This is a genomic window from Kitasatospora sp. GAS204B (assembly GCF_029892155.1).
Taxonomy (GTDB): domain Bacteria; phylum Actinomycetota; class Actinomycetes; order Streptomycetales; family Streptomycetaceae; genus Kitasatospora.
The window spans coordinates 1-57,671 of record NZ_JARZAG010000028.1; the positions used below are offsets into that span (position 1 = coordinate 1).

Consider the following 57,671-nt stretch of genomic DNA (forward strand, 5'->3'; position numbering starts at 1 on the left):
CGCTCGGGGCGGGCGGCGGGGCCGCCGGGCCCCGGGGCCCTGGGGGGAGGCTAGGGTCTCCGCCCGCCGCGGTAACACCCCGCGGGGGGGGGCGGGGGGGGGGGGGGCCGCCCCCCCGGGGGGGGGGGCCCGACCCTCGTTGCCACGCCTGCTCAGCCCCGCTCGGCGCCGGTCGCCACCGGCCGCCGCGGGTCGTTCGACCACTCGCTCCACGAGCCCGGGTAGAGCGCCACCTGATGCCCCGCCACCGCGAGCGCCAGTGCCTGGTGCGCCGCCGTCACGCCCGAGCCGCAGTAGACGCCGACCCGCTGCCCCGCCACGCCCAGCGAGCGGAACCGCTCCGCCAGTTGCTGGGCCGGCTTGAAGCGGCCGTCCTCGGCGTTGTTCTCGAAGGTGGGCGCGCTGACCGCGCCGGGGATGTGACCGGCCTTCGGGTCCAGCGGCTCGACCTCGCCGCGGTAGCGCTCCACCGCCCGGGCGTCCAGCAGCAGGCCGCTGCGGGCCAGTTCGGCGGCCTGATCGCCGTCCAGCGTCGGCAGCCCGCCGGGGACCGGGGTGAAGTCGCCCTCGGCCGGCGCGGGCACCTCGGTGGTCTGCGCCGCTGCGGCCGCGCGCCAGGCGGCGATGCCGCCGTCCAGCACCCGGACATCCGGGTGGCCGGCCCAGCGCAGCACCCACCAGGCACGGGCGGCCGCGGTGGCCGGGCCGGCGTCGTAGACCACCACGGCGCGGTCGCCGCGCACTCCGGCCCGGCGCAGCGCCGCGCCGAGTGCCGCCGGGTCCGGCAGCGGGTGGCGGCCGCCGTGGGCGCCGGCCGGCGGTGCGGCCAACTCGCGGTCCAGGTCGACGAAGACCGCGCCGGGCAGGTGCCCCCGCGCGTACTCCGCGGCGCCGATCGAGCCGCCCGCGCCGCCCGATCCGCCCGAACCGCCCTGGCCTGCGGTGGATGCCGTGAGCTGCCAGCGGATGTCCAGCAGCACCGGCGGCCGCTCCCCGGCCAGCGCCTTCGCCAACTCCTCGACGGTGATCAGCGGTGAGACCGTGCCGGGGTCCAACTCGGAGGTGTTCTCCAGATCGTCCATGGACGCCATTGTGGTGCCTGAGCTGCCTCACTCACTCCGATGGCGGTCGCCAAGTGGCGCGCTGCGGTCCTTTGTGCGCTCTTTGCCATGATTTCCGCGCGGGCGCCCGGTCTGCCGCCCGCACAGGTGGCACCATCTGCCTGGGGCCCGAGCCGCCGGGCCGGGCGCCCGCGCGAGGAGGTCTGGGATGACGGCGGTGAAGGTCAAAGTGGCTCACGGCACGCCCTGCTGGGTAAGCCTGCTGGTCAATGATCTGGAGCGGGCCAAGACGTTCTACGGTGCGCTGCTGGGGTGGAGCTTCACCCCCGGCCCCACCGAACTGGGCGCCTATGTGCGGGCCAGCCTGCAGGGGGCCAAGGTGGCCGGGATCGGGCTGGCGCCCCGGCAGCCGGCCCTGCCCACCGAGTGGACCACCTACTTCGCCGTGGACAACGCCGACGAGGTCTCGGCCCGGGTGCGCGAGTGCGGCGGCACCGTGGCGGTGGGCCCGCTGCAGTCCGAGGCGGCCGGTCGGCTGGCGGTGGCGGCCGACCTGTCCGGCGCCTTCTTCGGCCTGTGGGAGGGGCAGGACCACCTCGGCTGGGAGGTGGTCGGGGAACCCGGCGCGCCGGTCTGGAGCGAACTGGTCACCAATGACGAGCCGTTGGCCGCTGCCTTCTACGGCTCGGTGCTGGGACGCTCGGTGGTCGAGGCGGACCCTTCGGCGGTGGCCCGCGGCGAGGAGGACGCCACCCTGCGGGTGGAGGGGCACCGGGTCGCCGGGCTCAAGCAGACCACCGACCTGCGGGACGGCCCGCCGCGCTGGCGGATCTACTTCGCCGTCGCCGACGTGGATCTGACGGTCCGCCAGTGCCTGGCGCTGGGCGGCGCGCTGCTGGTGCAGGCGCACGACACGCCGTACGGCCGGGTGGCCAGGCTCGCCGACCCGGAGGGCGGGCGGTTCTCGGTGGTCAAGCTGCCCTAGCGGGCCCCGACTGCCGGGCGGTCCAGGGCGTCAGGAGCGCTCGAACGGCAGCACGTCCGGCGAGAGGGTGGCCGCCCGGGCGGTCGCGGCGGTGAGCCGGCGGCGGTGGTGACGGCGGCAGAGCACCTCGTAGCCGACCTCGTCCTCGCTGACCGTGACGTCGCCGACCACCACCTGCGGCCCCTCGACCACCATCACCCCGCCGACCGTGCGCGCGTTGTGGGTGGCCCTGGCGCCGCACCAGCAGAGCGCCTGGACCTGCAGGATCTCCACCCGGTCGGCCAGCTCGATCAGCCGTTGCGAGCCGGGGAAGAGCCGGGTGCGGAAGTCGGTGGTGATGCCGAAGGTGAAGACGTCGATGCCCAGCTCGTCCACCACCCGGGCCAACTGGTCGACCTGCTCGGCGGCGTAGAAGTTGGCCTCGTCGCAGATCAGGTAGTCGACCTTGCCGCCGGCCGAGAGCAACTGCACCACGTAGAGCTGGAAGTCGAAGCCCTCGGTCACCTCGACCGCCTCGGCGCGCAGGCCCAGCCGGCTGGAGATGGTGGAGGCGCCGGCCCGGTCGTGCCGGGCGAAGATGATCCCCTGCCGGCCGCGAGCGGCGTGGTTGTGGTTCATCTGCAACGCCAGGGTGGACTTGCCGCAGTCCATCGTGCCGGAGAAGAACACCAGATCAGCCATGGGTGAAGCGTGGGCCTTTCGTGAGCCGAGTGGTCAGCCGAGCGGTCCTCGGCCCGGCGGTCGTCAGGTGCGCCGTTGTCAGGTGCGCCGTTGTCAGGTGCGCGGTCGTCAGGTGCGGACCTCGAGCAGCGGGACCAGCTGTTCGACCGGCGTCATCGAGCCGTGCAGCCCGACCATCGCGGACTCGCCCGGCTCGCTGCGCGAGGCGATCACCGCGACGTCGTCCCGGGCGGCGGCGACCACGTCGCCGATCCGGTGGTAGACCCGGTCGTCGACGGTCGGACCGAACCAGCCGGCCGCGATCGCCTGGTCCCTGGTGGCCACCCACATCCGGTCGCCGAGCACCTCGCTCCACACCGTGTGCACGTCGGCGGCCGCGCCCGGCACCGCGTAGACGTGGCGGGCCCGGGCCTCGCCGCCGAGCAGGGCCACGCCCGCGCTCAGCTCCCAGTCGTCGTCAAAGTCGATCCGGTCCTCGGGCGCGATGTCGATCATGCCGTGGTCGGCCGTGACGTACAGCGCCGAGCGGGCCGGCAACTGCTCGGCCAGCCGCTGGGCGAGGCGGTCGACGGTGTTCAGCATCATCCGCCACTCGTCCGAATCCACCCCGTAGCGGTGGCCCATCCCGTCCAGCTCGCTGACGTACGTGTAGACCAACGCGCGGTCGGTGGCGGCCAGCTGACGGGCCGCCAGGTCCATCCGCTCCTCGCCGGTGGTGCGGCCGAGGAACTCCCCGCCGGAGAGCGCGACCCGGGTCAGCGGGGTCTGCGCGAAGAGCGGCGAGGAGACCTGGCTGGCCGCGACACCCGCGGCATGCACCCGCTCGAAGACGGTGGGGTAGGGCTGCCAGCTGTGCGGGTCGACCGGCGGCTGCCAGCGCAGCTGGTTCATCAGCACGTTGCGCCCGGGGATCGCCACCGAGTAGCCGGCCAGGCCGTGCAGGCCGGGCGGCAGCCCGGTGCCCACCGAGGCCAGCGAGGTCGCGGTGGTGGCCGGGAACCCGGCCGTCAGCGGGCGCCCGGAACCGCCGAGCGAGCCGCCCAGCAGCGAGTTCAGGAACGGGGCGTACTCGGGGTGACGGCGGATCAGCTCCCAGCCCAGGCCGTCCACCAGGAAGACGCAGACCCGGTCGGCCGGGGCGATCGGCAGCGTGCTGCGGAAGCCGGGCACGCCCATCCCCGCCGCCACCGAGGGCAGCAGGTCGCTGAGCGAGCCGCTGCCGTATCCGGGAGCGGGGGCCTGGGCCGGGTCGAGCAGTTGGAAGTCGTCGTGACCGTGCGGTGCGAGGGGCGACATCATCAGGGCTCTCAGGCCCTGCTGATGGTGGCCTCGGACAGCGCCCGGGCGAAGATCAGTGCCTGGGCCACCGTCTCGGGGCCGTCGCCGGCCTCGCTGACCCGCAACGACAGGTCGTCGGCGGTGGCGGAGCCGGTGTAGCCGTGGTCCGCCTCGCAGTTCGGGTCGGAGCAGCCGGCCGGCTCCAGGTCGATCCGCTGCACCGCGCCCCAGCCGATGGTCAGCACCACCTCGCGCGGCAGCCGGCCAGGGGTGTAGGTCTCCGGATTGGCGACCATCCGGCTCAGCACCACCGAGCCGATCCGGTCCAGCCGCACGCTCTCGGTGGAGGTGGTCGCGTACGGCACCGGGCTGGTGGCGTCGGCGGTCTGCTCGTCGGTGTGGCTGACCACGAACCGGGTGGCCGTCAGCACCAGGACGGTGACATGCCGCCGGACCTCGTTGGCGTCGAAGGTGGTCTCCTGGTGGACCAGGTAGGAGGTGATCGGCTCGGGGCCCACCGCGGACTCCACGGCCTCGGACACCAGCGCGGGGTAGTAGCCGCTGCGCTCGATCGCCGAGCGCAGATCCTGCGTGGTGGTGGTACCGGTCTTCGCCATAACTCCATCCTGGCATGTCCCACCGACCCGGCGGGCTGGACTGCGCCGTCCGTCCGCGCGAACCGGAGGACCGGTCCTGGCGCGCGGGCGTAACCCAGGAAGGCTACAGGGTGCTCATGGCGCGCGGGCCCAGATCGCTGCGGACCGGCAGCGGCGCGAGCCGTACCTGGGCGGCCAGCACCGACAGCCCGTGCGGGGCGACCACCACCGGTTCGAGGTCCACCGCGGCCACCTCCGGCAGGTCGTCGACGAGTTGGGAGACCCGCAGCAGCAGTTCCTCCAACGCGCCGGTGTCCACCGGGTCGGCGCCGCGCCAGCCGAACAGCAGCGGGGCCGCCCGCACCTCGCGGACCAGCGCGGCCACCTCCAGGTCGGTGGCCGGGATCAGCCGGTGCGCCACGTCGCCGAGCAGCTCGGCCGGGGCGCCGGCCAGCCCGAAGGTGAGGATCGCGCCGGCCGCCGGGTCCACGCTCGCGCCGATCACCGTGTCCACCCCGCGCGCGGCCATCTTCTGCACCACCAACCCGGCCCGCTGCGCGCCGCCGAGCAGCGCGGCCGCCTCGCGGTGCGCCCGGCGCAGCCCCTCCTCGTCGACCAGGTCCAGCCGGACGCTGCCCAGGTCGGGCCGGTGCCGCAGGTGGGCGGCCGTGGCCTTGAGCGCGACCGGGTAGCCGAACCGGGCCGCGGCGGCCACCGCCCGCTCCTCGTCGGGCGCGGGCAGCGCGCGGTGGACCTCGATGCCGTAGTGCCCGAGCAGCTCGGCGACCTGCTCCTCGGGAAGCCCGAACCGGGCGCCGCCGGGCTGGGTACGGGCCGCCTGGGCGGTGCGGGAGTCCAGGGCCAGCTCGACCAGGCGACGGGCGGCCCCCTCGTCGATCCGGTCGAGCTCGGGCACCCGGGCCGTCTGCTCGGCGCTCTCGGCGGTGCGCCGCCACTCGCCGTAGCGCACGGCGTGCGCCAGCGCGCGCACGGCGCGTTCGGGGGCCGGGTAGGCCGGGACCGGGTACTCACCCGCGCTCAGCACGGCCGGCAGGTCGGTGAGCGCGAGGTGGGTGAGCAGCAGCGGCTTGCCCAGCTGCCGGGCCATCGCCCCCGCGGCCAGCAGACCCTCGCCGATCGCCGGGTCGGTGGCGGGCAGCGCCGGTTCCTCACCGATCGCGATGCTCTGGGTGGTCAGCGGCGGGATGGCGACCGCGATCACCGCGTCCACGGCGCTGTCGCGCAGCGCGGTCTCCAGCGCCACCCGGAAGTGCTCGCCGGTGGCGGCCGTGGTCAGGTCCACCGGGGTGCCGGGGCGCAGGCCCGCGCTCAGGCAGGCGTCGTGGGTGAGCAGGCCGAGCGAGTCGGAATTGCCCACCACCGCCACCCGGTCGCCGGCCGGCAGCGGCTGGTCGGCCAGCAGCTCGCCGGTGTCGAAGAGATCGGTGATGGTCTCCACCCGGACCACCCCGGCCTGCTGGAAGAGCGCGTCCACGGTGGCGTCGCGCAGGCCGCCCGCGGTCGGCGGCACCGCGTGCCCGGGCGGCAGGCTGCCGGTGTGCCGGGCCCCCTTGACCACCACGATCGGCTTGGCCAGCGCGAGCCGGCGCGCGATCCGGGTGAACTTGCGCGGGTTGCCGAAGGACTCCAGGTAGAGCAGCACCACGTCGGTGGCCTCGTCCTCCTCCCAGTACTGCAGCAGGTCGTTGCCGGAGACGTCGGCCCGGTTGCCCACCGAGGCGAAGGAGGAGACGCCGAGCCCGCGCCGGTGCGCCGCCTCCAGCAGCGCCACCCCGATCGCGCCGGACTGGCAGAAGATCCCGAACCGCCCGGCCGCCGGCAGCACCGGGGCGAGCGAGGCGTTGAGCGGGTGCTCGGGGTCGGTGCTCAGCAGGCCGAAGGCGTTCGGGCCGATCACCCGCATGCCGGCCGCCCGGGCCTGGCGGACCAGCGCACGCTGCCGCTCGCGGCCGGCCGCACCGGTCTCGGCGTAGCCGGCGGTCACCACCACCAGGCCGCGCACGCCCTGCGCACCGCAGTCGGCGACCACCGCGGGCACCGCCTCGACCGGGACGGCGAGCACCGCCAGATCCACCGGCCCCGGGATCTCCAGCACCGAGCGGTGCAGCGGCACGCCCTCCAGCTCGGCGCCGGGCGCGGCGGCGCTGTTCACCGCGTACAGCGGACCGGTGAAGCCGCCGCGCAACGCCCGCAGCAGCGCCCGCCCGGCCGAGTTCTCGGTCCGGGACACCCCGATCACCGCCACCGAACGGGGACTCAGCAGCCGCTGCACCGAGCGGGCTTCGGCGCGGTGCTCGCGGGCCCGCATCACCGCGAGCGAGGCGGCGGTGGGCTCCAGCTCGAACTCCAGGTGCACCACGCCGTCGGCGAAGCTGCGCTTCTGGGTGTACCCGGCGTCGGTGAAGACCTTGGTCATCTTCCGGTTCTCGGGCAGCACCTCGGCGACGAAGCGACGGATCCCGCGCTCCTGGGCGACCGCCGCGATGTGTTCGAGCAGCGCCGAGGCCACCCCGCGGCCCTGGTGGGCGTCCTGCACCAGGAACGCCACCTCGGCGTCCGTGCCCTGCTCGCTGGGGCGGCCCTGCTCGTCGATCCGGTCGTAGCGGACGGTGGCGATGAAGCGGTCACGGACGACCACGGCCAGCGCCACCCGGTCGACGAAGTCGTGGTGGGTGAAGCGCCGGACGTCCTTGTCGGAGAGCCGGGGGTAAGGGGCGAAGAAGCGGAAGTACTTCGACTGGTCGGAGACCTGGGCGTAGAACTCCACCAGGCGCTCGGCGTCGGCCGGCACGATCGGACGGATCCGGGCGGTGCCGCCGTCGCGCAGCAGGATGTCGGCCTCCCAGTGCTGGGGGTAGCCGGGGCCCTCGGCCGGCGCGGTTGCCGCAGTCGGCGCGGTCGGCCCGGCCGGCGCGGTCGGACGGGCTTGGGCCCGGGGGTCGTCCACACGGCCAGGCTATCCGTCGGCGGGCCCGATGGCGCCCGGCGTGCGCGGGCACGGCCGGACCTCACCGCACGGGGCCTCGCCAGTTGCGCGCGGAGCATGCCAGAATGGTCTAGACAACATGTCGAACAGCACCACCTGAAAGGCACGTCTCATGGCTGAGCGCCGCGTCACCATCGGTTGGCCCGAGGGCCTGCACGCCCGTCCCGCCTCCGTCTTCGTGCGGGCGACCGCCTCCCTCGGCGTGCCGGTCACCATCGCCAAGGCCGCCGGCGGCAACCCGGTCAACGCCGCCTCGATGCTCGGCCTGCTGGCCCTCGGCGCCGAGGGCGGCGAGGAGGTCGTGCTGGCCTCCGACGCCCCCGAGGCCGACGCCGCGCTGGACCGCCTGGCCACCATGGTCGAGCAGGGCCTGGACGCACTGCCCGAGGCGTGAGGCCCGCCACGGCCCTCCCACTCCGAAAGGGCGCCCCGATCGCCGCGGGGCGCCCCTTCGGCACGCCACGACCCGATGCCACAATCGCCCGGTGCGCGAACTGACCATCGAGACCGCCGCCGAGCTGGGCGACCATCCGATCATCCGCTGGGCGGCCCAGGGCTTCGCCCCCCACATACGGGCCTTCACCCTGGACGGCGCGGTGGCGGTGGCCTCCCCCGCGCTCTCCGGCCGCGACCGGCTCGCCGTGCACGGCCCCGCCGAACCCGCCGCCCGACTGGTCCGCGCCGCACTGCGCGAGGTCGGACCCGGCTACCGACCGATCGGCGAGCGCGACCTGCTCGACTCGGTACTGGCCCGGATACCCGAGCTGCGGCCGGTGCCGCCGTTCTCCTGGATGGATCTGACCGGACCCGCCGACCTGGCGGCGCCGCCACGCGCCCGCTGGCTGACCCCCGAGGAACTGCCCGAGGCCGCCGCCCTGCTCGACGAGGCGTTCCCCGACTCCTTCGCCCACCCCAACCGCCCCGGCGCCCGCGCCTGGGCCGGCGTCCGTGACGAGACCGGCCGCCTGACCGCCCTGGCCGCCGACGCCTGGAGCGCCCCCGACCTCGGCCTGCTGGCCGGCGTCGCCGCCCACCCGGTGCACGGCCGCGGCCGCGGCCACGCCGAAGCAGCCTGCCGGCTGGTCCTGGACAGCCTGCTGCGCCGCTGCGGCCGAGCCGCCCTGATGGTCGCCGACGCCAACCACGCCGCCATCCGCCTCTACGAACGCCTGGGCCTGCGCCGCCGGTTGGTCATGGCCACACAGTTGCGGGACGGCGCCAGCCTGAACTGACGGTACGTCAGTTCCGTGCCGAGCCGTGCGCGGCCGTGCAAAAGCGACCGACGGCTGACAGGCTGAGCGGATGGACCGTCAGGAACGCTCCCGCCTCGCCCACACCCACCACCCCATCACCGCCCCACTCACCGACGAGAGCCTGGCCGCGGTGCTGCGCCGGGCCGTCCGGCACGGGAACGAGCGAGTCCTGCACCTCGGCTGCGGAAGCGGCGCCTGGCTGCTGCGCGCGCTGGCCGCCCACCTCGACCTGACCGCCGACGGGGTCGACCCGGACCCGGCCGCACTGACCGAGGCCCGGATCGCCGCCGAACACCTCGGCGTGATCCGCCGCCTGGGCCTGCACCACAAGGCACCGGCCGAATTCACCCCGCCGCACCCCTACGACCTGGTGCTCTGCATCGGAGCCACCCCCGCCTTCGACACCCTGGCCGCCACCCTCAGCGCCGCCGACCACCACCTGTCCCCCGGCGGCACCCTGCTGCTCGGCACCGGCTACTGGCAGCGCCCACCCGAGCAGGCGGCCCGCGAAAGCGTCGGCCACGACCTCGTCGACCTGCCCACCCTCACCGACCACCTCACCACCGCCGGCTGGCTCCCCATCCACGGCCACACCAGCACCCGCGCCGAACTGGACGACTACGAGTGGTCCCAGACCGGCACCCTCACCGAGTGGGCCCTGGACCACCCCGCCCACCCCGCCGCCACCGAGGCCACCCAGGCCGCCGCCGAGCACCGCACCGCCTGGCTGCGGGGGTACCGGGAGGCGTTCGGGTTCGTGACGCTGCTGCTGCGACGGGCGGAGTGAGCGGGCCGCAAGGGAACGACTGTTCGGATCAGTACACACCTTCGACTGAATGATGCTCAGTTCGATTCTCGTTGTGGGCAACTGCGCCGAATGCTGCGAGACATGGCCTACATCGATCTCCAGAACCCGGACCACGCCTACGCTTTCGGCTTCCTCCAGGCCGACGGGCACCTCTCTGAGCAGAGCCGCAATAGGGGACGGCTTGCAGTGGAGCTGGCAGCACGCGACGCCCCGCTCCTGGAGGCGTTCCAGCGGCTCTTCCCGGTGAAGAGCAGCATCGGGTACCGGACCCGCACGACGAACTTCTCCGCCAGGAGCGACACCGCCACCTGGACCGTCTGGGCGCTGGAGTTCCGGCAGGAGATCCGAGCTCTCGGCCTGCCGGTCGGCCGGAAGTCCCAGAGCATTGCCCCGCCCCAGGCTCCGCACTCCGAACCTGACTACCTGCGCGGGCTCATCGACGCCGACGGCTCGATCGGGCGCACGGCCCAAGACCTTCCGTTCGTCAGTCTGACCACAGCAAGCGACGCGATCATCTGGTACTTCAGCAACTACGTCAGGCAACTGACCGGCACCGTCCACACGCCGAATCGCAATCAGCGAGACCAGATCTACAACCTCATGTACACCATCGAGGATGCGGTGGAGCTGGCACGCACGCTCTACTATCCCGGCTGTCTGGCCCTGCCGAGAAAGCTCGCGGCCAGCGAGCACGTCATGGGATGGACACGGCCGCCCGGCTCGCGAAGGGTCCGCCGACAGACTTGGACGGCCGAGCAGGACCAGATCCTGCTCGGTGCCGCGACAATAACTCAGGCCGCAGCAGCACTCGACCGGTCCGAGCAGAGCTGCGCGATGCGCCGTTGGCGTCTGCTCGGACCGGCACGCCCCAGGGTGCGGTTTCCCTCACCCCGGAGTGAAGTCAGCCCTTGACGTTGATCACCTGCTTGAGCTGGGCGACGATCTCCACCAGATCACGCTGCTGCTCCATGACCTTCTCGATCGACTTGTAGGCCCCAGGAATCTCGTCCAGCACCCCGGCGTCCTTCCGGCACTCCACCCCCCGGGTCTGCTCCTCCAGGTCCCGCACCGTGAACCGCTTCTTGGCGGCGGTCCGACTCATCTTCCGACCCGCGCCGTGCGACGCTGAGTTGAACGCCGCCTCGTTACCCAGGCCACGAACGATGAACGAGCTGGTGCCCATCGAGCCCGGGATGATTCCGAAGTCGCCGGTGCCGGCCCGGATCGCGCCCTTGCGGGTGACCAGCAGGTCAAGTCCGTCGTAGCGCTCCTCCGCGACGTAGTTGTGGTGGCAGCTGATCTCCTGGTCGAAAGTGACCTTGGTGCGCGCGAACTCACGCCTGAGCACGTCCTTGAACAGTGCCATCATGACCGCGCGGTTGTTCTTGGCGTACTCCTGTGCCCAGTACAGGTCCTGCCGGTAGGCCGCCATCTGCGGGGTGTCCGAGATGAAGACGGCCAGGTCGCGGTCGACCAGCCCTTGGTTGTGCGGAAGCGAACGGGCGACCGTCATGTGGTGCTCCGCCAGTTCCTTGCCGATGTTGCGGGAGCCGGAGTGCAGCATCAGCCAGACAGCGCCGGAGAGATCTGTACAAACTTCAATCAGATGATTCCCCGAGCCCAGCGTCCCCATCTGCTGCATCGCCCGCTCGCGCCGCCACTTCACCTCCGGCGCCACGCCCTCGAACCGCTCCCAGAAGTCCTCCCATCCCGCCGTACGGAAGCCGTGCAGCGAACCCGGGTCCACCGGCTCGCTGTGCAGCCCCCGCCCGACCGGGATCGCCTGCTCGATCTTGGACCGCAGCCGGCTCAGGTCGTCCGGCAGGTCGCGGGCGTTGAGCGAGGTCTTGACCGCGCTCATGCCGCAGCCGATGTCCACGCCGACCGCGGCCGGGCAGACCGCGCCCTTCATGGCGATCACGGAACCCACGGTGGCGCCCTTGCCCAGGTGGACGTCCGGCATCACGGCCAGGCCGTGCAGCCAGGGCAGGGTGGAGATGTTGCGCAGCTGCTGCATCGCCGCGCCTTCGACGGTGGCCGGGTCGGCCCACATCCGGATGGGGACCCGCGCGCCGGGTACTTCGGTGTACGACATGGTGAAACTGACCCCCAAAGGTCGACAGATCAAGCGTAGGACTGCCACGCGAAGCGTCCGGCGTGGCTCGGGAAGGCTGTGGAAAAGCCGGGGCCTGTGGAAACTCAGGCGGCGCGGCGGCGTCGGCGGGCCGAGGCGGTGCACGAGGACGGCCTCGGGGAGCGCAGGGCGCGGCTGCTGCGCCTGCCGGTTGGCTCGACCCGCATGATGACCGCCTCCTCTCGTTCACTCGGCTGTTCGCTCGACCGGTCCGTTCGACCGGTGCTATCAACCCACAGAGCGGCGCAGGCGTGCAACGCAAATACGCGGGAGGCCTGGCGGGCATGCCCGCCAGGCCTCCTGATCAGGGGTCAGCCTCAGTTGGCGACCACGGTGACCTCGCCGATGCCCAGCTCCTTGACCTCGTCCGCGATCACCGAGGCGTCGCCGACCAGCACCGTCACCAGGCGCTCGGGCGGGAAGGCGGCGACCACGGCTTCGGTGGCGGCGGCCGTGTCGAGGGCGGCCAACAGCCGGTAGACCTCGGCCTGGTAGTCGTCGGGCAGGTGCTGCTCGACCTGGTCGGCCAGGGTGGCGGCGACCGAGCCGGCCGTCTCGTACTTCAGCGGGGCGACGCCGACCAGGAACTGCACGGCCTCCTCGCGCTCGCTGTCGGTGAGGCCCTCGGCCGCCAGGGTGCGCAGGATGGTCCAGGTGTCGGCGAGCGCGGGGGCGGTGGAGGCGGTGTCCACCGAGCCGCTGATCGCCAGCAGGGCCCGGCCTGAGCCGTCCGCGTTGGAGCGCAGCGGCTGGGCGAAGGCCCGCACGCCGTAGGTGTAGCCCTTCTCCTCGCGCAGCACCTTGTCCAGCCGGGAGGTCAGGGTGCCGCCCAGGCAGTAGGTGCCGAGGATCTGCGCGGCCCAGTCGGGGTCGTGGCGGTCGGGGCCGATCCGGCCGATCAGCACCTGGGTCTGCACCGAGCCGGGCCGATCCACGATGATCACCCGGCCGCGGTCGTCGGCGGTGACCGCGGCGGCGGTGCTGGGCTCGGCCTTCTCGCCGGTCCAGCGGCCCAGGGTGGACTCCAGCATGGCCGGCAGGTCGACGCCGGTGAGGTCGCCGACGACCACCAGGGTGGCGGTGGTGGGACGGACGTGCGCGGCGTAGAAGGCCTGGACGGCCGCGCGGTCGATCCCCTTGACGGTCTCGGCGGTGCCGGAGCGGGGCCGGGAGAGCCGGTCGGCGGCGGCGAACAGGTCGGCGTAGAGCGCCTTTGCGGCGCGCCGGGCCGGGTTGGCCTGCTCGTGGACGATCTCGTCCAGCCGGTTGGCGACCAGTCGCTCGATCTCGTCGGCGGGCAGCGCGGGTGCCCGCAGCGCGTCGGCGAGCAGCGTCAGGCCACGCTCCAGGCGGGAGGCGGGAACCTCCAGGATGACCCGGATGCAGGGGTGGTCGGCGTGCGCGTCCAGGGTGGCGCCGGCGCGCTCCAACTCGCCGGCGAACTCCTCGGCGGTGAGCGTGTCGGTGCCCTCGCTGAGCGCCCGGGCCAGGATGGTGGCCACCCCGTCCAGGCCCTCGGGCTCGGCGGCGAGCGGTGCGTCGAGCAGCACCTCGATGGCGACCAGCTGCTGGCCGGGGCGGTCGCAGTGCAGCACCGTCAGGCCGTTGGCCAGGGCGAGGCGATCGGGTGCGGGGAACGCCCAGGGGGTGGGCGTGCCGGGCTCCGGCTGCGGGTGGAAGGTCATGGCGGGAACGTAGGCGCTCATGCGGCGTCCTCCTCGGCAGCGTCGTTGGCAGCGGCTGTGTCGGGCAGCGGCTCGTAGACCAGGACCGCTCGGTTGTCGGGGCGCAGTCGGGCGGCGGCGACCGCCTTGACCTCCTCGGCGGTGACGTCGAGCACCTTGCCGAGGGCGCTGTTGACCAGCTTGGGGTCGCCGAACAGGACGGCGTAGCGGCAGAGTTCGTCGGCCCGGCCGGCGACGGTGGTGAGCCGGTCGAGCCACTCGCGCTCGATCTGGGCCTGGGCGCGCTCGAGTTCCTCGGCGGTGGGGCCGTCGGTGGCGAACCTGGCCAGTTCCTCGTCGACGGCGAGTTCGATCTGCTGGATGGTGGCCTCGCCGGAGGTCTTGACGTCCAGCCAGCCGAGCGAGGGGGCGCCGGCCAGTCGCAGCAGGCCGAAGCCGGCCGAGACGGCGGTGCGGTCGCGGCGGACCAGGCGGTTGTAGAGGCGGCTGGACTCGCCGGAGCCGAGCACGGTGAGGGCCAGGTCGGCGGCGTCGGCCTCGCGGCTGCCGTCGTGCGGCAGGCGGTAGGCGGCCATCAGCGCGCGGGACGGGACCTCCTCCTCGATCAGCTCGCGGACCTCCTGGCCCATGGTCTCGGGCAGCGTGCCGTCGCGCGGCGGCTGCTTGCCGTCGTGGGCGGGGATGCTGCCGAAGTACTTCTCGACCCAGGCGATGGTCTGCTCCGGGTCGATGTCGCCGACCACCGAGAGCACCGCGTTGTTGGGCGCGTAGTAGGTGCGGAAGAACGTCCGGGCGTCCTCCAGGGTGGCGGCGTCCAGGTCGGCCATCGAGCCGATCGGGGTGTGGTGGTACGGGTGTTCGCCGGGGAAGGAGAGTGCGGTGAGCTTCTCGAAGGCGGTGCCGTAGGGGACGTTGTCGTAGCGCTGGCGGCGCTCGTTCTTGACCACGTCGCGCTGGTTCTCCATCGACGCGTCGTCGAGGGCGGCCAGCAGCGAGCCCATCCGGTCGGCCTCCAGCCAGAGGGCGAGCTCCAACTGGTGGGTGGGCATGGTCTCGAAGTAGTTGGTGCGCTCGAAGCTGGTGGTGCCGTTGAGCGAGCCGCCGGCCCCCTGGACCAGCTCGAAGTGCCCGTTGTTGGAGACGTTGGCGGAGCCCTGGAACATCAGGTGCTCGAAGAGGTGCGCCAGCCCGGTGCGGCCCTTCACCTCGTGGCGGGAGCCCACGTCGTACCAGAGGCAGACGGCGGCCACCGGGGTGAGGTGGTCCTCGGAGAGCACCACGCGCAGGCCGTTGGCCAGGCGGTGCTCGGTGATGGCGATGCCTCCGTTGTCGGAGGCGGGGGCCGGGTTGGCCATGCGCTCGGATCCTTCCCGTCAGGTTGGTCAGGGGTCTCTACCGCCCCCATTGTGGTGCAACGCGTACGGTGCCGGGATGAGTCCGCGCGCGCTGCCCGTTCGCCACCGGCGGAAGCCGATCGGCTTTCACCGGGACGAGCGGGAAGCGGCCCTTGACGAGGGGTGTCCGTGCGAGGGTCCACAATGGGGGGCGCCGTATCCCCCGGTGACGACATGTGAAGCAGCTGACAGACGCAAGGGAGCCCCGCCGCGATGGCCCGCCGCAGTTCGCCGACCCCGCCACCCGGAGACTTCGAGGAGCGGATCCTCGATGTCGACGTCGTGGACGAGATGCAGGCTTCCTACCTTGAGTACGCCTACTCGGTGATCTACTCGCGCGCCCTGCCGGACGCGCGGGACGGTCTCAAGCCGGTGCACCGGCGAATCCTCTACCAGGCCAACGAGATGGGCCTGCGCCCGGAGCGCTCGCATGTGAAGTGCGCCCGGGTGGTCGGCGAGGTGATGGGTCGGCTGCATCCGCACGGTGATGCCTCGATCTACGACTCGATCGTCCGGATGGCACAGCCGTTCTCGATGCGGGTGCCGCTGATCGACGGCCACGGGAACTTCGGTTCGCTCGGCAACGACGACCCGCCGGCCGCGATGCGGTACACCGAGTCGCGGCTGACCGCGGCCTCGATGGCGCTGGTGGAGTCGATTCACGAGGAGACCGTCGACTTCACTCCGAACTACGACGGCAGCGAGCAGGAGCCGGTGGTGCTGCCGGCCGCCTTCCCCAACCTGCTGGTGAACGGCGCCACCGGCATCGCGGTCGGCATGGCGACCAACATGCCGCCGCACAACCTGTCCGAGGTGGTGGCCGCCGCCCGGCATCTGATCAAGCATCCGAACGCCGACCTCGACACCCTGATGCGCTTCATCCCCGGCCCCGATCTGCCGACCGGCGGCCGGATCGTGGGCCTGTCGGGCATCCGGGACGCCTACGAGAGCGGCCGCGGCACCTTCAAGATCCGCGCCACCTCGACGATCGAGAACGTCACCGCCCGCCGCAAGGGCATCGTGGTGACCGAACTGCCCTTCTCGGTCGGCCCGGAGAAGGTGATCTCCAAGATCAAGGACCTGGTCAACGCCAAGAAGCTGCAGGGCGTCGCGGACGTCAAGGATCTGACGGACCGTGCGCACGGCCTGCGGCTGGTGATCGAGGTCAAGAACGGCTTCGTTCCCGAGGCGTTGCTGGAGCAGCTCTACAAGCTGACGCCGCTGGAGGAGAACTTCGGCATCAACAACGTGGCGCTGGTCGACGGCCAGCCGCTCACGCTGGGGCTGAAGGAGCTGCTCGAGGTCTACGTCGACCACCGCTTCGAGGTGGTCCGCCGGCGCAGCGAGTTCCGCCGGCGGAAGCGGCAGGAGCGGCTGCACCTCGTCGAGGGCCTGCTGGTGGCGCTGGTCGACATCGACGAGGTCATCGCGCTGATCCGGTCCAGTGACAACGCGACGCAGGCCAAGGAGCGCCTGATCGAGCGCTTCTCGCTCTCCGAGGTGCAGACCGCGTACATCCTGGACACCCCGCTGCGCCGGCTGACCCGGTTCGACCGGGTCGAGCTGGAGGCGGAGCAGAGCAAGCTGCTCACCGAGATCGCGGAGCTGACCGAGATCCTGGAGTCGGACACCAAGCTGCGCGGCGTGGTCTCCGGCGAGCTGGGCGCGGTGGCCAAGCAGTTCGGCACCGAGCGGCGCACCGCGCTGCTGGAGGCCGGCGCGCTGCCCTCGGCGTCGCTCGCGGTGCCGCTGGAGGTGGCGGACGACCCGTGCCGGGTGCTGCTCTCCTCCACCGGTCTGCTGGCCCGGACGGCGGACGGCGAGCCGAGCCCCGCGCCGGAGAACCGGGCGAAGCACGACGTGATCGTCTCCGCGGTGCCGGCCACGGCGCGCGGCGATGTGGGCGCGGTGACCTCGGCCGGGCGGGTGCTGCGGCTGCCGGTGATCGACCTGCCGGCCCTGCCGCCGCAGCCGACCCTGTCGCTGGCCGGCGGGGCCCAGGTGTCGGAGTTCCTGAAGCTGGACGCCGGTGAGCGGTTGATCGCGCTGACCACGCTGGACGAGTCCTCGCCGGGTCTGGCGCTGGGCACCGTGCAGGGCGTGGTCAAGCGGGTGGTTCCGGAGTGGCCGGCCAACAAGGACGAGTTCGAAGTGATCGGGCTCAAGGACGGTGACGAGCTGGTGGGCGCGGTCGAGTTGCGCACCGGCGAGGAGGAGCTGGTCTTCCTCACCAGCGACGCCCAGCTGCTGCGTTACCCGGCGAGCCAGGTCCGGCCGCAGGGCCGCCCGGCCGGCGGCATGGCCGGGATCAAGCTGGCGGACGGGGCGCGGGTGATCTCGTTCACGGCGGTGGATCCGGCGGCGGACGCGGTGGTGATCTCGGTGGCGGGCGCCTCGGGCACGCTCACCGGTGAGGCGCAGACCAGTTGGAAGCTCACGCCGTTCGAGCTGTATCCGCGCAAGGGGCGGGCCACCGGTGGGGTGCGCTGCCAGCGCTTCCTGCGTGGCGAGGATTCGCTGGCCTTCGCCTGGGCGGGCCCGGCGCCGGCCCGGGCGGCGGCGGCGAACGGCTCGCCGGTGCCGCTGCCGGAGCGCGACCCGCGCCGGGACGGCTCGGGGACTCCGGTCAGCACGCCGATCGCGGCGGTGGCCGGACCGGCCTGACCTCGCCTTCCGTCCCACCCGGGCGCCCCACCGCACGGCGGTAGGGTGCCCGGGTGAGCATCTGTACGAGTCTGTCCAACGAGCTGGCCGAGCCGCTGGCCGCCACCGCGGCCACCGCGACCACCTGGCTGCTGATCGAGCAGAGCGGCCCGTGGGGCGCCAAGGCACTGACCGAGAGTCACCTCGACGCGGAGCTGGGGCGGGCGCTGGACGCGGCCTGCGCGGGCACCGGGGTGCGGGTGGCGCTGATCCGCCACCCGGGACGGCACGCCGACGACCGACCGGCGGCCGGCCACCAGGTGATCCTCGCGCACACGGTGCCCGGGCGGGGGTGGATCCGCCGGGCCGAGCTGGCGGACGTCGCCGAGCTGCTCTCGCTGGACCTGGCCGCGGCGGGCGCGGGCGAGCACGGCGGCTTCGGCACCCCGCACACCGGCGGCCCGCTGGCCCTGGTGTGCACCAACGGCCGGCGCGACCGCTGCTGCGCGCTGCTCGGCCGGCCGCTGGCCGCCGAGCTGGCCGCCGCCGGGCACACCGAGGTCTGGGAGGTCACCCACCTGGGCGGCCACCGCTTCTCCCCCACCATGCTGGTGCTGCCGTACGGCTACGCGTACGGGCGGCTGACCGACGCCGCGGCCAAGGAGGTGCTGGCGGCCACCGCCGCCGGGCAGATGGTGCCGCGCTGGTCGCGCGGCCGCTCCTGCTGGGACCGGCCGGCCCAGGCCGCCGAGCAGGCCGTGCGCGAGCTGGTCGAGGAGAGCGCGGCGGAGGCGCTGACCGTGACTCAGCAGTCGCTCTCGGCGGGCGAGTGGCGCTGCCGGGTGCGGCACGGCGACGGCCGCGAGTGGCTGGTCGAGGTGGTGCGGGCGCTGAGCGAGCCGCCCCGCCCGGAGAGCTGCGCCAAGGCGCCGGGCACGCCGGTGCGGATGGACGTGCGGTCGGTGGTGGCCGCCTAGGTCGCACCATCGCGCTCGGTCACCGAGCGTGCACCCTCGGTCGGCGCAGTCCACGACGCGGTCCGGCTCGCGAGCTGCTTAGCGTGGCGGCCGTGGGACTCCCCCACGCGGACAGCTCTCCGCCCGCTCCGTTCCCGGGGCCGACGGAGGCCGCGGACCCCGCGGCGCCGCGCGGAGCGGGCCGTTTCGGTCCGGTCCGCCGTCCCGGCCCCGGCCGGGCGTACGGAAGGGATGCACCGGACATGAAACCGGACCTCAACCCGGACCTGATCTCTGCCGATCCGATAGCCGGCCGGCCCTCCTCCAGCGCCGAGCACGGTGCGCACCACCGGGCCGGCCGCCTGCGCCACCGGGTCGGCCTGGCCGCCGCGATCGTCGCGGGCGCCGGCTCGATCGGCCTGGGCGCCGACCTGGCGAGCGCGGCCCCGCTGCCCGAGCACCTCGCCCTCTCGTCCGGGCTGGTCAGCGCCGACCGTTCGGCGAGCGTCACCAACGGCGACATCCACCAGGGCTGGGACGGCTCGGTCTACTGGTTCCAGAACAGCGCCGGCGAATGGCGCTACACCAAGCACCACGACATCTACCTCAACCGGATCGGCTCGAACAGCGACAACACCGGCACCGGCACCGGCGACATCCAGCAGGGCTGGGACGGCTCGGTCTACTGGTTCCAGAACAGCAGCGGCGAATGGCGCTACACCAGCCACCGCGACACCTACCTGAACCGGATCGGCTCGAACAGCGACAGCAGCGGTAGTGGCAGCGGCACCGGCACCGGCACCGGCGACCAGTCCGCCGCCACGTCGAACGCCTCCAGCGGCGATGTCGAGGCCGCCATCGCGTTCGCCCAGGCCCAGCTCGGCAAGCCCTTCATCTGGGGCGGCAACGGCCCGGACGGCTACGACTGCTCCGGCCTCACCCAGCAGTCCTTCCGACGCACCGACGTCTCGCTGCCCCGGATCGCCGACGAGCAGTACTCCGCCACCACGCCGGTGAGCGCGAGCCGGATGCAGCGCGGGGACCTGCTCTTCTGGTCCTACGACGGCAGCGTCAGCGGGATCCATCACGTCGCCATCTACCTCGGCGACAACCGCTACATCGAGGCCGCGCACCCCGGCACCACCGTCCGGATCTCGCATCTGAACAGCGGCTACTTCCCGAGCTTCGTCTCTCGCCCGTGACCTTCACGGCCACTGCGCCGGGCCCCGGTCGCCGCTCGCGACCGGGGCCCGCGAGTGTCCGCCCGGCGCGGTCAGACCGCGCCGGCACCGGTGAGCGAACGCACCTCCAGCTCGGCGAACTTGTCCGGGTCCGCCCGCTCCTCGCCGCTGACCGTGCCCACCCAGCCGAGCAGGAAGCCGAGCGGGATGGAGATCAGCCCCGGGTTCTCCAGCGGGAACCAGTGGAAGTCCACACCGGGGAACATCGCGGTCCTGCTGCCGGAGACGACCGGTGAGAAGACCACCAGGACCAGCGCCGGCACCAGGCCGCCGTAGGTCGACCAGCAGGCGCCACGGGTGGTGAAGCGGCGCCAGAAGAGGCTGTAGAGCAGCGTGGGCAGGTTGGCCGAGGCCGCCACCGCGAAGGCGAGACTGACCAGGAAGGCGACGTTCAGCCGCTGGGCGAAGAGGCTCAGCACGACCGCCAGGCCGCCGATCACCACCGCCGCCAGCCTTGCCACCACCACCTCCTGACGATCCGTCACGGCTGGCCGGTCCGCCCGGCGGAAGGCCTGGGCGTACAGGTCATGGGCGAAGGAGACCGAGGAGGCCAGGGTGAGGCCGGCCACCACCGCGAGGATCGTGGCGAAGGCGATGGCGGAGGTGACGGCGAACAACAGGGTGCCGCCGGTGCTCCCCTCGCCGCCGCCCAGGTTGAGCGCGAGCAGCGGGACGGCGGTGTTCCCGGCCGAGTTGGCGGCCTTCACCGCCTTGGAGCCGACCAGCGCGGTGGCGCCGAGGCCGAGCACGATGGTCATCAGGTAGAAGGCGCCGACCAGGCCGATCGCCCAGACCGTCGAGCGGCGGGCGGCGCGGGCGGTGGGCACGGTGTAGAAGCGGGACAGGATGTGCGGCAGGCCCGCCGTCCCCAGCACCAGGGCCAGGCCCAGGCTGACGAAGTCGAGCCGGTCGGTGACCGAGCCCCCGTACTTGAGGCCCGGCTCCAGGTAGCGGTCGCCCGCGCCGCTGCTGCGGGCCGCGGCGTGCATCAGCTCACCGAGGTCGCCCTGGAAGTGGACCAGCACCCAGACGGTGAGCAGCACGGCGCCGATCATCAGCATCATGGCCTTGACGATCTGGATCCAGGTGGTGGCCCGCATGCCGCCGACCGTCACATAGATGATCATCAGGGCGCCGACGGCGACGATGGTCCAGGTCTTCGCGGCGGCTCCGGTGGTGCCCAGCAGCAGGGCGACCAGGCTGCCCGCGCCGACCATCTGGGCGATCAGGTAGAGCAGGGTGACCACCACGCTGGCGCTGCCGGCCGCCGCGCGGACCGGACGCTCGCGCATCCGGGTGGCCAGCACGTCGGCCAGCGTGTACCGGCCGGTGTTGCGCACCAGTTCGGCCACCCACATCAGCACGACCAGCCAGGCGACCAGGAAGCCGATGCTGTAGAGCATGCCGTCGTAGCCGTACAGGGCGATCAGGCCGGTCACGCCGAGGAAGGAGGCGGCCGAGAGGTAGTCGCCGGAGAGCGCGATGCCGTTCTGCAGCGGGCCGAAGTCCCGTCCGCCGGCGTAGAAGTCCTCGGCGGCCTGGCCCCGGCGCCCGACCCAGAGGGTGATGGCCAGGGTGATCACCACCACCAGGGCGAAGAGCACCACGGCCAGTTCGTGATGCCGGCCCCCGGTGACGACGACGGGCCTGGTGGTGATCGCGGCGGCGATGAACGCGGTAGGTGTCATCGCAGCTGGTCCTGGGTCTCCCAGCGCAGGCCGAGCGCGGCTCGGTCCCGCTTGCTACGGGCGTTGCGGGCGTAGAGCCAGGTGATCAGGAAGGTCGAGACGAACTGCAGCAGCCCCAGCACCCAGGCCACGCTGAACGGACCGACGAGCTGAGTGCGCATCAGGTCCGGTGCGACCGCCTGGGCGGTCACATAGCCGAGGTACCAGCCGAGGAAGACGGCGGTGGCCGGGAAGACGAACCTCCGGTAGTCCCGTCGGATCTCCCGGAAGGCGTCGCTCTGCTGGACCTCCCGGTAGACCTCCGCGAACGCCGGGTCCGGCATGCGCGGGGGCGACTGGAGCGACCGCTGGGCCGGGACGGCGGACCGCGCCGCGCCGACCCGCGGGCGGGCCGACCGCTTGGCCGCGTCGGGCTTGCCCGGGGTGGACCACCAGTCGAACCGATGGCCCTGTCGGGGCGTGGGACCGGGTGATCCGGTGACTTCGTGCTGTGCCAAAGCTGCTCCCTGGACGGGATGCACCACCGAGCGGTGGGCGTCGGAGATCGGCACCGGGCACTCCGGACGACCCGCCCCGAAGATCCATTCGGCGTACCGACGGAGCCCTGACGGGTCCAATCATGGCGGGTCGAAATCCGAAATATGGCATTCAGCCAGGCATTTCACCCAATGAGGTGAGATCAGTCAGTCTGCGAACCACGGGAAAGACCATGCCTGAACGCATAACTGACCGCTTGTGCCCGATCTCGAACGGCGGTCTTCGCGAACAGGTTGTTGATGTGCGTCTTCACCGTGGCCGGACTGACGAAGAGCGCCTCGGCGATCTCGGCGTTGGAGAGACCGTCGGCGATCAGCGCGAGCACCTCGGCCTCACGGGCCGTCAGACCGTCGGGCAGCGGCTGCGGTTGGCGGGCGGACCTGGGCTGCTGCGGCTTGTCCACCGATTCGTCCACATCGCCGGCCGAGGCGGTCGAGGGCGCGCTCGGCCCGGCGAGCCGCTCCAGCAGCCGCCGCTGCACCTGCGGCGAGAGACCCGCCGCACCCGCCCGGACATCGGCGATGGCCCGGGCGATCTCCTCCGCGCCGGCGTCCTTGGTGAGGTAGCCGCGGGCATCGGCCTGGAGCGCGGCGAAGAGCGAGTCGTCATCGGCGTAGGTGGTGAGCACCACGACCTCGGTACCGGGGTGCTGGGCCCGGATCAGCCGGGTGGCCTCGACGCCGTCGCAGCGCGGCATCCGAAGGTCCATCAGGACCACGTCCGGCGCGTGCTCCGCCACCAACCGGACCGCCTCCTCACCGTCCGTGGCCGCCCCCACCACCTCGATGCCGGGCAGCAGGCCCAGCAGCATGACGATGCCTTCGCGCACCACCGTCTGGTCGTCCGCCACCAACACCCGGGTCGCCGTCCCCGCGCCACCGGCACCGCTCTGCCCGTTCACCCGCCACCCCACTCACTGTTCGATCTCACTGGACCCGCTGCCCGCCCGTTCTACCGCGCCGATCCCGCCCCGGTCACCTCGACGGCGTCAGGTCGGCAGCCGCAGCAGCACCAGCCAGCCGCCGTCGTCCGGCCCGGCCGTCAGGCTGCCACCGAGCAGCTCGGCCCGTTCCCGCATCCCCAACAAGCCGTAGCCGCTGCCGCTCGCGGCCAGTTCGGCCGCGCCGGGGTCGGTGGGTGCGCCGGTGTTCCTGACCTCCAGTTCGACCGCCTGGTCGAGGTAGCGCAGCGTCACGGTGCGCCGGGCGCGCGGGGCGTGCTTGCGGACGTTGGTGAGCGCCTCCTGCGCGGTGCGCCGCACCGCCAGCCCGGCCTCGGCGCCGAGCGGCCGGGGCGTGCCCGTCACGGTCAGCGTGGCCTGCTCCTGTCCGGCCAGCTCCAGCAGGAACTCGCCGACCGGGGTGAACTCGCCGCGCAGCGCGGAGAGCGCCTGCTTGGTCTCGACCAGCCCCTCCTGCGCCATCCGCCGGGCCGCCACCACCCGGTCCCTGATCTGCTCCCGCTCGGCCCCGCTGTCCAGCATCAGCCGGGCCGCCTCCAGGTGGACCAGCTGGGCGGAGAGGCTGTGCGCCAGCACGTCGTGGATCTCCCGGGCGATCCGGGCCCGCTCGGCCAGTGCCGCGCTCTCCGCCTCGGCCGCCCGCGCGGCCCGCTCCTGTTGCAGCAGCCGCTGGGCGGTGGCCCGGGCCTCGGCGTCCAGCCGGAGCAGATAACCCAGCAGCACCAGGCCGGCCACCGTGGCGACCAGCGCCAGGAGACTGTCGTGGGTGGCCAGCGCATAGGACGCGAGCGCTCCCCCGCAGGTCGGCAGCGCCGCCGCCAGCGGCAGCCGGAGCAACCCGACGACGGCGAGCCCGCACCAGATCACGTTGGCCAGCAGCGCCGCGCCCACCTGGTCCGCCACCGCGCCGACGATCAGCAGCAGGGCGACGGCCGGCAGCGCCCAGCGGATCAGGTGCCGTCGGCTGCTGTGGATGAACAGCTGGAAGAGCCCGACCGCCGCCAGCAGCGCCAGCACCGCGACGACGGCGTCCGCCCCGGTGAACCGGCTGGCCCTGACGGTCCCGAGCAGGACCGTCAGGGCCAGCGCCACCCGCCCTGCGACGCTGAGCAGCCGGCCCGGCTGGGAGCGCTCCTCGCGGGCCAGGGCCTCCCGCGAGGGCCAGCGCGTCCAGGTATCCAACTGCACGGATGCTCCTCCGGTGGCGGTGCTGATGGGTCAGCCCACCGCGCTCAGCGTGTGCGGGGCGGCGTCCAGGCCCCGGGCCCTCCAGTTCACCACGGCGCCACGGACCAGCAGCAGCGCCCCGATGGTGAGGTACAGCGCTTGGGCGCTCTGGTGGACGTGCAGTGCCGAGCCGAGGCCGTAGAGCCCGATCCGTACCACGATCATGCCTGCCCAGGCCGCCACGGTGGCGACGGTGCCCTTGGTCCAGACGCTGCCGTCGCTCGCCCGCCAGATCCGCACCGTCCAGCCCCAGACCGAGCCCATGGCCAGCACCACCACGAGCGAGCCGGTCAGCAGACCGATCGCCGCGGCCTGGTGGGCCGGGTCGATCAGATGCTTGTCGCTCAGCCCGAGTGCGCAGAGGATCAGCGGCAGCAGCCAGAAGCGCCGCTCGGTGTCGATCTTGCGGGCCCGGAGCTGACGGCTCGCGACGAACCCGACCACAACGAGGATCACGAGGATGTTGGCGATGCCGGTCATCGGACTTCGCTCCGTCTCGACTGGGAGAATCTGACGGCTACGACGCTACGGATCCCGCCCGCCGAGCTGATCGGCTCCAGGGTTGATCCCACGGTCGAGGGGCCCTCCACCCGTGGGTGGAGGGCCCCTCGACCGGGTCGGCCGGCCGGCTCAGGGGCCGGCTCGCGTGGCCGGCTCAGGCGTCGATCCGGGAGCGGTCCAAGGTGGCGGCGGAGTCCACGATGAACTCCTTGCGCGGCGCCACGTCGTTGCCCATCAGCAGATCGAAGACCTGCTCGGCGGCCTCCAGGTCACCCAGGTTGATCCGCCGCAGGATCCGGTGGCGCGGGTCCATGGTGGTCTCGGCCAGCTGGTCGGCGTCCATCTCGCCCAGACCCTTGTAGCGCTGCACCGGCTCCTTCCAGCGCAGGCCCTTGCCCTGGAACTCCAGCATGGTGCGGCGCAGCTCGGCGTCGGAGTACGTGTAGTGGTACTTCTCCATGCCGCGCTTGGGGTTGGTGAGCTCGATCCGGTGCAGCGGCGGGACGGCCGCGAAGACCCGGCCCTGCTCGACCATCGGCCGCATGTAGCGCTGGAAGAGGGTCAGCAGCAGGCAACGGATGTGCGATCCGTCGACATCGGCGTCGGCCATGAAGATCACCCGGCCGTAGCGGGCCTGGTCGATGTCGAAGGTCCGCCCCGAGCCGGCCCCTATCACCTGGATGATCGCCGCGCACTCGGCGTTCTTCAGCATGTCGGAGATCGAGGCCTTCTGGACGTTCAGGATCTTGCCGCGGATCGGCAGCAGCGCCTGGAACTCGGAGTTGCGGGCCAGCTTGGCGGTGCCGAGCGCGGAGTCGCCCTCGACGATGAAGAGCTCGCTGCGCTCCACGTCGTCGCTGCGGCAGTCGGCCAGCTTCGCGGGCAGCGAGGAGGTCTCCAGCGCCGTCTTGCGACGCTGCGCCTCCTTGTGCTGGCGGGCGGCCACCCGGGTGCGGGCGGCGGCGGCCACCTTCTCCAGCACCGAGCGGGCCTGGGCCTTCTCGTCCTTCTTGGAGGAGGTCAGGAAGGCCTTGAGCTCGCGGGCCACCACGGCGGCCACGATCCGGTTGGCGGCCGAGGTGCCGAGCACCTCCTTGGTCTGCCCCTCGAACTGCGGCTCCGCCAGCCGGACGGTGACCACCGCGGTCAGACCCTCGGTGGCGTCGTCCTTGGTGATGTCGTCCTCGGCCACGCGCAGCAGCTTGGCCGCGCGCAGCGCCTCGTTGACCGTCTTGGCCAGCGAGCGCTCGAACCCGCTGACGTGGGTGCCGCCCTTGGGCGTGGCGATGATGTTGACGAAGGAGCGCAGCGTGGTGTCGTAGCCGGCGCCCCAGCGCAGCGCGATGTCCACGCCGAGCTCGCGGGTGACCTCGGTGGGGGTCATGTGGCCGAGCTCGTCCAGGACCGGGACGGTCTCCTTGAAGGTGCCCTCGCCGCGCAGCCGCAGCACGTCGCAGACCGGCTTGTCCGGCGCCAGGAACTCGCAGAACTCGCCGATCCCGCCGTCGAAGCGGAAGGTCGTCTCCTCGACCTTCTCACTCTCCGTCAGCCGCTCATCACGCACGATGATGGTCAGGCCCGGCACCAGGAACGCGGTCTGCCGGGCCCGGCTGTGCAGGTTCTCCAGGGAGAGCTTGGCCTCCTTGAGGAAGATCTGCCGGTCGGCCCAGTAGCGGATCCGGGTGCCGGTGCGGGTCTTGGGCACCTTGCGGGTCCGGGTCAGGCCGCTGGCGGGATCGAACGGGGCGTCCGGGCTCAGCTCGGTGAACAGCCCGGGGGTGCCGCGGCGGAAGCTGATCGCGTGGGTGTGCCCGCTGCGGTCCACCTCGACGTCCAGCCGGGCGGAGAGCGCGTTGACCACCGAGGCGCCGACGCCGTGCAGGCCGCCGGAGGCCGCGTAGGAGCCGCCACCGAACTTGCCGCCGGCGTGCAGCTTGGTCAGCACCACCTCGACGCCGGACAATCCGGTCTTCGGCTCCACGTCCACCGGAATCCCGCGGCCGTTGTCGCGGACCTCGACCGAACCGTCGTCGTGCAGCACGACCTCGATCCGGTCGCAGAATCCGCCCAGCGCCTCGTCCACCGAGTTGTCGATGATCTCCCAGAGGCAGTGCATCAGACCGCGGCTGTCGGTGGAGCCGATGTACATGCCGGGCCGCTTGCGGACCGCTTCGAGCCCCTCGAGGACGAGCAGGTGCCGAGCGGTGTAGTTGGATCCGTCCTCCGCTGCGCGCAAGGCGGACGGCACGGTCGTTTCGGCACTCACGCGGTGCACTCCTCCAAAGAGACATCTGACTCGGTCCGGCGGCGGTTCCCCGGACCTCCCCCGGCGGCGTCCCCGCTCCCGCGCCCGGGCCGCTGCACGGATCGCCCCGGCTCCGCAGCTTGTACGCGCTGCGCGAACACGGGCCGAACCCGGTTCGCCGCGCGAGAGGGTCATCTCGCCCGCGCCCGACGGATCCTGGCGGACCGTCGAGCCGACCGCGAGCGCTGGAACTGCCGAGATGCAGGCTACCGGTGCTCGGGGCGGGGCTTATGCTCCAACCCAGTAGGGGATTATGCTACGCCCACCCTCGGACAACAGTTCGAAGATTCGTTCGAGCGATGGACAGGTCGCGGATTCCGGCAGGCATGAACCACCGGCGCCCGGGGCACGTCCTCATCAACACAGCAGAATCCTCAGAGAAGAAAAGCCACGAGCGGGAACGTTTTCGGCCTGGTTGGATGTTGACCCTGGTACGACAGCTCGTCGAGCTAGAGAAGAGGCGACGTGACTACTGTTCTGACACCTGCGAGCCCGCTCACCGCGGCTGACCGCTGCGACCGATGCGGCGCCCAGGCATACCTGCGCGTCGTACTCGCAAGCGGTGGGGAGCTGCTCTTCTGCGCCCACCACGGGCGGAAGTTCGAGCCGGAGCTCAAGAAGATCGCCGTGGAGATACAGGACGAGAGCGGTCGTCTCGCCACCACGGCGGCCTCGGCCACCAGCGACGAGCGCTGAGCGCTCGGCACCTCACTGACGTGCTGAGGTCGGCCCTTGCGGGCCGGCCACTGGGCGGCAGGCTTAGTAAGCCTGCCGCCCAGCGTCGTATTCACGGGGACACGGTACGTTACCGCGCGATCACCGAACCGGCGTCCGACAGCTGGGCGTTGACCGCGTCGGCGACCGCCGACAGGCGGGTGTAGACGCCCGGGTGCTTGGCCTCGGCGCAGCCGGCGCCCCAGGAGACCAGGCCGACCAGCCGCCCGTTCACCACCAGCGGGCCGCCGCTGTCGCCCTGGCAGGCATCCTTGCCGCCGCGCGATTCGCCGGCGCAAACCATGCCGTGAGCATCGAAGGTTCCGTCCGAACCCCCCGGGTAGTCGCGCGCACACACCGAGTCGGCCACCACCGGCACGTCGACTCCGTGCAGCGTGTCCGCGTAGGTGGCGTGCCCGGTGGTGTCGCCCCACCCGTAGACCTGTGCGCGGGTGCCCGGCGCATACGGCGCGCTCTCGCCCTGGCCGACCATCGGCAGCACCGCGCGGCCGGCCTGGGGGGTGGCCAGCGTGAGCACCGCCACATCCTGCATGTTCTGGTCGAACGAGTACTGCGGGTGGATCCAGACGTTGGTGACCGGGACCTCGGCGCCGTCCTGGGTGGTCAGATCGCTCCGGCCGACGATCACCGCCAGCCCCGGCCGATCCGTCGGCCGACCGTACCGCTCGTCGTAGAAGCAGTGCGCGGCGGTGACCACCTTGGTCGGCGTGACCAGCGTGCCGCCGCAGAACTGGCCGGAGCGGGTGTCCCCGAACTGGGTGCGACTGGCCACCGCGACCACCCAGGGCCGCTGGACCGTGCTGTCCGCCCAGCCGCCCACGATCCGGCGGTCGGCGTGGGCGGGAGAGGCCCCCAGCGAAACCAACGCGGTCGGCAGCACGGCCAGCAGCGCCAGGGCGGCGGCCTGCCGGCGGGCGCCGCGCGATGGGCGCGGAAGGCGACGGACATCGGGGCCAGGCGGCTGGGAGGAGAGGGACATCACAGTGCACTCCGGCGGGTCGACAGCAGGCAACCGCCACAGCGTAGTCAGGCTCTCACCCTGAGTGCCCGTCAATGGCCGCTCAAGCACTCGGACGAGGGACCCGGCGGACCGCCGGATGACAGTCCGGGCCCAGGGGCACCGAACGCCGGCGGGCCCGGGGCAGTCGATCTGCCCCGGGCCCGCCGGTCGTGACGCTCTGCTGAACCCGACCGCTCCAGCGTGTCGGGCCCGCTGTCAGTCCAGGTAGTCGCGCAGCACCTGGGAGCGCGAGGGGTGGCGCAGCTTGGACATGGTCTTCGACTCGATCTGGCGGATGCGCTCACGGGTGACCCCGTAGACCTTGCCGATCTCGTCCAGCGTCTTCGGCTGACCGTCCGTCAGACCGAAGCGCATCGAGACCACGCCGGCCTCGCGCTCGCTCAGCGTGTCGAGCACCGAGTGCAGCTGCTCCTGGAGCAGGGTGAAGGAGACCGCGTCGGCCGGGACGACCGCCTCGGAGTCCTCGATCAGGTCACCGAACTCGCTGTCGCCGTCCTCGCCCAGCGGGGTGTGCAGCGAAATCGGCTCACGGCCGTACTTCTGGACCTCGATGACCTTTTCAGGGGTCATGTCGAGCTCCTTGGCCAGCTCCTCCGGGGTGGGCTCGCGGCCCAGGTCCTGGAGCATCTGGCGCTGGACGCGGGCCAGCTTGTTGATGACCTCGACCATGTGCACCGGGATACGGATGGTGCGGGCCTGGTCGGCCATCGCGCGGGTGATCGCCTGGCGGATCCACCAGGTCGCGTAGGTCGAGAACTTGTAGCCCTTGGTGTAGTCGAACTTCTCGACCGCGCGGATCAGACCGAGGTTGCCCTCCTGGATCAGGTCCAGGAAGAGCATGCCGCGACCGGTGTAACGCTTCGCCAGCGAGACCACCAGTCGGAGGTTGGCCTCCAGCAGGTGGTTCTTGGCCCGGCGGCCGTCCTCGGCGATGATCTCCAGCTCGCGCTTGAGCTTGGGGGCCAGCTTGTCGGCCTGGCTCAGCTTGTCCTCGGCGAACAGGCCGGCCTCGATCCGCTTGGCGAGCTCGACCTCCTGCTCCGCGTTGAGCAGCGGGACCTTGCCGATCTGCTTGAGGTAGTCCTTGACCGGGTCGGCGGTGGCACCGGCGACGGCGACCTGCTGGGCCGGGGCGTCGTCCTCGTCGTCGTCGGAGAGGACGAAGCCCTCCGACTCCTCCTCCGGCTCGCCCTCGGTGTCGGCCTTGGCGCCGGGCAGCGCGACGTCCTCGGTCGACTCCTCGTCGCCGAGCAGCTCCTCGTCGCCCTTCTCGGCCTTGCCGGCGGTCTTCTTCGCGACCGCCTTCTTGGCGGGGGCGGTGGCCTTCTTGGCCACGGCCTTCTTGGCGGCGGGTGCGGCGGCCTTCTTGGCAGCCGCGGCCGGCGACTCGACGCCGATCGCGTCGTCCACCGAGGCACCGACCGTGGTGGTGATCGAAGTGACCGAGACCACGGAGGCCACGGCGGCCGGCGCCACGGTCGCGGCCGGCGCGATCCGCACCGGCGGCTTGGTCGGGGCGGACGGGGTACGCGTGGTGACCGCCTTGGTCGCGGTGCGCTTGGTGGTGCTCTTGGCCGCGACGCTCTTGCGCTTGGCGGCGGACGGCTCGGCCGCGCTCACCATCAGGTCCACCCCTTCCTCAATCAGTACCTGGTTGAGGCTGCGCATGACGTTCTTCCACTTGGTGACCGGGATCTGGTCCGCCTCGAAGGCCTGGCGCACGTCGTCACCGGCGATCTGCCCCTGGGCCTTGCCCCGCTCGATGAGCGCCAGCAGGGCCGCGGACTCGGCGATCTCGGGGGGGAGCGAACGGGATGTGCTGGCCGACACGAACAACCTCTCGGACGAAGAGTGGACTCGAACCCGTACCGGACCGCCCGAGAGGGCGAGGAAGGAGCACGTGCCACAGGGCACGACAGGTTCCGACCGGCTCGGACTTGAGGACTGGGTTTGCAGGACGCTGGGTTTGTGGGACGGCAGCAGCGCCGCAGACCAACACAGCATTCTGACATGGCGCGGGTATTCCGGAGCTGCTTCCGCTCCGTACACATCGCTGCCGCCCCTCAAGTGTTACGCATGCCGCTCGTGGCACAGGTCACACGCCTCCTCGACCGAGCCCCCGGGTCCCGTCGTCCGGGCGGCGGCGGGCCCTCCGGGTGGGCCACCGCGGCTGCGCGCGGGCATCCGGAGGGCGCTGCCCAGGTCCGATGGTTCGGTGGCCGGTCCGCTCAGTGCTCGCGGGGTGCGGGCACCGCGTGCTCGACGTCCGGGTGCACGGTGAGCAGGGCGCGCACGGCCGCCTCGGCGGCGGTGCCGTCACCGGTGCCGATCGCGTCGACCAGGCGGGCGTGCACGCTGACCGAGGCGTCCGTGGGCCGCTCGCAGGCCGTCGCCGGACCGCCGCTGACCTGCAGCGCCGAGGCGACGATGCCGGAGAGGTGCTCCAGCATCCGGTTGCCCGCCATCTGCAGGATCAGGCCGTGCAGCTCGGCGTCGGCGCGGGAGAAGGTGATCAGATCGCCCTGGGCCACGGCGTGGCTCATGATCTCGGTCATCTCGGTCAGCCGCTGCTGGATCTCCTCGCGACCGTGTCCCGCAGCGAGGCGGGCGGCCAGCGGCTCGATCGCCCAGCGCATCTCGCACAGCTCGCGGCGCTGCTCGTCGCGCTGCGGACCGAAGGCACGCCACTCGATGATGTCGGGGTCGAGCAGGTTCCAGTCGCCGACCGGGCGGACCCGGGTGCCGACGTTCGGACGGGCACTGACCAGGCCCTTCGCCTCCAGCACACGCAGCGACTCGCGCACCACGGTGCGGGAGACCTCGAAGCGCTGGCCGATCTCCTCGGGGACCAGCGGGCGGTCCGCCCCGAGGTCACCGGAGACGATCATCTGGCCGAGCTGCTGGACCAGCTGCCCGTGCAGCCCGCGGCCACGGCTGCTGGTGGTCTTGCGGCCGACCCGGGCGAGATCACTCTCCACGCCATCCCAACGGGGGACGGGCGGAGTCGGCCGATCGGCGTAGGAGAAACGGTCGAGCTCAGCAGCGCCGGGTGCGGGCGGCTCGGCGGTGCGGGCGGCTGTCATGGCGGGGTGCGCAAGGGTACTCACACGTCCTTTGTCGGCGATCGGAGAGCCCGACTTGAGGATTCTCGTGAAAAGCACACGAAAGGGTGATCGCCCGTGGATGGATAATTGACTTCTTATCAGGAAGAAATGGCCATACCGGTCAGGCGAGTGAGGTGAGTTTCGGGGGGCGGCGGGGTGAGTCGAGTTGACGGATAATCAGGACGGCTCAGGATCAGGTCGATTGGCGGACCTGGGGGCGGCGGGTGGGGCAGGGCTGGCGAGTGGACAGGGCTTGCGAGTGGGCAGGGCTGGCGAGTGGGCGGGGCGGTCAGAACGAGCGGCGGCGGGTCTGGGCCAGCAGGCAGCCGGCCAGCAGCGCCGCGACCGGCACTAGCACCACCGCGACCGCTCGGGCCAGGTGGGTCGGCGCCCAGGAGACGCCCTCGTGGTGCAGCAGATCCAGCGCGGTCGGCAGCGCCAGCTGCCCGATCAGCGTCGGCAGCGCGCAGAGCAGCAGGACCCCGGCGATGGCGCTGCGGGTCAGCGCCGCCGCCAGCACACCGCTGCAGCCGGCCGCGACGACCAGCGCGACGAAGGTCGCGAGCAGCGGCACCAGTCGGTGGTCGGTGTGCAGGGATTCGAGGGTGAGCAGGCGGACCGGCGGACCGGTGCGCGACAGGACCAGCCGGACCGTCAGCGAGTCCAGCAGCAGCGCCACCAGAGCGAGCAGCGCCGAGACAGCCCCGATGACGGCGAGCTTGGCGAGCAGCAGGCGCAGCCGGGCGGTGTAACGGACCTGGGAGGCCGGCAGTCCGGGGCAGCGGACCTCGTGGGCCACCGCCAGCGCGCCGAGCAGCCCGGCGGCCAGGGCCGCGAGCGGGATCGGGAGCACCGGGACCGCTGCCGTGGCCAGTCGGGCCGCCTCGGGCGCCGTGAGCGAGTCTGGGGCGGCTCGGCGGGCGAGCACGGCTGCCAGAACGGAACCCGCCAGCAGGGTGACGGCGAGGATCAGCCAGCTCGACCGAAGGCCCAGCAGGCGGCGCCCTTCGTAGGCCAATGCGCGCACGTGATCATCCGTTCCAGTGGTCGGGCCCGGTCAGGGGCTGAGGGGTGGGGGCGGGAGTGGGGGCGGGGATGGGGTCGCCGTGGGACGCCGAGGGCCCGGTGGGTGCGGGGGGCTCGGGGCGGGTGACGGGCTCGGGCGGGGTGGCGGGTTGCGGCAGGCCGGTGAGGTCGCCCGGGGCGCCGGGCTCGGGCAGCGGGTGGGGTGACGCGGAGCCGCTGGACGCCCCTAGGGCGGTGGACCCGGTGGGTTCGCCGAGCGCAGTGGGGGCGTTGAGGGCGGTGGGGGCGTTGAGGGCGGTGGGGGCGTTGAAGGCGGTGGGGGCGTTGAGGGCGGTGGGGGCGTTGAAGGCGGTGGGGGCGTTGAAGGCGGTGGAGGCGTTGAGGGCGGTCGACCTGCTCCGAGCACCTGCGGCGAGCGGGGTCAGCCGGCGCACCTGGACGGCTGGGGCAGCGCCAGGCCGAGCCGCGGCCGGCAGCGTCGCGCGCGGTGCCGGCTGCTCGACCACCCGGTCGGCCAGCTCGTGCAGCAGGATGCTGTTGCGGTAGGCGAGTTCGCCGATCTCGGTGCGGCCGAAACCGCTCACCGCGAGCCGGGCACTGCCGTCCTGGCGGACCTGGGCGCCCTGCGTCAGCAGCAGGTCGGCCAGCCGGGCCATCTGCGGGCCGCGGACGACGACCTCCGGCCGCAGCCTGGTGCGGCGGAACTCCGCCACCGGCTGGTCCGCGACCAGCCGTCCCTCGTCGAGGGTCACCACCCGGTCGGCCAGCAGCGCCGCTTCCTGCGGGCTGCGGGTGCTGACCACCACGGATCCGCCACCGGCCGGGAAGGCCCGGATGAATGCGTGCAGCCAGTCGGCGTTGCGCGGTGACAGCCCCTCGGTCGGGGCGTCCAGCAGCAGCGCGTCCGGGTTGCCGAGCAGGGCGACCGCGAGGGCCAGGCGGCGGTTCATGCCCGGGGAGAACGCGCGCAGACGATGTTCGGCGACGCTCGCCAGCCGGGTCTGCTCCAGCAACTCGTCCGCGCGCCGCGCCGGGACGCCGAGTTGGGCGGCCAACATCCACAGGTGCCCCCGGGCGGTCCGACCGAGGCTGCCGGTCCGCCGATGCGCCGTCGGCAGGAGTACACCGACCTCACGCTCGGGGTGGCGCAGGAGACGGTACGGGCGCCCGTTGAAGAGGGTCACGCCCTTTCCGCGCTCCAGTTCCACCATGAGGCGCAGCACCGTGGTCTTGCCCGCCTCCTGCGGCCCCAGCAAGGCCGTGACCGTGCCGGGGCCGACATCGAAGCCGAGGTCCAGCAGCGCCGGGCGACGGCCCCGACGGTAGACCTTGGTGAGTCCATTGACCTGGATCATCGCTGGCTGCTCCCACCTGCTCCGGCTGCCCTGGCGGCGTTGCCGCCCGGGTTCAGCGCCCGCTCCGGATTCAGCACCCTAGGGCGAACATCGGGAGATTTCGGGCATTGCGGAGCTGGTGCGGGCCACTCGATCGACCACCTCACTCGATCAGGGGACACCGGCCGCACCAGCGTTCGCCCTGCAGTGCGAGGTTGCGATCAAGGCCGAGGCCGGGCCAGTCCGACCCAGGAGGCTCCGGCCTCAGGAGTCCGGGCGCAGCATCGGGGGGTTGAGCACGGTGGCACCACCGGCCGTGAACAGCTGTGCCGGGCGCCCGCCCTGACGGGTCGTCGTACCGCCCGAAGGCACCAGGAAACCCGGTGTGCCGGTGACCTTGCGATGAAAGTTACGCGGATCCAGCGCCACGCCCCAGACCGCCTCGTAGACCCTGCGCAGCTCGCCCACGGTGAACTCCTCCGCGCAGAAGGCCGTGGCCAGCGCGGAGTACTCGATCTTCGAACGGGCGCGCTCCACGCCCTCGGCCAGGATCAGCGCGTGGTCGAAGGCCAGCGGGTCGCGGTCCGCGGGGCCGGGGCCGAGCAGTTCGCTGACCGGCGCCCAGCGGGCACCCCGCGCGTCACCGCCCGGCTTGGGGGTGGGCAGATCGGGCGCCAGCGCCAGGTGGGCCACGCTGACCACGCGCATCCGCGGGTCGCGCTGCGGATGGCCGTAGGTGGCCAGTTGCTCCAGGTGCGCACCGGCCGTCGCCTGCCCGCCGCCGGAGTGGGCGCGCAGGCCGGTCTCCTCGGCCAACTCCCGGGAGGCGGCCTCGCCGAGGCCCTCGTCCGGGCGCACGAAGCCGCCCGGCAGCGCCCAGTAGCCCTGGAACGGCGGCTCGCCCCGGCGCACCAGCAGCGCGCAGAGCTCGTGCTCCCGGACCGTCAGCACCACCAGGTCGACCGTGACTGCGAACGGGGGGAAGGCCGACGGGTCATAGCGCGACATGGCGTCGATCATAGTCGTCTTTCTGACGATAAACACGAGATCGGCAGCAACTACGGCTCGCCCTCAGCCGCCTGGACGGGCGAGGTCGTGAGGGACGAGGACCGGGCGGGACGCGCGGCGAGCGGGCGTGGCTGGGCGGCAGGCAGGCGTGACGCCGTCCGCGGTCCGGGCACCTCGCGCGCCGGATCCGGGCCGCTCCACCGCCGCTGCCCGGGCGCCCGCTTCCGGCTGACGGGCAGCCCCCGCCGCCCGTCAGCCGGCTCCCAGCTGCAGCTCGGAGGATGCCTCCTCCACCACCGCCACCCCGATCCGGCTGACCCGGACAGCGAACGGCTCCCCCGCCACCCGCAGGCCGGAGAGCTCGAGCTCGCCGAGGGGGGCGGTGCTGGCCGGGCGGACGACCACGCGCTTGGCCGGAGCATCCGGGCGGACGCCGGCCAGCGCGAGCACCGCGTGCGCGGCGCCCGCCGCGGACCCGGCCGCCGGACGGCAGGCGGCCGGGTGCGGAGCGGCCGGACAGTCCGGCAACCGCTGCTCCCCCGCGTACATTTCCGGCAGCCGCCCGCCGAAGTGGGCGGAGGCGGCCAGCAGCCCCTCCAGCAGGGCACCGGCCTCGCGTTCGAAACCCGCCTCGGACAGGCCGACAACGGCCATCGCCGTCTCCTGGACCCGGACGGCACCGCTGCGATGGCCCAGCGGATTGAAGCGGGCCGACCTGCCGCTCAGCGTGCGCAGGCCCCAGCCGCAGTCGAGTTCGGGTGCGACCAGCCGGTGGGCCAGCAGCCTGGTCTGTTCCCGGTCCAGCAGGCCGGGCAGCGAGGCGCCGTCCGCCGCGAGGCCCAGGTCGAGGAGATGGACGAAGGAGGCGGCCACCGCGGGCAGCGGACGCCCGTCGGCCGTCAGCGCGGCGGCGGGGCGGCCGCCGGACAGGTCGTCCACCCAGAACCGCTCTCGGAAGCGCCCGCGCAGCCCCGCAGCCCACTCGCGCCAGCCGGCCGCTCCCGGACGGCCGAAGGCCTCCAGCAGTTCAGCGCCGTGCAGGGCGGCTCGATGTGCCTGTGCCTGGACTTCGCAACGGGCCGTGGCGGGCTGCGCCGAGCGGTCGTCGGGCAGACGACCGAGATCGGTGACGAAGCCGTCGAGCGGGCCGTTCTCGGTGGTCGCCCGCAACACGGCCAGGGCACGCTCGGCGGCCGGCAGGAGATCCGCGACCTCCTGCCGGGGCAGACCCCAGCGCCAGGCCTCGGCCAGCACGGTGACGAAGAGCAACGTGGCTTCCGTGGCCGTGCAGGACGGTGGCAGCTCCGGGCCGGCGTGGCGCAGCGGTCCGGGGATGATCCCCTCGCCCTTGCCGGCGCCGGCCGCGCCCCCGGCCGGCGCGGTCTGCTGACGGCGTGCCAGGGCCCTCAGCGTGCCCGCGGCCAGCCGGGTGCCCAGTGGCAGGGTGAGCCGGGCGGCCCAGAGCGCGTCGGCCGGGGCCAGCCCGAACCGCCACGGCGCGCCTGACGCCGTGTAGAGGTCGGTCGGCCGGTCCGGGTCGGCGAGCAACAGGGCGCTGAGCGCGTCCAGCGAACGCCGCACGAGCAGCTCGGCACGGGCGTCGTCGCAGCGGATCGCCACCTCGGTCCACGGCGCCGGAACACCGGCCCCGCGGCCGATCGGCGGTCGGGCCGTGGTCGCGGCGGCCGCCTCCACGTCCAGCCGCAGCTCGACCGACCAGCGGGCGCCGGGCTGCACCTCGAGATCCCAGCGGAGCACACCCGCACCGGCCAGGACCGCGTGGGGCGAAGGCTTGGCGCTGACGGTCGCACTGTGACCACGGGCGATCCAGCGCAGACCGGCGGACTGGACCTGCCCGGGAACGTCCGGCGGCCGGGCACCGGCCGCGATCTCCGCGAGGCTGCCGAGGTCCGTACCGAGTGCGATCTCCAGCGGCAGGCGGGCGGGGCGGACACCGGCGTTGCGCACGGTGATCGTCTCCGCTCCGTCGGCATGGCGCAGCCGCTCCACGGTGAGCGCCGGATCGGGATCCAGCTCGCCGGGGACCCGGACCGCGCCGAGGAAGCGGGCCTGGGACGCCGAGGAGAGGTCGCCCTGGAGTGCCAGCGGCTCCACCCCGCCGAGCCGCAGTTCCATCCTGCTCAACCCGCGGACACCGGAGCGGAAGAAGCCGTGCAGTCCGGACCCGCGCAGCTGCCCGTCGGCCCCCGAGGCAGCCATGGCGGGGGCGCTGACGCAGAGCACGTCCGCGTGGGTGGACGTCGGCAGCCGGCGGGCTTGGGACGCCGGGCGTCCCGATCCGCTCGCGGACGGCTCGGGCCGTCCCGGGGCAGTTCGGGACCCGCCGACCGTCTCGGCCGGCATCGCGGTCTGTGCTGGCCTGGGGGCCGTCACCGGGCACTCCTCCTGTCGACCGGCAGGGCGGGCCCGCAGGCCACGACCGCCGTGGGTGGTCTCTCTCACGCGTGCGCTCGGCCGGGCACCGCCCGGCGGCACGCCGGGATCGCCGTAGGCCTGGTCCGGCTCCACCGGCCTTGCCTTCCCCCACGGACGGCACCACCATCCACGGCGGGCTCGGTGGCGGCCCTCTGAGTGAACGCGGCGCACGGGGCACAGGTCACGCCCCACCACGCGGTGGGCCGAGCCGGTCGCGAGGTTCGGAGCGTCGGCCGGGTCGCGCGGCACCTGCGGCGGCTCGGCTGACGGGCGATCCACCCCGGGCGGACGGCACCGGTGCCGCTCACTCGGCGCCAGGATACGGTGCCGAGGTGGCACCGCCCGTACCGGGAAGTCCACCGGTCGGCGCCGACCGGCACGCGCACCCCGTGCGGGTGGTGTCGGCGGCGTCGACACCCGCGCGGCCCACCGCGCATTCGCCGCACCGAGCACAGACCGAGGAGTCTCATGTCCGTCGTGATCCGACAGCCTGGCGTCGTACTGACCGACCATCTGTTCCAGGTGCCGCTGGACCACGCGGCGCCGCAGGGCGAGCAGATCGAGGTCTACGCCCGTGAGGTGGTCGCGGCCGGCAAGGAGCGCTCCGACCTGCCCTGGCTGCTCTACCTCCAGGGCGGCCCCGGCGGTCGGGCGGCCCGCCCGCTGGGCCGGGACAGCTGGCTGGACCGGGCCCTGGACGACTACCGGGTGCTGCTGCTGGACCAGCGCGGCACCGGGCGCTCGACCCCGGCGACCCGGCAGACCCTGCCGCTGCGTGGCAGTGCGGCCGAACAGGCCGAGTACCTCTCGTACTTCCGCGCCGACTCGATCGTCCGTGACGCCGAGCTGATCCGTCGTCAGCTGCTGGGCGAGCAGGGGCAGTGGACTCTGCTCGGGCAGAGCTTCGGCGGCTTCTGCACCCTCAGCTACCTGTCGCTGGCCCCCGAGGGGCTGCGCGAGGCACTGGTCACCGGTGGCCTGGCGGGGCTGCGCAGCAGCGCGGTGGACGTGTACCGGGCGGCGTACCCGCGGGTGGGCCGCAAGAACGCCGCGCACTACGCGCGGTACCCGCAGGACGTCGAGGCCGTGCGACGGATCGCCGAGCACCTGTCCGCCGCCCCGGCCGAGCTGCCCGGTGGTGGCCGGCTGACCGTGCGGGCGTTCCAGGCGCTCGGCCTGCTGCTCGGCTCGGGCAGCGGCTCCGACACCCTGCACTACCTGCTGGAGGACGCCTGGGTCCGAGGCAGCGCGGGACTCGAGCTGTCCGACACCTTCCTGACCGGCGCTCAGTCGAAGCTCTCGTTCGCCGACGCCCCGCTCTACGCCGTGCTGCACGAGTCCATCTACGGACAGCGGTCGGTGGACCCGGGACCGACCGGCTGGGCGGCGGAGCAGGTCCGCTCGGAGTTCCCCGAGTTCGACGCGGCCCGGGCCCTGGAGGACGGCGCCCCGGTGCGGTTCACCGGGGAGATGATCTACCCCTGGATGTTCGAGACCGATCCGGCGCTGCGCCCGCTGCAGGAGACGGCGGACCTGCTGGCCAAGCGCACGGACTGGCCCGACCTCTACGCCCCTGACGCCCTGGCGGCCAACCAGGTCCCGGTGGCCGCCGCCGTCTACCACGACGACATGTACGTCGACACCGCGGACTCCCTGGCGACCGCCGACGCGGTCCGCGGCCTGCGGACCTGGGTGACCAACGAATGGGAGCACGACGGCCTGCGGGCCAGCGGTGGGCAGGTCCTGGATCGGCTGATCCGCATGGTCCGCGGCCAGCTGTAGCGGTCGGCGGCGCCGGCTGCTGGAACCGTGCGGGCCGCACGCCGGCGGACGCGGCGCCGACCGGCCGGACGACGGCGAGGGCGGCGCTGGCAGTGGCTGCTGGGCGAGCCGGCAGGAGCTCGGCGGGGCCGTACGGGCATCGCCGGCGGGGGCGGTTCTGGGCGTACGCCGGGGACTTGCGGCCAGCCGGGGCTGCCTGGGCCCGGGCCGGCGGATCGGCGTCGCCTCGGGCTCCTCGCCGCGCCGGGCGACCGGCGCGACCGCCAGGCGTGGGGCGGGCGACGGTGTGGCCGGCGGCGCGAGCGCGGCGGGCACGCCGGCCTCCTCGGCGCCCTGGGCAGTTCGGGGCACAGGCTCGGATCGGGGGGTGGGCGGGCGGCTGGTCATCTCAGGCTCCGATCGTGCTGGTGCTGCTGGTGGTCTTGCGGGTGCCGCGGCGGCCGTCACGGTGCAGGAGTCCGGCGAAGCGGCTCCGGGTCGTCTCGGGCGGCGGCTCGGCTCCGCCGTCCGGCCGGTCGGGAGCAGGCGGCTGCGCGGTGGCGGCGGGCGGCCGCGGCTCGCCCGGGCCGCGGCCGCCGCGCTGGAGCGGGATCACGCCTCGACCGGTCACCGCCGGCGGACTCGGCGCAGCGGCGGCCGACCCGGCCGTGAGGTCCTCGACGGGAGCCTCCGGGCGGCGGCGCCCCGACCGGCCGGCCGCCGCGCGACGCGGCGCCGGGTGCGAGCCGGACGGTCCGGACGATCCGGCGGGCGTCGGGGGGACCGGCGGTCGGTGCGGTACCCCGGGCGGCTCGGCCTCCCCCGAGGAATCGCCACCAGCCGTGGGAGAGTTCGATTTTGATGCTCCGTCAGAGCACGAGGCCGTACGACGGGCCCGCTCCGCACGGACCACTCGCAGCAGGCTGTCCGGCTCCAATCCGCCGTTGAGCGAGTGGTAGAGCAGGTCGGCCAGCGTGTAGGAGGGGTCCAGGTCGAGCGCTCTGGCCAGGGTGACCCGACTGGTCGCGCTGTCTCCGGCCAGCCATGACGTCCAGGCCAGCAGGGTCAGCGGCGCCTTCGCGAACTCGTCGTAGGGCGGCACGCAGCGCCGGATGAGGAAGCGCCACAGACGTTGGGCGGCGACCAGTTCGTCGGGCTCGGCGTACTCGGCGCCGCGGTCCCGGTTGTTCCGGTTCTGCAGACCGACGATCAACCGGGCGCTCTGATCGTCGTCCAGCTTCGGCGGCCCGGACCGGGACTCGGCCATGGCCTGGGCGATCAGCCGGTCGATGGCCGCCATCTCCCGCTGCTCGCCGTCCGGCTCGGTGAGGCTCTCGATCAGCCTGCCCATTTCCCGCTCCAGGGCATGGCGCTGTGCCTCGGCGAGCGCTGCGTCGATCGGGGCGAGCGCGGCCGCGATGGCCTTACGGCTGCCGCGCGGTGCCAGGCCGGCATAGGTGGCGGCGGCGACCACCGCACGCGGATCCCGACCCGAGAACACCGCGGTGCCGCTGAGGTCACAGCAGACCGGGTCGGTGCAGAGGTAGGACCACCAACGGCCGCCGGAGACGCAGAGCGCCTCCCTGACCTGGAGGCCGAACGCGCCGGCGGCCTCCAGCAGGTGGTCGGCCAGCGGGCGCAGCTGGGGCATCACCCGCTCGGCTCCGGGCTCCGGGTCCCGGACCAGGTAGAGCAGGAGCGCGTCCGGGCGCTGGTCGCGCTGCTCGGAGAGGGTGACCAGGAGCTCCACGGCCTCGGCGGCGATCCGCGGCCACTCGGTGGGGTGCTCGGGGATGTCGAAGCGGATCGCTCCGCCCTGCCGGGCGGCCGGGCCGTGCAGGCCGACCGCGACGATGCTGTCGTCCGGGTAGAAGCCGAGCAGATACGGCAGCATCGCGGCCAGGTCCGCGGGGCCGCGCATCCGCACCGACTGCTGTCCGGGGAGTCGGAGGTGGGACATGGCGGTCGAGTCGTCGTGTGTCATGACAGAAGAGTGCGTCCGGTCACGACCGTCCAGCGGAGATTTCTCCCGGACTGTGGACAACCCGGCCCCTGTGGACAAACCGATTGCCCCGGCCGGGTGAACCAAGCCTGTCGACTGCCGAGTTGTCCACAGATGTGGCCACCGGTTCGCCCCACGTCAGTCCGGCAGGGTTTCATGGACGCCATGGACCAGCCGATGCCCACTCCGGACCACCCCGGCGCCGACCGAGCCGCCACCGCCCAGCCCGCCAGCGGCCGCGGCAGCGCCGACCGCGGTGACGCCGACCGCGGTGCCGTCGACCGCAGTGACGCCGACCGCGGTGACGTCCGCGAGCGCGCCGAGGCGGTGCTGCGCGAGCTGGCGGGGCCGCAGGCCAGACTGCGGGACGACCAGTGGCTCGCCATCGAGGCCCTGGTGGTGGACCACCGGCGGGCGCTGGTCGTCCAGCGCACCGGCTGGGGCAAGTCGGCCGTCTACTTCATCGCCACCGCGCTGCTGAGGGCCGGCGGCGCCGGTCCCACGGTGATCGTGTCGCCGCTGCTCGCGCTGATGCGCAACCAGGTGGATTCGGCCGCGCGAGCCGGGATCCAGGCCCGCACGATCAACTCCGCCAACCCGCAGGAGTGGGAGGAGATCCAGGCCGAGGTCGCGGCCGGGACGGTGGACATCCTGCTGGTGAGCCCGGAGCGGCTGAACAACCCCGACTTCCGTGACCAGGTGCTGCCCAAGCTCGCGGCCTCCACCGGCCTGCTGGTGGTCGACGAGGCGCACTGCATCTCCGACTGGGGCCACGACTTCCGGCCCGACTACCGCCGGCTGCGCACCATGCTGGCCGACCTCTCCCCCGGCGTCCCGGTGCTGGCGACCACCGCCACGGCCAACGCCCGGGTCACCGAGGACGTCGCCGAGCAGTTGGGCACCGGCGGTTCCGACGGTCGCGCCCTGGTGCTGCGCGGCCCGCTCGACCGCGAGAGCCTGAGCCTCGCGGTGCTGTCGCTGCCCGATCCGGCCCATCGCCTGGGCTGGCTCGCCGACCACCTGGACGAGTTGCCGGGCTCGGGCATCATCTACACGCTCACGGTGGCCGCCGCCGAGGAGGTGACCGACTTCCTGCGCGGTCGGGGCTTCGCGGTCGCCTCCTATTCGGGCCGCACCGAGGACGCCGAGCGCCGCGGGGCCGAGGCCGATCTGCTGGCCAACCGTGTGAAGGCGCTGGTCGCCACCTCGGCGCTGGGCATGGGCTTCGACAAGCCCGATCTCGGCTTCGTGGTCCACCTGGGGTCCCCGGGCTCGCCGATCGCCTACTACCAGCAGGTCGGCCGAGCCGGGCGCGGGGTGGACCGCGCCGAGGTCCTGCTGCTTCCCGGGCGCGAGGACGAGGCGATCTGGCGGTACTTCGCCTCCCTCGGCTTCCCTCCCGAGGAGCAGGTCAGGCGGACCCTCGGCGCTCTGGCCGAGGCCGGCCGGCCACTCTCCACGGCCGCGCTGGAGGCCCGCGTCGATCTGCGCCGGGCCCGGCTGGAGACCATGCTCAAGGTCCTCGACGTGGACGGCGCGGTGCACCGGGTGCGCGGCGGCTGGCTGGCCACCGGGGAGCCGTGGTCCTACGACGGCGAGCGCTACGCCAAGGTCGCCCGGGCCCGGGCGGACGAGCAGCAGGCGATGCGCGAGTACGCCGCCGGCGGCCACTGCCGGATGGAGTTCCTGCGCCGTCAGCTGGATGACGAGCAGGCGGCGCCCTGCGGACGCTGCGATGTCTGCGCCGGCCCCCGGCACAGCGAGGCGGTGTCGGCGCAGGCGCTCGACGCCGCTCGAGCCGCGCTGGGCCGGCCCGGTGTCAGCTTCGAGCCGCGCCGCCTGTGGCCCACCGGGATGGACGCGCTGGGCGTGCCGCTCAAGGGCCGGATCCCGGGCGACGAGCAGGCACAGGGCGGGCGGGCCCTGGGCCGGCTCTCCGACATCGGCTGGGGCGGGCGCCTGCGGACCCTGCTGGCCGAGGGCGCGCCGGACGGCCCGGTGCCGGCCGACCTGCTGGACGCGCTGGTCACCGTGCTGGCCGACTGGGCCCGCGGCCCGGGCGGTTGGGCCGGGAGCGAGCCGGAGACCGGCCGCCCGGTCGGGGTGGTCACCATGGCGTCCACCTCCCGTCCTCAGTTGGTGGGCACGCTGGGCGCGCGGATCGCGGAGATCGGCCGGCTGCCGCTGCTCGGTCGGATCGAGTACGTGGACGGCCGGCCGCCGCACGGCGCGCGCAGCAACAGCGCCCAGCGACTGCACTCTCTCGCGGGGGGCCTGGTGCTCTCCGACGAGCTGGCCCGGTCACTGGCGGCCGCGCCGGGCCCGGTGTTGCTGGTGGACGACCTGGTCGACAGCGGCTGGACGATGACGGTGGCGGCCCGGCTGCTCCGCCGAGCGGGTGCGCAGGCGGTGTTGCCACTGGTCCTGGCTGTTCAGGGGTGATCGGGCGGTGCGCCCCGGGAGCGGGTGACTCGGCTGGTCCTACGGGGACGAGCCGAGCTTGAGCCATCCAGGGAATATATCCGGCATATCCCCTGCTTTAGGGCGCTATTCATCAGCCCATCGTTGCCGCCCCGGCCATCTGACGTGAGAATTGCCCTGTACCCAGTCACTGGTCCCAAGGACCGGAATTCGGCGTACACACGTGCCCGCGTGTGCAAGGGCCGGGAAGGAGAACGATGGTCCACGGTGTCGGCCGCGGCCAGCTCTCCTCCGTCACGGGTCGGTGCATCGACCTGGAGAGCTGGTCGAGCGCGGGTGTACCGCTGCTGCGCGACCCGCGCGACCTGGTCATCGATCTGCATCAGCGTCATCTGCCGCAGCCGGGCACCAGCGTGCTCGCGGTGGTGGACGTGGACAACCGCGTGGTCGCCTCCGCCTCCGTCGCCTTGCGGCCCCCGGTCACGGACGGCTGGCCACTGCGCAACGCCCTGCTCGGCCAGCTGCGCCGGGTGACCGCGCACGACCTGCGGCTGGCCACGCCGCGGCGGACGGCCGTGCTGCTCTGCTGCCGTGACGGTGTGTCCGGCTGGACCGAGCAGGACGGTGCCTGGATGTGGGCGCTGCGCGACACCGCCTCGCTGCACGGGCTGCGCTGCGGCGCCTACCTCACGCTGACCTCGACCGGCTGGCAGGTGCTCGGTGAGCGGCGCTCGGGTCGGACGCCGCACGCGGGTTCCTGGTCCGAGCGCCCGGTGCACACGGTCTCCGAACTGCCGCGGCGCAGCGCCCCGCGGGTCCGTCCGGTCGCGGAGTACACCCGGCCCGCCGTTCCCTGGTCGGCCGGCGCCGCACCGAGCACCGCACCGAGCCCAGCGCCGATCCGGCACCTCGCCCGCTGAGCAGCCGCCGGCGGACCCCAGGTCGGCGCAGGAGTACGACACCCGGACCCAGAGGAAGCACGGACCCCGGCGTGCCGCGGCGACAGCCCGGGCGGGCTGTCGCACCGCGGCCACCGTGATCAGGCCGGAACCGGCTGCCCCTCGACGACGGCCGCGCCGGCCAGCTGGGCGGTCGCACCGCAGACCACCAGCAGCGCCACCGCGTGGCTGCGCGCCTGCTCCACCGCGAGCACCGCGGGACCGGGCTCGGTGGCCTCCAGCACCAGGACGACGACCTCGCGCCGGGCCGGGCGGGTCAGCGCAAGGGCTGCGTAGAACACGTCGGAGGCCTCGGCCAGTTGGGCCCAGTACCGGCCCTCGCCGAAGGACAACTCGTGCTGCTGCCAAGGGTGCGGGCGGCCGGACGTGAGGACGAGGATGTCGCCGGGCTCGCGCCCCGACTCCAGCAGCTGGTCGACCGTCTGGTCGGCCTGCTCCAAGGCGTTCTCCGGGGCGGCGGGCACCAGTTGGACGGCCGGGCCGGCCGGAGCCTGTCGCGGGCCGGGCTCGGGAATCCGCGGCCGCGGCCCGGGCTTGGGCGGACCGGGCCGCGGCGTGGCCGGGCGCGGCGGGCCAGGGCGCGGGCCGGGTACCGCGGCGGGCGCCGCCGTGGGGGCGGCGGTCCCGCGGACGGTAGGGCTGACGGGGGACGCGCTGCCGGCGGCAGGCGTACTGGGGGCTTGTGCGTCCGACTCGCGGGGGAAGGGAACGCCGGGGCCCGGGATGCTCTCGTGAATCTCCGGCTCCTCGGGGAAGACAGGCATACCCGGATATCTATCAAATGCCGGTCGGATGCGCACGGGCGCCCCACCTGTTGGGCGGCGACCAGTCGACCCGATCAGCGGAACGTGCCGCCACGGAGTATTCCTGATGAACAGTCAGAAGCCGAGAGTGAGCTGTTCGTCGCCGTCCGCCATGCTCCGCGAGCGCTTGAGGTGACTCCAGCGCGGCAGCGCGTCCATGAAGGCCCAGGAGAGGCGGTGGTGTTCGGTGGGTCCGAACTCCGCCAGCGCCGCCCGGTGCACCGGCGAGGGATAGCCGGCGTTGTCCTCGAAGCCGAAGGCCGGGAACTCCGGTGCCAGCTCGGCCATCTGTCCGTCCCGGTGCACCTTGGCGAGCACCGAGGCGGCGGCGACGCAGACGCAGCTCTGGTCGCCCTTGATCACCGTCCGCACCCGCCAGGGGCCGCCGAGGTAGTCGTGCTTGCCGTCCAGGATCACCGCGTCGGGGCGGACCGGGAGCGCCTCCAGCGCCCGCAGGGCGGCCAGCCGCAGCGCCGCGGTCATGCCGAGTTCGTCACACTCCAGCGCGGAGGCCTGGCCCAGCGCGTACGCCGTGACCCAGTCCGCCAGCACCGGAGCCATCTGCTCCCGGCGCCGCGGGGTCAGCAGCTTGGAGTCGGTCAGCCCCTCGGGCGCGCGCCGCAGACCGGTCACGGCGGCGCCGACCGTCACCGGACCGGCCCAGGCACCGCGCCCCACCTCGTCCAGCCCGGCGACGAGGGTCGCGCCCGTGCGGCGCAGCGAGCGCTCGACGCTGTGGGTCGGTGGCTGGTAGGGCATCGGAGGGTCCGTTTCGACTCGAGCGGCCAGGGCGACAGGAGGAGCAGCCGTCCGGCCGCGCGACTTCCACCCTACGGCGGGCGCTCCTCAGCCCTTGACCGATCCCGCCAGCAGCCCGCGGACGAAGTACCGCTGCAGCCCGAAGAAGACCAGCAGCGGAATGACGATCGACAGGAACGCCCCCGCCGTCAGCACCTCCCAGTGACCGCCGAAGGAGCCGGAGAGCTGGGCCAGCCGGACCGTCATCGGCGCCACCTCGGGGGTGCCGCCGGCGAAGGTCAGGGCCACCAGCAGGTCGTTCCAGACCCAGAGGAACTGGAAGATCGCGAAGGACGCCAGGGCCGGCGCGCAGAGCGGCAGCACGATGGACCGGAAGATCTTGAAGTGCGAGGCGCCGTCGACCACCGCCGCCTCCATCAGGTCGCGCGGCAGTTGGGAGATGAAGTTGTGCAGCAAGAAGGTGGCCAGCGGCAGCGCGAACATGGTGTGCGCCAGCCAGACCGGCACGTAGGTCCCGCTCAGGTCGAACTTCGGGATGACGGTCAGCCCGCCCAGGTGGGCACCGCCCGAGAAGAGCTGGAGCAGCGGGATCAGGGCCATCTGCAGCGGCACCACCTGCAGCGCGAAGATCAGGAAGAAGAGCGTGTCACTCCCCCGGAACCGGACCCAGGCCAGCGCGTAGGCGGCCATCGAGGCCAGCACCAGCGGGAAGACGGTGGCCGGGACGGTGATGGCCAGCGAGTTGACCAGATAGGGCATCAGCCCGCCCTGGACGCCGAATCCGCCGTCGAAGAGGACGGAGTGGTAGTTGGAGAGGATCAGGTCCGGGTGGCTGAAGACGTTCCACCAGCCGCTGACCGCCACCTGTTGCTGCGGCCGCAGCGAGGTGGCGAGCAGCCCGAAGGTCGGGATGGTCCACAGGATCGTGACCACGATGACGAAGAGCGAACCGAGCGGACTGCTGAACGACTTGCGGACGGCCTTGACCGCGGGCAGCGGCCGCGCGGTGGACAGGGCCGGCTGGTCGGACGTCTGACTGCTCATCGGGTGGCCCGCTCCTTGCGCAGTTGGACGATGTTGTAGCCGACCAGCGGGAGGACCGCGATGAAGAGGATCACCGCGAGCGCGCTGCCCCGGCCGACGTTGAACTGCACGAAGGACTGCGAGTACATCTCGTTGGCCAGGACCTGGGTGCCGAAGTTGCCGCCGGTCATGGTGCGGACGATGTCGAAGGCCTTCAGCGTGACGATCATGACGGTGGTCAGCACGACGACCAGGGTGGTGCGGATCATCGGCACCGTGACGTACCAGAAGAGCCGCAGCCCGCTAGCGCCGTCGAGCCGGGCGGCCTCGGTCACCTCGTCGGGGATCGCCTTGATCGCCGCCGAGAGGACCACCATGGCGAAACCGGTCTGCACCCAGACCATGACCACCATCAGCAGGAAGTTGTTCAGCGGGTGGGACAGGATCCAGTTCGGGGGGTTGTGCCAGCCGAGCCAGATCGCCGCCTGGCTGAGCAGCCCTATCTGCGCCTGGGAGGAGTCCCGGGTGTCATAGACGAACTTCCAGATGATGCTGGCGCCGACCAGCGAGATCGCCATCGGCATGAAGATCAGCGACTTGTAGAGCGACTGCCAGCGCATCCGGTCCACCAGCAGCGCCAGCACCAGCCCCAGGCCGGTGGCCGCCACGGGGGCGACCACCAGCCAGAGCAGGGTGTTGAGCAGTACCTGGTGGATCGTGTCGGTCGTGAAGGCCCAGCCGTAGTTCTTGAGCCCGAGGAACCTGCTGCTGTCGTCGCTGCGGAAGCTGAGGTAGATCGTCCGGATCAGCGGTGCCACCAGGCCCACCAGGAGCAGCAGCAGCGCCGGGCCGAGGAAGACCGCGATGGCGAGCGGACGGCCGAGCCGACCGGTCGCCCGACCCGCCGCGAAGAAGACCACCAGCAGGATGCCCAGGAAGCCGGCGATCGCCCCGAAGCTGTTGCCCAGTTTGATCGCGGCGTCGTTCCAGGCCGAGTCGGCGAGTAGGGGACTGGTCACGGGCATGCGAGCGAGGTCCTTCCGACGAAGGGGTGCTACCTGACCGGGTGGGGCACCGGCGCCTACTGGGGCCAGGCGCTGTCGACGTCCGCGGCCACCTTCGGGATCGACTCGCCCTCCGCGAACCAGGCGGTGAACGCCTTCCACTCCTCGCCGGAGCCGACCGCCGCGGGCATCATGTCCGAGGCGTCGAACCGGAAGGCGACGGACGTGTCCGTCAGCGCCTTGGCGGAGAGCTGGTCGATGGGGTCGGTGTAGAGGCTCTGGTCCACGCCGTGGTTGGCCGACACCCAGCCGGGTGCGACCTTGACCCGGCTGGTGGCCCAGTCCGCCGTGGAGAGGTAGTTCTGCACCGCCTGCACCTCGGGTCGGCTGGAGAAGGCGGCCAGGAACTCGCCGCCGCCCTCGACCGGAACCGGGAGCGCCGGGTTGACCGGCGGCAGCTGGAAGGCGAAGACGTCGCCGTCCGGGCCGACCTTGGCGGTCTTGGGCCACTGCGCCTCGTAGAACGAGGCCTGCTGGAGCATCCAGCACTTGCCGGTGAGGACCGGCGCGCCCGCGTCCTGGAACGTCGTGGTGGCGATCGACTTCACGTCCCCGATCCCGCCGTTGACCCAGGCCGGGTTCTGCATCCAGCCCGCCACCGTCTGCATCGACTGGATGATCGGCGGGTCACTGAACTTGACCTTGTGGCTCACCCAGTCGTCGTAGACCTGGCTGCCCTGGCCGCCGAGCACGACCTCCTCCAACCAGTCGGTGGCCGGCCAGCCGGTCGCCGTGCCGGAGCCGATGCCACCGCACCAGGGCCTGCTGCCGTTGGTGCCGGCCGCGGCGATCTTGTCGCTGAGCGCCTTCAGGTCGGCCCAGGTCTTCGGCACGGTGTAGCCCGCCGCCTGGAACGCCTTGGGCGAGTACCAGACCAGGGACTTCATGTTGGCGCTCATCGGTGCCGCGTAGAAGGTCCCGTTGACCGAGCCGTAGGTCTTCCAGATCGGGCTCCACTGGTCCTCGTTCGTCACCGTCTGGGCCGGCGGCTTGACGACCTTGCCGGTCTTCACCATCTGGCCCAGCAGGCCGGGCTGCGGGATGATCGCCAGGTCCGGGGTGTTGCCACCGGCGACCCGGACCGGGAGTTGGGACTCGAAGTCGTTCGAGCCCTCGTAGGAGATCTTGATTCCGGTACAAGTACTGAACTCGGCCCAGGACTTCTCCAGGGAGTCCGACTCCGGGCTGAGGATCGAGGCGAACATCGTCACCGTCGTCCCGGAATGCCCCGCGTACGGCTGGTACTTGGCGCAGCTCGCCGGCAGGGGCGCCGCCGAGCCGGCACTGCCGGAACTGCTGCCGGAGCTGTTGGAGCAGGCGGCGGCGAGCGAGAGGCCCAGCAGCGCCGGAGCCACCAACAGTCGATTTCTGAACCGGGCACTCGTCCTGATGTTCAAAGCGTTCTCCTGCGGCCTGGGACGAACCACATGACACTGCGCTGAACCGGAAAGTCGCATGAGGCCGTGGCAGGGGCGGCCACGGCCAGGTCGACGGCGACTGGCTTGAAGACGCTAACGCACCGTTCATCAGACGCCAAGGACACGTTCAACTTTCACCGTGAAGACTTCCCGTCACAATCCGCGTTCGTGACCGTGCCCGCCGATACCTACCCCTGGCCCCGCTCCGAAACGCAGACGGTGCGAGAAGTCGAACCGACCGACTTCCCGCACCGCTTTGCCCCACAGGTGAATTGACTGTCCGTCAGTACAGTCGCACCGGCAGCCCCTGCAGGCTGTTGAGCACGATCGAGGCGGCCGGGCGCAGTTGGTCGTCCGGCACCGCCAGGGACAGTTCCGGGAAGCGCTCGAAGAGCGCGGGCAGTGCCACCTGCGCCTCCAGCCGGGCCAGCGGCGAGCCGGGGCAGACGTGCGGCCCGTGGCCGAAGGACAGGTGCCGGATCGGGTCCCGGGTGATGTCGAACAGCTCGGCGGTCACGCCGTGCTGCAACGGATCGCGGCCGATCGCGTTGTACGAGATCAGCACCGGATCGCCGACCGGCACCAGCGCCTCGCCCACCCTGATCTCCTCGGTCGCGTACCGGAAGAGGAAGTTGCTGGTCGGCGGCGTCCAGCGGAGCGACTCCTCGACGACGGCGGACCAGCCCACCTCGCCCGAACGCGCCAGGGCCAGCTGGTCGGGGTGCCGCAGCAGGGCCCGCACCGCGTTGGTGATCAGGTTGACGGTGGTCTCGTGGCCGGCGGCGATCATCACCCGCAGGGTCGCGGCCGCCTCGGCGTCCGACAGCTCGCTGCCGTCGAGGTCGGCGGCCAGCAGCGCGCTGGTCAGATCATCGCCCGGCGCGGCACGGCGCTGCCGCACCAGGTCGTCGACGAAGGCGTTCAGCGCCGCGATGATCGAGTGGATCCCCGCCGGGTCCGGCACGCTGCGGAAGAACCGCTCATAGAGCTCGCGCAGATAGCCGTGGTCCGCCGGGTCGACCCCCAGCAGGGTGCCGATCACCGTCATCGGCAGCGGAAACGCGAAGGCCGACTTCAGGTCGACCAGCGGCTCGCCGGCGGCCAGCTCGTCCAGCAGCCGAGCGGTCAGCTGCTCCACCTGAGGCCGCATCAACTCGACCCGGCGGGGCGTGAACGCCTGCGCGATCAGCGCGCGCAGGCGCCGGTGCTCCTCCCCGTCCGCGGTCACCATGCTCGGGCCCGGCACCGCCACACCGATCAGCGGCCAGTCGCGGGGGATCTCGCCGCGCTGGTAGGCCGCCCACTGCCGGACGTCCTTGACCAGGCGCTGATCCGTCAGCAGGGCGCGCGCGGCGGCATGCCGGGTGACCGCCCAGGCCCGCACCCCGCCCGGCAGCTCCACCGGCACCACCGGCCCGGCCGCGCGCAGCACCGCACCCTCGGCCGCGCTGTCGCGCGCGAAGGGGTCGAGTGCCACCACGCCGCTCAAAGGCACACTGGTCATCCGAAGGCTCCTCCGGTCGTCGTCGACGGGGTGAATCCGACCGGCAGCGCCACCAGCGCACGCACCCAGGCCGACGGCCGCCAGACCAGCGCGTGCTCGGCCACCGCCAGCCGCAGGTCCGGCAGCCGGTCCAGCAGCACCTCGACGGCCGTGCCGGCGATCACCTCGGCCGCCTCCTGGGCCGGGAACGGACAGCGGTGCTCGCCATGCGAGAAGCTCAGGTGCGCCCGGTTGCCCTCCGCCGCCTGACCACCCGCCTGCCGCACCGCCGGATCGGCGTTCGCCCCCGCGAGCCCGAGCAGCACCATGTCACCGGCCGCGATCCGCTGCCCGCCGAGCTGGGTGTCCCGCACCGCCCAGCGGCCCGCGAAGATCTGGGTGGGCGTGTCCTCCCAGAGCGCCTCGCCGAGCGCCTGCCCCACGCTGCGGCGGCCGCCCGAGAACGAGGCGGCGAAGCGGTCGTCGGTGAGCATCAGCCGCAGCGCGTTGGCGATCCAGTAGGCGGTCGGCTGGTGGCCCGCGGCCAGCAGCACCCGCAGGTCGCGCACCACCTCGTCGTCGCTCAGACCGGCCGGGTGGACCAGCAGCCGCGAGGTGATGTCCGCGCCGGGCTCTGAGCGCTTGGCCTCGACCAGCTCGAGCATGGTCGTCACGATCCGCTGCGAGGCCTGCTGCGCGTCCGGGCCGCCGTCCATCATGGCCACCAGGTTCGCGATCAGCGCCGGCACCTGGGCCTCGTCCAGCCCCAGCAGCCAGCAGAGCACCAGCAGCGGCATCCGGTGCGCGTAGTCGGCGACCAGGTCCGCCTCGCCGCGGCCCGCGAAGGCGTCGATCAGCCGGTCGGCGATCCGCTCGCAGTACTTCTTCAGCTCGTAGGGGTCCACCGCGCCGAGCGCGTCGGTGACCGCGGCGGAGCGGCGCTGGTGCTCGGCGCCCTCGGTGTACAGGATCGAGGCCACCGGGGTCATCAGCGGCCGCAGCGGCCAGTCCTCGGGGATGGTCGGCCAGGCGTTCCAGCGGCTGGAGTCGCGCCCGAAGAGCTTGGGCTGGCTCGTCACCGTCTGCAGCTCACGGTAGCCGATCACCAGCCAGGCGGGCACGCCGCCGGCCAACTCGACCGGGGCGACCGGGCCGTGCGCGGCCCGCAGCTCGCGGTAGACCTGCGCCGGATCGGTCTGGAACCGCGGACCGTACAGCTGCGCGGCCGCGCGGTGCGCGGGGCAGCCGGGCGGCGGGGTGGGCACCGGCTCGGTCACGAGTGGCTCTCCTCTTCCTGGCGTGCTTCCTGGCGTGCTACCTGCCGCTCTTCCTGACGCTGACTCAGTTCGGCTTCGGTGCGTGCGCAGAGGTGGCGGACGAGCTCGATCAGCACCTGCTTGCTCGACTCGCGATCGCGCGCGTCGCAGTCCAGCAGCGGCACCTGCGGCGAGAGGTCGAGCGCCTCGCGGATCCGCTGCGGCGAATGCTTCGGCGGCTCGAAGGTGTTGCGGGCCACCACGAACGGCATCCCGTGCTGCTCCAGCCGGTCGATCGCGTACCAGGAGTCCGCCAACCGCCGGTCGTCCACCAGCACCACCGCGCCCAGCGCACCGCTGAACAGGCGGTCCCAGAGGAACCAGAAGCGCTCCTGCCCGGGTGCGCCGAAGAGGTACAGCACGCTCTCGGCGGACAGCGTGATCCGGCCGAAGTCGAAGGCCACCGTGGTGGCGCGCTTGTCGCGCACCGCTGACGGATCGTCGATGCCTTCGCCCGCGCGGGTCATCACCTCTTCGGTGGCCAGCGGCCGGATCTCGCTGACCGAGCCGACCAGCGTGGTCTTGCCCACGCCGAAGCCACCGACCACCACGATCTTCCACGCGTTGTCGGCGGTGCTCCGCAACGGGATCCGGCGTGCGGCCGGCCCGGCCTCAGAGCCGTTGGAGTCCATGCAGCACCTGCTTCAGCGTGTCGAGATCGGGCAGCCGGGCCTGGGCGGGAGCGAAGCGCGGGTGCCGGGCGGTGATCCGGCCGGCCTCCAGCAGATCGCCCAGCAGGATCTTCACCACGCTGATCGGCAGCCCCAGTTCGGCCGCCACCTCCACCACGGCGGTCGGCTGCCGGCACAGCCGCAGGATCCGCGCGTGCTCGGACTGCATGCCGGGCACCGGCTGTTGCTCGGTGACGATCAGCGTCACCACGTCGAAGGCGTGCGTACCGGCCGTGCTCCGCCCGCCGGTCACCGTGTACAGCCGGTCCGGACCGTCCGACAGGTCCGACCGCGGGGGCCGCGTCACGCGTCCGCGGTGGTGTCGTTCCCGCGCGGCGGCGCGCTCAGGAAGTCGCCGATCTGCTCGACCAGGCCGTGCATGTTGTGGCCGACCAGGCCCACGTCCGCGCTCTCGTCGGTGACCACCGCGAGGTGCGTTCCGTGGCCCGCCTCCACGATGCACAGGATGCCGCCGTGGAACTCGGTCATCGACTGCCGGACCCCGCCGCTGCCGTCGCCGAACTCGATCGAGGCGCCGTGCGCGAGGCTCTGGATGCCGGAGGCTATGGCGGCCAGCTGGTCGGCCTGATCGGCGCTCAGACCGGAGCTGTGGCACAGCTTCAGGCCGTCCGCCGACAGCACCAGGGCGTGCCGGGAGTCCGGCGTGTTGGCCAGCAGGTTCTCCAACAGCCAGTCGAGATCGCGGTCGGTGGTGCTGCTCATCAGGCATCGTCCTTCGGGATGTCCGGGATGTCGGTGGGCTGAGCGAGAGCGGGCTGGGCCGGGACGCCGTGGGCACCCTGGCCGAGCTGGACGCCCTGGCGGAAGTCGCCGAACCGGGCGGCGGCGGTCGGGACGGACCGGGTCCTCACGGTCCTGCTCGGGCCGGCGGCCGCCGCCGCCAGCGTCTGGCCACGCCGCCGTCTGGGCAGTCCGTCCCCCGGCTCGGCCTCGACCTCGAGCGCGGGCGCGGGCGCCGGTGCGGGCGCCGGTGCGGGCCGGTCCGGTGCCGGCGCGACGGTCTCGCGGGTGGCGCTGTCCGCGCCGGGATCTTGCGCCAACTGCTCCTGGTGGACGATCAACTGCTCGGGAATCAGCATCACGACCCCCGTCCCACCACGCGAGGACGGCCGGAACGAGATCGCCAGCCCGTGCTTGCGGCCCAGCGCGCCGATCACCGCGAAGCCCAGCCGGGTGCCGGCCGAGAGCGTGGTCAGGTCCAACGGCTCACCGGAGACGGCCTGCTCGGCCCGGCGCAGCCAGACCTCGGAGAGCCCGAGCCCGCCGTCCTCCACGGTGATCGCCAGCCCGGTGTGCAACTCCTCGACGTAGACGTGCACCTCGGCCGGCGGCGCCGAGAAGTTGGCGGCGTTGTCCATCAGCTCGGCCAGCGCGTGCATCACGCCCTCGGCCGCGTAGCCCGCGACCGCGGCGCCGCTCGCCGAGTGCAGCCGCACCCGCTGGTAGGCGCTGATCCGGCCGAGCGCCCCGCGCAGCACGCTCTCCATCGGGATCGGCCGGCTCCACCGCCGACCGCTGCGGGCGCCGGTCAGCACGGCGATGCTGTCGGCCAGCCGGCCCGCCTGGGCGGTGCTGTGGTCGAGTCGGAGCAGGTCACCCAGCACCTGCTCGCCGTGCTGGTGCTGCATCTCGCGCAGTTCGGCGTGCATCGCGGTGGCCAGCGCCTGCATCCGCCCGGCCGCCGTCGCGCAGACCGCGAGGGCCGCCGCCCGCTGCCGCTCGCCGTACGCGACCTCCTTGGCGAGCAGCGCGACCAGGCTCTCGTGCGCGGTCTGCCGGTGTGCTACCAGGACGGTCTCCACCGAGGCGCCGGCCCGCAGCAGGCGGACCACCTCCGGGATCGTCCGTTCGGCCAGCAGCGCGAGTTCCGCCCGCTCGTCGTCGGCCGCGGCCCGGGCGGTCGCCGCCTCGGCCCGCGCCTCGACGGCCTCCGAGCGGGCGGCGAGCATCTCGACCCGGGCCGCCTCGGCCTCGGCGAGGGCCGCGTCGGCCCGGGCCCGCGATGCCTGCGCCTCGGCGAGCGCGGTGCCGGTCGCCGCCTCCGCGCGCAGCACCGCGGCCACCGCGGCCTCCCCCTTGGTCCGGCTGGTGGCCAGCTCGGCGGCCAGCCGGCGGGCCCGCCGCCACTGCGCCAGCCCGGCCAGCGCCACCGCGCACCAGGCGGCCGCTGCCAGCGTCCCCCAGGCCGCGACCACCGACCGCTCCCCCTCGGGCGCGGCAACCACGGCCACGGCCACGGCGGCCCCCGCCACCCCCACCGCCACCAGGGCGGCGAGCAGCGCGGCCGGTCTGCCGGACAGGCGGGTGCGAGCGGTCATGGCGCGGTTCCTCGGCGGGCGTCGGAGCTAGGGCGGGTGCCAGCGCACCCGCCTCCCGCGGCGGGGAGATCCAAGATCAGTTGACGCGGTCAGCAGATCATATCGACTCAGCTGACCGGCTCGACCGGCGAGTTGACGCGATGTCTCCCAAGCGGCCGCCAGGCACACGCGAGCGGGGCGGGAACCTGTGGGTTCCCGCCCCGCTCGCACCGTTCCTCACCGCTCGACGGGAGGAACCTCGGCCGAGATCAGCTGCAGCCGCTGGTCGATCCGCAGCCCTCGCACAGGTAGCAGCTGCCCGCGCGGCGCATCTTGGTGCCGCAGGAGAAGCAGAGCGGGGCGTCCGCGTTCAGGCCGAGCTGGATCTCCAGCAGCTCGGTCGAGTTGTGCGGGGCCTTGGCGGTCGGCTGGACGACCGGCGCGGGCTTGCCGGCGGCGCGCTCGACGGTGCGCGGGGCGGACTGGGCCAGGCTCGTGACGTCCACGTCCTCCTCCTCGAGCGGCTCGTAGGAGCCGGTCTCCAGGTGGCGCTGGCGCTCCTCGACGGAGTGGATGCCGAGCGCGGAGCGGGTCTCGAAGGGCAGGAAGTCCAGCGCCAGGCGGCGGAAGATGTAGTCGACGATCGACTGGGCCATCCGCACATCCGGGTCGTCGGTCAGACCGGCGGGCTCGAAGCGCATGTTGGTGAACTTCGAGACGTAGGTCTCCAGTGGGACGCCGTACTGCATGCCGACCGAGACGGCGATCGAGAAGGCGTCCATCATGCCCGCGAGGGTCGAGCCCTGCTTGGACATCTTCAGGAAGACCTCGCCAAGGCCGTCGTCCGGGTAGGAGTTGGCGGTCATGTAGCCCTCGGCGCCGCCCACGGTGAAGGAGGTGGTGATCCCCGGGCGGCCCTTGGGCAGGCGCTTGCGGACCGGGCGGTACTCGACGACCTTCTCGACGGCGGCCACGGGCTCCGCCGCGGCAGCCTCCTTGGTCTTCTTCGCCGACAGCGGCTGGCCGACCTTCGAGTTTTCGCGGTAGATGGCCAGCGCCTTGACGCCGAGCTTCCAGGCCTCGAAGTAGACCTCCTCGACGTCCTCGACGGTCGAGGAGACCGGCATGTTGACCGTCTTGGAGATCGCGCCGGAGATCCACGGCTGGATCGCCGACATCATCCGCACGTGGCCCATCGGCGAGATCGAGCGCTCGCCCATCGCGCAGTCGAAGACCTCGTAGTGCTCGGGCTTGAGGCCGGGTGCGTTGACCACGTTGCCGTGCTCGGCGATGTGGGCGACGATCGCCTCGACCTGCTCGGGCTGGTAGCCGAAGCGGCGCAGGGCACGCGGCACGGTGCCGTTGACGATCTGCATCGAGCCGCCGCCGACCAGCTTCTTGAACTTGACCAGGGCGAGGTCGGGTTCAACGCCGGTGGTGTCGCAGTCCATCATCAGGCCGATGGTGCCGGTGGGGGCGAGCACCGAGGCCTGGGCGTTGCGGAAACCGTTCTGCGCGCCGATCCGGAGCACGTCCTGCCAGGTCTCGGTGGCGGCGGCCCAGACCGGGGCGTCCAGCTCGTCCACCGCGACGGCGGCCGTGCTGGCGTCCGCGTGCTGCCGCATGACCCGCTGGTGCGGGGCGGCGTTGCGGGCGTAGCCGTCGTAGGGGCCGACCACGCCGGCCAGTTCGGCGCCGCGGCGGTAGGCGGTGCCGGTCATCAGCGAGGTGATCGCGCCGGCCAGGGCGCGGCCGCCGTCGGAGTCGTAGGCGTGGCCGGTGGCCATCAGCAGGGCGCCGAGGTTGGCGTAGCCGATGCCGAGCTGGCGGTAGGCGCGGGTGGTCTCGCCGATCTTCTCGGTCGGGAAGTCGGCGAAGCAGATCGAGATGTCCATCGCGGTGATGACCAGCTCGACGACCTTGGCGAAGTTCTCCGCGTCGAACGTGTCGTCGTCGCGCAGGAACTTCATCAGGTTCAGCGAGGCGAGGTTGCAGCTGGAGTTGTCCAGGTGCATGTACTCCGAGCACGGGTTGGAGGCGTTGATCCGGCCCGACTCGGGGCAGGTGT

46 protein-coding genes (1 of these 46 running past the window's edge) are annotated in these 57,671 nt (G+C 72.8%); 12 read left to right on the plus strand and 34 right to left on the minus strand.

Annotation, left to right across the window (positions count from 1 at the left end):
- Nucleotides 1-152: 152 nt before the first annotated feature.
- The gene (locus P3T41_RS29950) at nucleotides 153-1,082 is read right to left on the minus strand and encodes a sulfurtransferase (RefSeq protein ID WP_280693694.1); all 930 of its coding nucleotides are present in this window, start codon (nucleotides 1,080-1,082) and stop codon (nucleotides 153-155) included.
- Between the two features lie 187 nt (nucleotides 1,083-1,269).
- On the opposite strand from P3T41_RS29950, the gene P3T41_RS29955 reads away from it, so the two are divergent.
- Nucleotides 1,270-2,046: a VOC family protein gene (locus P3T41_RS29955; RefSeq protein WP_280693695.1), complete on the plus strand. Its 777-nt coding sequence runs from the start codon at nucleotides 1,270-1,272 to the stop codon at nucleotides 2,044-2,046.
- Between the two features lie 30 nt (nucleotides 2,047-2,076).
- Here the strand turns inward: P3T41_RS29955 and P3T41_RS29960 are convergent, their stop codons facing one another.
- The 4 genes from P3T41_RS29960 to P3T41_RS29975 all read right to left on the minus strand — a co-directional run bounded on the left by P3T41_RS29960 (nucleotide 2,077) and on the right by P3T41_RS29975 (nucleotide 7,455).
- A complete protein-coding gene (locus P3T41_RS29960) occupies nucleotides 2,077-2,727 on the minus strand; it encodes a thymidine kinase (protein ID WP_280693696.1) in 651 nt (216 codons plus the stop codon).
- Between the two features lie 108 nt (nucleotides 2,728-2,835).
- On the minus strand, nucleotides 2,836-4,026 hold the full coding sequence (locus tag P3T41_RS29965) for an alkaline phosphatase family protein (protein ID WP_280693697.1): 1,191 nt from the start codon (nucleotides 4,024-4,026) through the stop codon (nucleotides 2,836-2,838).
- A gap of 8 nt (nucleotides 4,027-4,034) precedes the next feature.
- Nucleotides 4,035-4,622 (minus strand): DUF5998 family protein, encoded by a 588-nt coding sequence (locus tag P3T41_RS29970; protein WP_280693698.1) that lies wholly within the window; start codon nucleotides 4,620-4,622, stop codon nucleotides 4,035-4,037.
- Between the two features lie 103 nt (nucleotides 4,623-4,725).
- On the minus strand, nucleotides 4,726-7,455 hold the full coding sequence (locus P3T41_RS29975) for a GNAT family N-acetyltransferase (RefSeq protein WP_280693767.1): 2,730 nt from the start codon (nucleotides 7,453-7,455) through the stop codon (nucleotides 4,726-4,728).
- A gap of 265 nt (nucleotides 7,456-7,720) precedes the next feature.
- Between P3T41_RS29975 and P3T41_RS29980 the strand changes: the two genes are divergently transcribed.
- The 4 genes from P3T41_RS29980 to P3T41_RS29995 all read left to right on the plus strand — a co-directional run bounded on the left by P3T41_RS29980 (nucleotide 7,721) and on the right by P3T41_RS29995 (nucleotide 10,581).
- Nucleotides 7,721-8,002, plus strand: coding sequence for an HPr family phosphocarrier protein (locus tag P3T41_RS29980; protein ID WP_280693699.1), 282 nt, complete (start codon nucleotides 7,721-7,723; stop codon nucleotides 8,000-8,002).
- A gap of 91 nt (nucleotides 8,003-8,093) precedes the next feature.
- Nucleotides 8,094-8,840, plus strand: coding sequence for a GNAT family N-acetyltransferase (locus P3T41_RS29985; protein ID WP_280693700.1), 747 nt, complete (start codon nucleotides 8,094-8,096; stop codon nucleotides 8,838-8,840).
- A 70-nt stretch (nucleotides 8,841-8,910) separates the two neighbouring features.
- Nucleotides 8,911-9,648, plus strand: coding sequence for a class I SAM-dependent methyltransferase (locus P3T41_RS29990; RefSeq protein WP_280693701.1), 738 nt, complete (start codon nucleotides 8,911-8,913; stop codon nucleotides 9,646-9,648).
- A 102-nt stretch (nucleotides 9,649-9,750) separates the two neighbouring features.
- Nucleotides 9,751-10,581 carry an LAGLIDADG family homing endonuclease gene (locus P3T41_RS29995; protein WP_280693702.1) on the plus strand — a complete coding sequence of 277 codons (831 nt, stop codon included), beginning with the start codon at nucleotides 9,751-9,753 and terminating at the stop codon, nucleotides 10,579-10,581.
- Here the strand turns inward: P3T41_RS29995 and P3T41_RS30000 are convergent.
- The 3 genes from P3T41_RS30000 to P3T41_RS30010 form a co-directional block, all read right to left on the minus strand.
- The gene (locus tag P3T41_RS30000; protein WP_280693703.1) at nucleotides 10,571-11,764 is read right to left on the minus strand and encodes an RtcB family protein; all 1,194 of its coding nucleotides are present in this window, start codon (nucleotides 11,762-11,764) and stop codon (nucleotides 10,571-10,573) included. The two genes, P3T41_RS29995 and P3T41_RS30000, sit on opposite strands and share 11 nt — an antisense overlap.
- A gap of 356 nt (nucleotides 11,765-12,120) precedes the next feature.
- The gene (locus P3T41_RS30005; protein ID WP_280693704.1) at nucleotides 12,121-13,509 is read right to left on the minus strand and encodes a pitrilysin family protein; all 1,389 of its coding nucleotides are present in this window, start codon (nucleotides 13,507-13,509) and stop codon (nucleotides 12,121-12,123) included.
- A complete protein-coding gene (locus P3T41_RS30010; RefSeq protein WP_280693705.1) occupies nucleotides 13,506-14,843 on the minus strand; it encodes a pitrilysin family protein in 1,338 nt (445 codons plus the stop codon). The genes P3T41_RS30005 and P3T41_RS30010 overlap by 4 nt, the downstream gene beginning before the upstream one ends.
- A gap of 252 nt (nucleotides 14,844-15,095) precedes the next feature.
- Here P3T41_RS30010 and P3T41_RS30015 point away from each other — a divergent pair, with 252 nt between their 5' ends.
- The 3 genes from P3T41_RS30015 to P3T41_RS30025 all read left to right on the plus strand — a co-directional run bounded on the left by P3T41_RS30015 (nucleotide 15,096) and on the right by P3T41_RS30025 (nucleotide 19,683).
- On the plus strand, nucleotides 15,096-17,546 hold the full coding sequence (locus tag P3T41_RS30015) for a DNA topoisomerase IV subunit A (protein ID WP_280693706.1): 2,451 nt from the start codon (nucleotides 15,096-15,098) through the stop codon (nucleotides 17,544-17,546).
- Between the two features lie 53 nt (nucleotides 17,547-17,599).
- On the plus strand, nucleotides 17,600-18,502 hold the full coding sequence (locus tag P3T41_RS30020; RefSeq protein WP_280693707.1) for a sucrase ferredoxin: 903 nt from the start codon (nucleotides 17,600-17,602) through the stop codon (nucleotides 18,500-18,502).
- 242 nt (nucleotides 18,503-18,744) lie between these two features.
- Complete coding sequence (locus P3T41_RS30025; RefSeq protein ID WP_280693708.1) at nucleotides 18,745-19,683, plus strand: C40 family peptidase; 939 nt, start codon at nucleotides 18,745-18,747, stop codon at nucleotides 19,681-19,683.
- 71 nt (nucleotides 19,684-19,754) lie between these two features.
- Here P3T41_RS30025 and P3T41_RS30030 read toward each other — a convergent pair whose 3' ends face one another.
- The 6 genes from P3T41_RS30030 to P3T41_RS30055 form a co-directional block, all read right to left on the minus strand.
- Nucleotides 19,755-21,410: a cation acetate symporter gene (locus P3T41_RS30030; RefSeq protein ID WP_280693709.1), complete on the minus strand. Its 1,656-nt coding sequence runs from the start codon at nucleotides 21,408-21,410 to the stop codon at nucleotides 19,755-19,757.
- On the minus strand, nucleotides 21,407-21,907 hold the full coding sequence (locus P3T41_RS30035; protein ID WP_280693710.1) for a DUF485 domain-containing protein: 501 nt from the start codon (nucleotides 21,905-21,907) through the stop codon (nucleotides 21,407-21,409). Before P3T41_RS30035 ends, P3T41_RS30030 begins: the two co-directional genes overlap by 4 nt.
- 182 nt (nucleotides 21,908-22,089) lie before the next feature.
- Nucleotides 22,090-22,758, minus strand: coding sequence for a response regulator transcription factor (locus P3T41_RS30040; RefSeq protein ID WP_280693768.1), 669 nt, complete (start codon nucleotides 22,756-22,758; stop codon nucleotides 22,090-22,092).
- A 177-nt stretch (nucleotides 22,759-22,935) separates the two neighbouring features.
- Entirely contained in the window at nucleotides 22,936-24,096 is a 1,161-nt protein-coding gene (locus tag P3T41_RS30045) for a histidine kinase (protein WP_280693711.1), read from the minus strand.
- 30 nt (nucleotides 24,097-24,126) lie between these two features.
- The gene (locus tag P3T41_RS30050; protein ID WP_280693712.1) at nucleotides 24,127-24,615 is read right to left on the minus strand and encodes a CcdC protein domain-containing protein; all 489 of its coding nucleotides are present in this window, start codon (nucleotides 24,613-24,615) and stop codon (nucleotides 24,127-24,129) included.
- Between the two features lie 175 nt (nucleotides 24,616-24,790).
- Entirely contained in the window at nucleotides 24,791-26,902 is a 2,112-nt protein-coding gene (locus P3T41_RS30055; protein WP_280693713.1) for a DNA topoisomerase IV subunit B, read from the minus strand.
- 504 nt (nucleotides 26,903-27,406) lie between these two features.
- Between P3T41_RS30055 and P3T41_RS30060 the strand changes: the two genes are divergently transcribed.
- Nucleotides 27,407-27,637 (plus strand): hypothetical protein, encoded by a 231-nt coding sequence (locus P3T41_RS30060; protein ID WP_280693714.1) that lies wholly within the window; start codon nucleotides 27,407-27,409, stop codon nucleotides 27,635-27,637.
- A 109-nt stretch (nucleotides 27,638-27,746) separates the two neighbouring features.
- On the opposite strand, the gene P3T41_RS30065 is transcribed toward P3T41_RS30060, so the two are convergent.
- From P3T41_RS30065 to P3T41_RS30095, 7 genes are all read right to left on the minus strand, one after another.
- Nucleotides 27,747-28,655 carry a serine protease gene (locus P3T41_RS30065; RefSeq protein WP_280693715.1) on the minus strand — a complete coding sequence of 303 codons (909 nt, stop codon included), beginning with the start codon at nucleotides 28,653-28,655 and terminating at the stop codon, nucleotides 27,747-27,749.
- Nucleotides 28,656-28,892: 237 nt separating this feature from the next.
- Nucleotides 28,893-30,533, minus strand: a complete 1,641-nt coding sequence (locus tag P3T41_RS30070; RefSeq protein ID WP_280693716.1) for an RNA polymerase sigma factor — start codon at nucleotides 30,531-30,533, stop codon at nucleotides 28,893-28,895.
- Between the two features lie 392 nt (nucleotides 30,534-30,925).
- A complete protein-coding gene (locus tag P3T41_RS30075) occupies nucleotides 30,926-31,858 on the minus strand; it encodes a FadR/GntR family transcriptional regulator (RefSeq protein WP_280693717.1) in 933 nt (310 codons plus the stop codon).
- 232 nt (nucleotides 31,859-32,090) lie between these two features.
- Nucleotides 32,091-32,828 (minus strand): hypothetical protein, encoded by a 738-nt coding sequence (locus P3T41_RS30080; RefSeq protein ID WP_280693718.1) that lies wholly within the window; start codon nucleotides 32,826-32,828, stop codon nucleotides 32,091-32,093.
- A 4-nt stretch (nucleotides 32,829-32,832) separates the two neighbouring features.
- Nucleotides 32,833-34,182, minus strand: a complete 1,350-nt coding sequence (locus P3T41_RS30085) for an ATP-binding cassette domain-containing protein (RefSeq protein ID WP_280693719.1) — start codon at nucleotides 34,180-34,182, stop codon at nucleotides 32,833-32,835.
- A gap of 243 nt (nucleotides 34,183-34,425) precedes the next feature.
- Nucleotides 34,426-35,169, minus strand: a complete 744-nt coding sequence (locus P3T41_RS30090; RefSeq protein WP_280693720.1) for an NUDIX domain-containing protein — start codon at nucleotides 35,167-35,169, stop codon at nucleotides 34,426-34,428.
- A 252-nt stretch (nucleotides 35,170-35,421) separates the two neighbouring features.
- On the minus strand, nucleotides 35,422-37,389 hold the full coding sequence (locus P3T41_RS30095) for a glycogen debranching N-terminal domain-containing protein (RefSeq protein WP_280693721.1): 1,968 nt from the start codon (nucleotides 37,387-37,389) through the stop codon (nucleotides 35,422-35,424).
- A 684-nt stretch (nucleotides 37,390-38,073) separates the two neighbouring features.
- Between P3T41_RS30095 and P3T41_RS30100 the strand changes: the two genes are divergently transcribed.
- A complete protein-coding gene (locus tag P3T41_RS30100) occupies nucleotides 38,074-39,387 on the plus strand; it encodes an alpha/beta fold hydrolase (protein WP_280693722.1) in 1,314 nt (437 codons plus the stop codon).
- Nucleotides 39,388-39,775: 388 nt separating this feature from the next.
- Here P3T41_RS30100 and P3T41_RS30105 read toward each other — a convergent pair whose 3' ends face one another.
- Nucleotides 39,776-41,350 (minus strand): DUF4192 domain-containing protein, encoded by a 1,575-nt coding sequence (locus tag P3T41_RS30105; protein ID WP_280693723.1) that lies wholly within the window; start codon nucleotides 41,348-41,350, stop codon nucleotides 39,776-39,778.
- A gap of 183 nt (nucleotides 41,351-41,533) precedes the next feature.
- Between P3T41_RS30105 and P3T41_RS30110 the strand changes: the two genes are divergently transcribed.
- Nucleotides 41,534-43,810: a DEAD/DEAH box helicase gene (locus P3T41_RS30110; RefSeq protein ID WP_280693724.1), complete on the plus strand. Its 2,277-nt coding sequence runs from the start codon at nucleotides 41,534-41,536 to the stop codon at nucleotides 43,808-43,810.
- 236 nt (nucleotides 43,811-44,046) lie between these two features.
- Complete coding sequence (locus P3T41_RS30115; protein WP_280693725.1) at nucleotides 44,047-44,709, plus strand: hypothetical protein; 663 nt, start codon at nucleotides 44,047-44,049, stop codon at nucleotides 44,707-44,709.
- Between the two features lie 119 nt (nucleotides 44,710-44,828).
- Here P3T41_RS30115 and P3T41_RS30120 read toward each other — a convergent pair whose 3' ends face one another.
- From P3T41_RS30120 to P3T41_RS30175, 12 genes are all read right to left on the minus strand, one after another.
- Entirely contained in the window at nucleotides 44,829-45,212 is a 384-nt protein-coding gene (locus tag P3T41_RS30120; RefSeq protein ID WP_280693726.1) for a hypothetical protein, read from the minus strand.
- Nucleotides 45,213-45,626: 414 nt separating this feature from the next.
- On the minus strand, nucleotides 45,627-46,310 hold the full coding sequence (locus P3T41_RS30125) for a ribonuclease HII (RefSeq protein WP_280693727.1): 684 nt from the start codon (nucleotides 46,308-46,310) through the stop codon (nucleotides 45,627-45,629).
- Between the two features lie 87 nt (nucleotides 46,311-46,397).
- Nucleotides 46,398-47,354 carry a carbohydrate ABC transporter permease gene (locus tag P3T41_RS30130; protein WP_280693728.1) on the minus strand — a complete coding sequence of 319 codons (957 nt, stop codon included), beginning with the start codon at nucleotides 47,352-47,354 and terminating at the stop codon, nucleotides 46,398-46,400.
- Complete coding sequence (locus tag P3T41_RS30135) at nucleotides 47,351-48,358, minus strand: sugar ABC transporter permease (protein ID WP_280693729.1); 1,008 nt, start codon at nucleotides 48,356-48,358, stop codon at nucleotides 47,351-47,353. Before P3T41_RS30135 ends, P3T41_RS30130 begins: the two co-directional genes overlap by 4 nt.
- Nucleotides 48,359-48,414: 56 nt before the next feature.
- On the minus strand, nucleotides 48,415-49,752 hold the full coding sequence (locus P3T41_RS30140) for an ABC transporter substrate-binding protein (protein WP_280693730.1): 1,338 nt from the start codon (nucleotides 49,750-49,752) through the stop codon (nucleotides 48,415-48,417).
- A gap of 346 nt (nucleotides 49,753-50,098) precedes the next feature.
- Nucleotides 50,099-51,319, minus strand: a complete 1,221-nt coding sequence (locus tag P3T41_RS30145) for a cytochrome P450 (protein WP_280693731.1) — start codon at nucleotides 51,317-51,319, stop codon at nucleotides 50,099-50,101.
- Entirely contained in the window at nucleotides 51,316-52,575 is a 1,260-nt protein-coding gene (locus P3T41_RS30150; RefSeq protein ID WP_280693732.1) for a cytochrome P450, read from the minus strand. Before P3T41_RS30150 ends, P3T41_RS30145 begins: the two co-directional genes overlap by 4 nt.
- On the minus strand, nucleotides 52,572-53,246 hold the full coding sequence (locus P3T41_RS30155) for an ATP/GTP-binding protein (protein WP_280693733.1): 675 nt from the start codon (nucleotides 53,244-53,246) through the stop codon (nucleotides 52,572-52,574). Before P3T41_RS30155 ends, P3T41_RS30150 begins: the two co-directional genes overlap by 4 nt.
- Nucleotides 53,227-53,592: a DUF742 domain-containing protein gene (locus P3T41_RS30160; RefSeq protein WP_280693734.1), complete on the minus strand. Its 366-nt coding sequence runs from the start codon at nucleotides 53,590-53,592 to the stop codon at nucleotides 53,227-53,229. The genes P3T41_RS30155 and P3T41_RS30160 overlap by 20 nt, the downstream gene beginning before the upstream one ends.
- Nucleotides 53,589-54,008: a roadblock/LC7 domain-containing protein gene (locus P3T41_RS30165; RefSeq protein ID WP_280693735.1), complete on the minus strand. Its 420-nt coding sequence runs from the start codon at nucleotides 54,006-54,008 to the stop codon at nucleotides 53,589-53,591. Before P3T41_RS30165 ends, P3T41_RS30160 begins: the two co-directional genes overlap by 4 nt.
- Entirely contained in the window at nucleotides 54,008-55,624 is a 1,617-nt protein-coding gene (locus P3T41_RS30170) for an ATP-binding protein (RefSeq protein ID WP_280693736.1), read from the minus strand. The genes P3T41_RS30165 and P3T41_RS30170 overlap by 1 nt, the downstream gene beginning before the upstream one ends.
- Before the next feature lie 248 nt (nucleotides 55,625-55,872).
- Nucleotides 55,873-57,671 carry the 3' portion of a vitamin B12-dependent ribonucleotide reductase gene (locus P3T41_RS30175; RefSeq protein ID WP_280693737.1) on the minus strand. It continues 1,072 nt past the right edge of the window, so 1,799 of the gene's 2,871 nt are visible here — the last part of the coding sequence; the start codon falls outside the window, past its right edge; its stop codon occupies nucleotides 55,873-55,875.

Excerpts from the sequence above, each read along its gene's own strand:
- P3T41_RS30000 (WP_280693703.1), bottom strand. The coding sequence starts at position 11,764 with ATGTCGTACACCGAAGTACCCGGCGCGCGGGTCCCCATCCGGATGTGG.
- P3T41_RS30095 (WP_280693721.1), bottom strand. The coding sequence starts at position 37,389 with ATGGCTGCCTCGGGGGCCGACGGGCAGCTGCGCGGGTCCGGACTGCAC.
- P3T41_RS30125 (WP_280693727.1), bottom strand. The coding sequence starts at position 46,310 with ATGCCCTACCAGCCACCGACCCACAGCGTCGAGCGCTCGCTGCGCCGC.
- P3T41_RS29955 (WP_280693695.1), top strand. The coding sequence starts at position 1,270 with ATGACGGCGGTGAAGGTCAAAGTGGCTCACGGCACGCCCTGCTGGGTA.
- P3T41_RS30015 (WP_280693706.1), top strand. The coding sequence starts at position 15,096 with ATGGCCCGCCGCAGTTCGCCGACCCCGCCACCCGGAGACTTCGAGGAG.
- P3T41_RS30005 (WP_280693704.1), bottom strand. The coding sequence starts at position 13,509 with ATGAGCGCCTACGTTCCCGCCATGACCTTCCACCCGCAGCCGGAGCCC.
- P3T41_RS30025 (WP_280693708.1), top strand. The coding sequence starts at position 18,745 with ATGAAACCGGACCTCAACCCGGACCTGATCTCTGCCGATCCGATAGCC.
- P3T41_RS30170 (WP_280693736.1), bottom strand. The coding sequence starts at position 55,624 with ATGACCGCTCGCACCCGCCTGTCCGGCAGACCGGCCGCGCTGCTCGCC.
- P3T41_RS30040 (WP_280693768.1), bottom strand. The coding sequence starts at position 22,758 with ATGCTGCTGGGCCTGCTGCCCGGCATCGAGGTGGTGGGGGCGGCCACG.
- P3T41_RS30165 (WP_280693735.1), bottom strand. The coding sequence starts at position 54,008 with ATGAGCAGCACCACCGACCGCGATCTCGACTGGCTGTTGGAGAACCTG.
- P3T41_RS30010 (WP_280693705.1), bottom strand. The coding sequence starts at position 14,843 with ATGGCCAACCCGGCCCCCGCCTCCGACAACGGAGGCATCGCCATCACC.
- P3T41_RS30155 (WP_280693733.1), bottom strand. The coding sequence starts at position 53,246 with ATGGACTCCAACGGCTCTGAGGCCGGGCCGGCCGCACGCCGGATCCCG.
- P3T41_RS30100 (WP_280693722.1), top strand. The coding sequence starts at position 38,074 with ATGTCCGTCGTGATCCGACAGCCTGGCGTCGTACTGACCGACCATCTG.
- P3T41_RS30115 (WP_280693725.1), top strand. The coding sequence starts at position 44,047 with ATGGTCCACGGTGTCGGCCGCGGCCAGCTCTCCTCCGTCACGGGTCGG.
- P3T41_RS30105 (WP_280693723.1), bottom strand. The coding sequence starts at position 41,350 with ATGACACACGACGACTCGACCGCCATGTCCCACCTCCGACTCCCCGGA.
- P3T41_RS29960 (WP_280693696.1), bottom strand. The coding sequence starts at position 2,727 with ATGGCTGATCTGGTGTTCTTCTCCGGCACGATGGACTGCGGCAAGTCC.
- P3T41_RS30090 (WP_280693720.1), bottom strand. The coding sequence starts at position 35,169 with ATGTCGCGCTATGACCCGTCGGCCTTCCCCCCGTTCGCAGTCACGGTC.
- P3T41_RS30050 (WP_280693712.1), bottom strand. The coding sequence starts at position 24,615 with ATGACCGGCATCGCCAACATCCTCGTGATCCTCGTTGTGGTCGGGTTC.
- P3T41_RS30065 (WP_280693715.1), bottom strand. The coding sequence starts at position 28,655 with ATGTCCCTCTCCTCCCAGCCGCCTGGCCCCGATGTCCGTCGCCTTCCG.
- P3T41_RS30085 (WP_280693719.1), bottom strand. The coding sequence starts at position 34,182 with ATGATCCAGGTCAATGGACTCACCAAGGTCTACCGTCGGGGCCGTCGC.
- P3T41_RS30030 (WP_280693709.1), bottom strand. The coding sequence starts at position 21,410 with ATGACACCTACCGCGTTCATCGCCGCCGCGATCACCACCAGGCCCGTC.
- P3T41_RS30110 (WP_280693724.1), top strand. The coding sequence starts at position 41,534 with ATGGACCAGCCGATGCCCACTCCGGACCACCCCGGCGCCGACCGAGCC.
- P3T41_RS29995 (WP_280693702.1), top strand. The coding sequence starts at position 9,751 with ATGGCCTACATCGATCTCCAGAACCCGGACCACGCCTACGCTTTCGGC.
- P3T41_RS30145 (WP_280693731.1), bottom strand. The coding sequence starts at position 51,319 with ATGACCAGTGTGCCTTTGAGCGGCGTGGTGGCACTCGACCCCTTCGCG.
- P3T41_RS30135 (WP_280693729.1), bottom strand. The coding sequence starts at position 48,358 with ATGCCCGTGACCAGTCCCCTACTCGCCGACTCGGCCTGGAACGACGCC.
- P3T41_RS29970 (WP_280693698.1), bottom strand. The coding sequence starts at position 4,622 with ATGGCGAAGACCGGTACCACCACCACGCAGGATCTGCGCTCGGCGATC.
- P3T41_RS29950 (WP_280693694.1), bottom strand. The coding sequence starts at position 1,082 with ATGGACGATCTGGAGAACACCTCCGAGTTGGACCCCGGCACGGTCTCA.
- P3T41_RS29980 (WP_280693699.1), top strand. The coding sequence starts at position 7,721 with ATGGCTGAGCGCCGCGTCACCATCGGTTGGCCCGAGGGCCTGCACGCC.
- P3T41_RS29990 (WP_280693701.1), top strand. The coding sequence starts at position 8,911 with ATGGACCGTCAGGAACGCTCCCGCCTCGCCCACACCCACCACCCCATC.
- P3T41_RS30130 (WP_280693728.1), bottom strand. The coding sequence starts at position 47,354 with ATGAGCAGTCAGACGTCCGACCAGCCGGCCCTGTCCACCGCGCGGCCG.
- P3T41_RS29965 (WP_280693697.1), bottom strand. The coding sequence starts at position 4,026 with ATGATGTCGCCCCTCGCACCGCACGGTCACGACGACTTCCAACTGCTC.